Below are 56,114 nucleotides of genomic sequence, written 5' to 3'. Positions count from 1 at the left end.
CGACGTCCCAGCCGTGGCGTTCCAGCACGGCGTGCCGCGCGGCGGCCAGGCCCACCGTGTTGCCGCCCTGCGCACCCGTCACGAACCCGAACGACGCGGTGGGCGGCAGGCCGAGCAGGTCCTTCAGCCACCCGCCCGCGACCTCCTCGACCAGCGCGGCGGCGGGTGAGGTGAGCGCGTTGAAGCCGTTCTGGTCCCACGCCGTGGTCAGCACGTCGGCCGCCGCCGCGGCCTCCAGCGAACCACCGGTGACGAACCCGAAGTACCGCGGACCGGCGCTCGCGACCAGCGCGGGCTCGACGGCCTCACGCAGCTGGTCGAGCACGGCCGCGGGATCGGCGGGCCCGTCCGGCAGCTCGCCGAGCGCGGCGCGGACCGCGTCCGGGTCCAGGTCGCGGGGGAACACCGGGCGCTCGTCCAGCCCGGCGCGGAAGTCCCGGCCCAGCGCCGCGGCGCGAGGGAGCAGGTCGTCGGCCACGCGACGATCGTAGTTTCACCCGGCGGCGGCGCGGTGCAGGCTGAGCACGCCGTCGCGGGGACCGGTCGCCGTCCACGCGCCCGAGTCCGCCGTCCAGGTCACGCCGTCGAACGTGACGCCGTCCAGGCCGAAGCGGGTGGCGTTGGCGACCAGCCAGGTCGCGAACGCCCAGCCCTCGGCCGCCGGGTGCGGCCCGCTCAGCACCGCGGTGCCCAGCTCGGCCCTGGCGACCGCCACGATGTCCGCCTCCGGCGCGCCCGGGGAGAGGTTCGCGCAGGTCAACGCGCCCGGCTTGGCCCCGGTCAGCGCTCCCGCCGTCGCCGCCGCCTCGGTCTCCCACTGCGCGTAGGCCTCCGGGAACGCCGACCGCTGCACCAGCTGCGCCGCCTGCGTCACCGTCAGGTCCGCCCAGCCGGGCTGCTCCCGCAGCCGCTCGTAGAACGCCGTCGCCGCGTACACCGGGTCGGTGACCTCTTCGTAGGCGCCCCACCCCTGGCTGGGGCGCTGCTGGAACAGGCCGGCCGAATCCCGGTCGCCGCCGGGCAGGTTCCGCAGCCGCGACTCCTGGATCGCGGTGGCCAGCGCGACCGTGACCGCGTGGTCCGGCATGCCGAGGCGATCGCCGACGGCGGCGATCGTGGCCGCGTTGCGGGCCTGCTCGACCGTCAGGTCGAAGGACGAGCCGTCCGCGGCGGTCACCGTGCACCCCGGCTTGGGCGCGGGCCGCCCGGTGAGCGCGATCCACGCGACGACCCCGCCTACCACGACCACGGCGAGGACGAGAGCCAGCAGCGCCCCGCGACTGCTCCGCATGCTCCCCTCCTCCCCGGACCTCCCGCCAGTACAGACGCACGAGGCCGCCGCTGGTTCGTCGTACCCGCTCGCGACCCCGGAAAACGGCGTCCGCGTTACCCGGAAGAGGTGCGAAATCGGGTGCGATACCGTTCGGTGCCGAACCTCCACCCGCGCACGAAGGATTTGATCATGGGAGAGAGCTCCCCGAAGGTCACGGTCGTCGTCCCGACCTACAACGAGCGGGACAACCTGCCCAAGCTCGTCGGCCAGCTGACCGGCCTCGGGCTGCCCGGCCTGCACGTGCTCGTGGTGGACGACAACTCGCCGGACGGCACCGGCGACGTGGCCGACAAGCTGGCGACCGAGCACCCGGACCACATCGGCGTGCTGCACCGGACCGAAAAGGACGGTCTCGGCCGCGCCTACGTCGCCGGCATCAGCCGGGCGCTCGACGAGGGCGCGGACATCGTGATCCAGATGGACGCCGACCTGTCCCACCCGGTCGAGGCCGTGCCGCGGATGATCGACAAGCTCGCCACATCGGACGCCGCCGTGGTGCTCGGATCCCGTTACGTGGCAGGCGGTTCGCTCGCGGGCGAGTGGGGGTGGCACCGCAAGGCGCTGTCGGCGTGGGCGAACTTCTACGTCAACGCCATCCTGCGGCTGCACGTCAAGGACGCGACCGCCGGGTTCAAGGCGTGGCGCGCGGAGACGTTGCGGCGCATCGACATCGCCACGATCCGCAGCAACGGGTACGCGTTCCAGGTCGAGATGAACTACCGCACCGTGAAGCAGGGGATGCGGATCGCCGAGATCCCGATCCGGTTCGAGGAGCGCGCCGACGGCGTGTCGAAGATGAGCCTCGCGGTGCAGCTGGAGTCGGCGCTGATGCCGTGGAAGCTGCTGTTCGGCCGTAAGCTGAGCTAAACGAACCTTCACAATCTTTCACTTGTCCTGACGTGTCTGCGGTCGCACGCTGGTGGTGTGATCAAGACGTGGGTGCGGATGGGCGTGCTCGCCCTGCTGTGGGGGTCGGCGTTCCTGTGGATCAAGCTCGCGCTGCGCGGGTTCACGCCGATCGAGATCGCGGTGTTGCGGAGCGTGCTCGGCGCCGCCGTGCTGTTCGTCCTGGCCCGGATCGCGGGGCAGCGGATGCCGCGCGGGCGGGCGATGTGGGGGCGGCTGGTCATCGCCGCGTTCTTCTGCAACGCGGTGCCGTTCGCGTTGTTCAGCATCGGTGAGCAGACCGTCGACTCCGGCATCGCCGGGGTGCTCAACGCGACCACTCCACTGTGGTCACTGCTCATCGGGCTGGTGCTGGGCGCCGAACGCGGGATCCACCCGGCGCGGCTCGGCGGGCTGCTGCTCGGCTTCGCCGGGGTGTCGCTGATCTTCGCGCCGTGGCAGCGGGCCGGGCTGTTCGGGTGGGGAGCGCTGGCGCTGGTGGGCGCGGCGGCGAGCTACGCGATCGCGTTCGCTTACATGGCACGGAAATTGGCCGGGACGGGCGGTCCCGTCGCGATCTCGGCCGCGCAACTGGCCGTCGCGTCCGGCCTGGCCTCGCTCGCGCTGCCCCTGGAGGGCGCCCGGCCGGGGTTCGACGGCCTGGCGGTGCTCGCGGTCGTCCTGCTCGGCGTGTTCGGCACCGGGATCACCTTCTACCTCAACTACCGGCTCATCGAGGACGAGGGCCCTACCGGCGCGGCCGTCGTCGGGTACCTGCTGCCGGTCGTGTCGGTCGCGCTCGGGGCCGTCGTCCTCGGCGAGCCGGTGACGCCGCGGGTCGTGGCCGGGATGCTGGTGGTGCTGGCCGGGGTCGGCCTGACGCGCACGAAGCCGCGGCGCGTACGCGTGGCGGCGTAGGCGCAGGTCGCGCTCTGCGCCGGATGCCCCGGGACGTCCGTTTTCGCGACAGTCGAAGGCATGAGACTCAAAGCTGGAGGACGGAAGGCGTGGCTCGCGACGCACATCATCTCGGCCGGCGCGTGGATCGGGATCGACGTGGTGCTGGCGGTGCTGGTGTTCACCGCGATGCTGACGGACGATCCGGCGCTCGCCGCGGTGTGCTACCAGGCGCTGCGGCTGTTCGCGGTGTGGCCGCTGCTGGTGGCCGGACTGGTGTGCCTTGGCAGCGGCGTGATGCTGGGGCTGGGCAGCCGGTACGGGCTGGTGCGGTACTGGTGGGTGGCGATCAAGCTGGTGCTCAACCTCGCCATGGTGACGCTGGCGGTGGTGTCGCTGCGCCCGGGCGTCGGCGAAGCCGCGGCCTACGGTGAGTCGCTGCTGGCCGGCCTGCCCGGGACGGCGCCGGACCTGGTGTTCCCACCGATCGTGTCACCGGCGTGCCTGCTGGCGGCGGTGCTGTTGTCGATCTACAAGCCCGGTGGGCGCATCCGGCGGACCGGTTCCAGGATCAGCGTGCGCGGCACGCCGTCCAACGCCGGCGCGTTCTCCCGCGACGACCAGACCTCCCGCTCCAGGAAGGCGAGGAACGCCTCCGCGTCGGGCACCGAGCCGAACTCCAGGTCGACCACCACGTAGTGGGGATCGCCGACGGGGCGGGACACGTGGTGACCGCGCACGCCGGCCCGGCTGCGCGCCTCGGCGAACCGGTCGAACGCCGCCTGCCACAGCGGGAAATCCACAATCGAGTGTTCGATGTGCAAGATGGCCATGATTCCTCCTTCGCCACGCTTGCGACGGTAGGAATTCCGCGTCGTCGCGCACATCCCAGCTTCCTGGGGTCTTAGACTCGACCACGTGGACGCGAGAGCGGTGCGGCTGCGCGTGCTCGGCGAGATCCGGCGCAGGGTCGGCTTCGACGCCTACGCCTGGCCGCTGACCGACCCGGAGACCGCGGTCGGCACCGCCCCGCTCGCCGACGTCCCATGCCTGCCGGAGCTGCCCCGCCTGATCCGGCTCAAGTACCTCACCCCGGTCAACCGCTGGACGGCCCTGCGCCCCGGCGCCGTCGCGACCCTGCACACCGCGACCGGCGGCAACCCCGCCCGCAGCCTGCTCTGGCGCGAGATGCTCAACCGGCACGGCGTCGCCGACGTCGCGTCGGTGGTGTTCGCGGACCGGTTCGGAGTCTGGGCGTTCCTCGACCTGTGGCGGTCCCGGCCCTTCACCGACGCCGAGACCCGGACGCTGACCCGGATCCTCGAGCCGGTCACCGCCGAGCTGCGCCGGGCGCAGGCGGAGACCTTCGTCGCGCGCGATGGCCTCCCCGCCCGGTCCGGGCCGGTCGTGCTGCTGCTGTCGCCGGACCTCGACGTCCTCGGCCACACCCCGGACACCGCCGAGTACCTGCGCGTCCTCGTCCCGCCCGGCGACGGGCAGGCGCCGGTCCCGGCCGGCGCCTACAACGTCGCCGCCCAGCTCCTCGCGAACGAGGCCGGCGTCGACGGCCACCGCCCGGCGGCCCGGGTGCACCTCGCCGACGGGCGGTGGGTCACGCTGCGCGCCGCGCGGATCGTCCGCGACATCGCCGTCACGATCGAGGAGTCCGCGCCCGCCGAGCGGGTCGGCCTGTTCGGCCGGGCGTTCGGGCTCAGCACCCGCGAGCGGGAACTGCTCGAACACCTCGCCCACGGCAGCGACACGCGGGACCTCGCCCGCCGGATGTTCCTGTCCGAGCACACCGTCCAGGACCACCTGAAGTCGATCTTCGGCAAGACCTCGGTGCGCAACCGGCGGACCCTGCTGGCCCGGGCACTGGGCGGCTGATCGAAAAGCCGCGAAACCGTCGGTCATCGGTGGTATGAAGGCGAAGTGACCGACGATGCCTTCGCCGACCTCGACGCCTACGTCCGCCTCCCGCGGCTGTCGGGGCTGGTGCTCTCCCCGGACGGCCGCCGACTCGTCGTCGGCGTGGCGACGCCCGACCTGAAGAAGAACCGCTACACCACGGCGCTGTGGGAAGTGGACCCCGACGGCGAGCGCCCGGCGCGGCGGCTGACCCGCAGCGCCGAAGGCGAGTCCGGCGCCGCCTTCACCCCGTCCGGCGACCTGCTGTTCGTCTCGGCCCGGCCCGACTCCGCGGCCGAGGGCGAGGACGGCCCCAAGAGCGCGCTGTGGCTGCAGCCCGCGTCCGGCGGGGACGCCCGCGTGATCGCGGCGCCGGCCGGCGGTGTGCGCGGGGTCGCGGTGGCCGCGGAGGCCGGCACGGTGCTGGCCGGGGCGCCGATGATGCCCTCGGCCACGAGCGCCGACCACGACGCCGAGATCCGCAAGGCCCGCAAGGACGCCGGGGTGTCGGCGATCCTGCACGAGGAGTACCCCATCCGCTTCTGGGACCACGACCTCGGCCCCGACCGCACCCGGCTGGTCGTCGCCGACGGGGTGCCTGCGGGGGAGGAGCGGCTGGACCTTCGTGACCTCACCGGGCACGCGGGGCGTGCGCTGACCGACGAGGCCGCTTGGGACGTCTCGCCGGACGGGCGCACCGTCGTCACCACCTGGACGGTTCCCGAAGCGGGCGGCTCGCAGCGGCCCACCGTCGTCGCGATCGACGTCGCCACCGGTGAGCGCCGCGTGCTGGCCGACGACCCGGATCACGAGTACGAATCGCCACGGATCTCGCCGGACGGCACACAGGTCGCGGTCGCCGTCTACCGGCGCTCGACCCCGCACGAACCGGGCGACTACTGGCTCGCGCTCGTCCCGCTCGCCGGCGGCGAACTCCGGCCGCTGACCCAGAGCTGGGACCGCTGGCCGCACTCGCCGCGGTGGCTGCCGGACGGTTCGGCGCTCGTCGTCGGCGCCGACGACCAGGGCCGGGCGCCGCTGTGGAAGGTCGACGCCGCAACCGGCGACGTCACCCGGCTGACCGCCGACGACGGCGCCTACAGCGAGCCGCGGATCTCCCCGGACGGGCAGTGGGTGTACGCGCTGCGTTCGGCCGTCGACCACCCGCCCGCCCCGGTGCGGATCGCCCTCGACGGCGGCGCCATCGAGCCGCTGCCCGGGCCCGCCGAGGCGCTCGGCCTCGACGCCGAGATCCCCGGACGGCTCGACGAGGTCACCGCCACCGCCGAGGACGGCACGCCGCTGCGGGCGTGGCTCGCGCTCCCGCGGGACGCCGGCCCCGGCTCGCCCGCGCCGCTGCTGCTGTGGATCCACGGCGGGCCGCTCGGCTCGTGGAACGCCTGGCAGTGGCGGTGGAACCCGTGGCTCGCCGTGGCGCAGGGCTACGCCGTCCTGCTGCCCGACCCGGCGATCTCCACCGGTTACGGGTACGACTTCATCAAGCGCGGCTGGGGCGCGTGGGGCGCGGCGCCGTTCACCGACCTGATGGCGCTCACCGACGCCGCGGAGCAGCACGCGGGGGTCGACGAGACCCGCACGGCGGCGATGGGCGGGTCGTTCGGCGGTTACATGGCCAACTGGGTCGCCGGGCACACCGACCGGTTCCAGGCGATCGTCACGCACGCCTCGCTGTGGGCGCTGGACCAGTTCGGGCCGACGACCGACGCGACCTACTACTGGCAGCGCGAACTCACCCCGGAGATGGCGGAGGCGAACTCGCCGCACCGCTTCGCCGACGAGATCACCACGCCGATGCTCGTCATCCACGGCGACAAGGACTACCGCGTCCCGATCGGCGAGGGGCTGCGGCTGTGGTGGGACCTGGTGTCCCGCTCGGCCGCCGAGGACGGCTCGACACCGCACAAGTTCCTCTACTTCCCGGACGAGAACCACTGGATCCTGACCCCGCACCACGCGAAGCTCTGGTACGGCACGGTGTTCGCGTTCCTCGCGCAGCACGTGCTGGGCAAGGACTGGGAGCGGCCGGACCTGCTGGGCTGACGGTTAGACGCCGCCGGAGCGGGAAAGTCCTCCCTCGTCATCGTCATCGGCGAGGGAGGACCCGTGTTCCGACACACCAAGTTCCTGCAGTTCGAGGCGAAGCCGGAGCGTCCGGACCCGTATTTCGCGCGCAAGCTGCAGGAGCTGATCGGCGGGGCCTACGGCGAGATGACCGTGACGATGCAGTACCTGTTCCAGGGCTGGAACTGCCGCGTCGAGGGCAAGTACAAGGACCTGATCATGGACACGGCGACCGAGGAGATCGGTCACGTGGAGATGCTGGCCACGATGGTCGCCCGGTTGCTGGAGGGCGCGCCGGCGACCGCGACGGCGGAGGCGGCCAAGGACCCGGTGATGGCGGCGGTGCTGGGCGGGATGGATCCGCAGCAGGCGATTGTGTCGGGTGGCGGGGCGGTTCCCGCGGATGCGAATGGCACGCCGTGGGACGGCAAGTACATCGTGGCTTCGGGGAACCTGCTGGCGGATTTCCGGGCCAACGCGGCGGCCGAGGCGCAGGGGCGGTTGCAGACAGCCCGGTTGTACAACATGACCGACGACCCGGGCGTGAAGGAGATGCTGAAGTTCAACCTGGCCCGGGACACCGTGCACCAGAAGCAGTGGTTGCGCGCCATCGAAGAGCTCCAGGCGGACGGCCTCGAAGCGGACATCGCGCCCAGCGCGCTGCTTGACGAAGAGGACCAGACGCACAACAACACCATCTGGCACCTCTCCGACGGCCCCGACGGCAACAAGGGCGCGTGGGCTGACCGGATCGAGTACCTGATGGAGCCCAAGCCCCTCGGCGGTCCCGGCAGCGCACCGAAACCCGACCCCGCGCTCTACGCCACCTACGCCGCGGACGGCTCGGCGGGCCCGACGGAGCTCGCCGAGGGCGACGTGGAGACCTTCTACGCGGACGGGCGGTGGAAGAACCAGGTGGTCGGCAACAGCCGGGCCTCCAGCACAGGCGACACGAAGGCCGAGGCCCAGGCCGAGGGCCGGGAACTGGCCCGCAAGCGCGGGGTCACTCACGTGGTGCGCCGCAAGGACGGCGAGATCACGGAGCGCCACGACTACGGCCGCTGAGGCGCGGCTTTGTGCCGTGGTGGGGTGGTGGCGCGGCTGCGGTGCTGTGGCGCGGTTTGGCCGGGGGTTGTGCCGTGGTGGGGCGGTGAGGTTGCGGAGTGGCGCGGCTGCGGGTGCTGCGGCGCGGCTTGGCGGGGGTTGTGCCGTGGTGGCGCGGCTGCGGGTGCTGCGGCGCGGCTTGGCCCGCTTGTCGTCAGGGCGCTGCTTGGGTAGCGAGATCGCGGAGTGGCGCGGCTGCTGCTGAAGACCGGTGCCCGCGACAGCGGGCGGGCGCCCGCGTGGTGTCGGGCAATGATTTCTGCCGCGGCTCATAGTGATTCCGCAAACCGTGTAGCCACGGTCGAAGGTAATTCGCGTCAGGACCACTCGGACGAGTGGTGGGAAGAGTGCGTTGCGAGCCTTGAATGGCTAGGTTTCTCGTCTCGTTCGAAGAATCATTTTCCGATGAAGGGGAAACTCAGTGTCGCGCACACTTCGTGCTGGTGTCATCGGTCTCGCGGCTGCCTCGGCGGTTCTGGCCGGGGCGGGCGCCGCCTCCGCGGGCGGGGTCTCCGCTCCGCAGCTCAAGGCCGTCGGCATGACGCTCAACGGCCTCGCGGGCAAGGCCGGCACCCCCGGCGTGCTCGAGCCCGTCACGGGCAAGCAGAGCGCCCTGTCCCCGCTCACCGGCGGCAACCCGCTGCGGCAGCTGACCGGCAAGCTGCCCATCGGCTGACCGTACGGCCGGGCGCGTCACGGGAACGCCGTGGCGCGCCCGGCCGCCTCTGTGCCGCCTGCGGGCTGCCGGGCCGCCGCTTCTGCGCTGCCGCCTGGCCGCCTCTGCGCTCCTGGCTCGCCGCCTCTGCGCTGCCAGGCCGGCCGCCTGGGCGCTACTGAGCCGCCGCTTCTGCGCCGCGGGCCGACCGCCTGAGCGCCGCCCAAGAGGTGCCGGGCCGCCGCTGCTGCATTGCTGGGCCCGCCGCATGAGCGCCGCCACTTCTGTGCCACCGGCCTGCCGCGTCTGTGCCACCGCCTCTGCGCCGCTGCCCGCTGCCGGCCCGCCCCCCAGCGCCGCCGGTCGCCGCGTCTGCGCCGCCGGTCGCCGCGTCTGCGCCGCCCCTCAGCACCGCCGACTCGCTGGCTCGGCGCTGTGGCCGCCCCCTCAGCGCCACCGCCTCCGTGCCACCGGCCCGCCGCCGACCCGCCGACTCGGCGCTGTGGCCGCCGCCTCAGCGCGCCGCTTCCGCGCCGCCGGCCGTTCGCCTGCGCGCTACCTCAGCGGCGCAGCGATTCGAGCAGCTTCCTCGCCACCGCGGCCAGCTTCGTGTTCGTCCGCTGGGACTCCTCGACCAGCCGGGCGAACGCCTCGTCCGCGCTGCACCCGTGTATCGCCATCAGCACGCCCTTCGCCTGGTCGATCTCGGCCCGCGAGGTCAGCGCCGTCTCCAGCTGGGCGATCTTGCGTTGCGTCGCGGCCCAGCGGCGGGCGTTCGTGAACGCCTCGCACGCCGCCGTGGTGAACAGGCGCATCACCTGCTCGTCGTAGTCGTCGAAGGCCTGGGCGGTGAAGCTGTACAAGTCCAGCCCGCCCACGACCTCGTCCTCGCCACCCGGCTCGCCCGGCAGCAGCACCGGCACCGACAGGTACGTGTTGATACCGGCCGCTTTCGCCGAGGCGGTGAACTCCGGCCACTCCTGCTCGTGCTCGCCGACGATCGCGCGCACCGGGTGCCGCTGGGTCGCCGCCTCGACGCACGGGCCGCGGCGCGTCTTGTACTGGCACTCGTCGATCCCGACGATTCCCTCGTCCGTGGCCGCCAGGGTGTACAGGTGACCGTCCTCGGCGATCGCGGTGATCGTCGCGGAGTCGGCGTCCGGCAGCGTCGCCACGGCGCTCTCGGCGATGCCCCGCGCGACCTCCTCCAGCGGCTGGGTGGCCGCCTGACCGCGCAGGTCCTCCAGCGCGGCCGCGACGTAGTCGAGGCGGACCAGCGGATCCGCGCGGCTCTCGGTCATGCGTCGCGAGTACCCGTGGCCGTGGAGCCGTAATCGGGCGCCTTCCGCAGCCAGATGTTCCCGCCCGGGTTGCGCGCCATGTCCGGGACGGCCGCCGTCAGCAGCTCGCGGTGCCGCGCCCACAGGTACTGCTGGAACCAGCGGACCTCGAAGCGCGGGTTGTAGGCCAGGAACGCGCGCAGCAGGTAGACCTCCTGCCAGGCGCGGCCCTCGGTCACCCACTCCAGCGGGTATTCGAACGGGAAGAACACGTCGTGCACGTGGATCCACACCCCGTCGGCTAGGCGGGGCAGCACCTCGAAGAAGAGGTGGTTGACGTCGGAGCCCGCCTTGACCACGTGGGTGGAGTCGATGAACAGCACGTCACCGGCCTCCAGGGCGAGGAACGTCTCCAGCGGCACGTCCTGCACCGGCTGCTCACGGACGGTCACCCGCTGTTCGTCGCCCGGGCGCAGCAGCGACCGCAGCAGCTCCGGGTGGGGTTCGACGAATGTCAGCTCGACCGCGCCGTCCAGCCAGTGCTCGACGGTGTCCAGCGTCATCGCCGACGAGTAGCCGGATCCGATCTCGATCAGCCGCCGCGGGCGCAGGTGACGCAGCATGCCGTGCAGGACCAGCGCGTCCGACCAGGAGTACTCCGGGTTGCCGAAGAAGTAGCGGTACTCCGGCGACCGGTGCTCGGGGAACGGGTGCTCCTTCAGCAGCTCGGTGAGGACGGGCAGCAGCGCGAGCTGGTCGTCCTCGCGCAGGTCGAGGCCGGCGGGATCGGCGGCGGTGTCGAACAGCGCGCCGGCGCGGGCGAGGACCTGCGCGGGGTCCGGCTGCGGCGAGTAGAAGTGCCCCGGCGGCACCCAGGTGCGGTAGGTGGCGGCGAGCTGATCCCGCTCGGCCTCCGCCGCGGCGCACCGGGCGAGGAGGTCCTCGTGCGTCCGCCGCGAGACCGCGTATCGCCTGGCCAGGCTGCGCAACCGGGTACCGATCAAGGACATCGCCGCAGTTTAGACTTCCGCGGCGCCTACCCTGGTGGGGGTGTTCGTGAAGATCTGCGGCCTGCGCACCGAGGCCGACGTCGACTGCGCGGTGACCGCCGGGGCCGACGCCGTCGGGTTCGTCCTGACGCCGAGCCCTCGGCAGGTGACCGTGGAGGAGGCCACCCGCCTGGTGGCCGCCGTGCCCCCGGAGGTCCTCAGCGTGGGGGTGTTCCTGGGGATGCCGGTCGCCGACGTCCGGGACATCGCTGTCAAGACCGGGCTGGGCGCGGTCCAGCTGCACGGCGACGGCTACACGGCCGGCGACTTCGCCGAGCTCGCCGGCCTGGGGGTGCGGCTGGTGCGTGCCACCTCCACCGCTGGTGAGCGAGTCGAGGTCGGCGCGTTCGGCGAGGAGATGCTCATCCTCGACTCGCCGCGGGCCGGGTCGGGTGAGCAGTGGGGCTGGTCGGCGCTGCGCGGCCAGACCGGGCGGTGGCTGCTGGCGGGCGGACTGCGGCCGGGCAACGTGGGGGAGGCGATCGAGACCGTGCGGCCGTGGGGCGTCGACGTCTCCAGCGGGGTGGAGTCCACCCGCGGCACGAAGGACCATGGGCTGATCCGGGAATTCCTCGCCGCCGCGCGTCCCTGATCGCGGGTCCCGTTCGTCGGTGTGGTGAGAACAGGACCGGCGAGGAGGACTGCGATGCAGTACATGCTGTTGATCTGCGGGGGCCCCGAGGCCGCCGAGCACGCCGAGGACGGCTGCGGCGGCTGGAGCGAGGAGATGGCCGGGCGGGGCGTCCTGCGTGGCGGGGCCGGGCTGCGGCCGCCGCACGAGGCGACCACGGTGCGGGTGCGGTCGGACGAGGTGTTGCTGTCCGACGGTCCGTTCGCCGAGACGCGTGAGCAGGTCGGCGGGTTCTGCCTCATCGAGTGCGCCGACCTGGACGAGGCGGTCGAGATCGCGTCGAAGCACCCGGCCGCCACTTACGGGTCGATCGAGGTCCGCCCGATCTGGCAGCCATGACCGACGTCCACACCGCCCTCGTCCGCGCGTTTCGCGACGAGTGGGGGCAGGTGGTCGCGACCCTGATCCGGCTCACCGGCGACTGGGACCTCGCCGAGGAGTGCGCGCAGGACGCGTTCACCCAGGCAGTCGGGGCGTGGGCCCGGGACGGCGTGCCGCGCCGGCCCGGGGCCTGGCTCACCACCGCCGCCCGCAACCGCGCTCTCGACCGGCTGCGCCGGGACGCGGTGGGGGCGGCCAAGCTGCGGGAGGTCGCGGCGATGCCCGAACCCGAACCGTTCGAAGACGACAGCGGCGTGCCCGACGACCGGTTGCGCCTGATGTTCACCTGCTGCCACCCCGCGCTGTCCTTGGACGCGCAGGTGGCACTGACCCTGCGCACGCTCGCGGGGCTGACGCCGGCCGAGATCGCACGGGCGCTGCTGGTCGCCGAGCCCGCGTTGCGGAAACGGCTGGTGCGGGCGAAGCAGAAGATCCGGCACGCCGGCATCCCGTACCGGGTGCCGCCGGCGCATCTGCTGCCCGAGCGGACGCCTGCGGTGCTGGCGGTCCTGTACCTGCTGTTCAACGAGGGCTACTCGGCGACGGCGGGTGCGGACCTGCTGCGCCGCGAGCTCTCCGCGGAGGCGATCCGGCTGGCGCGCGTGCTGCACGAGCTGATGCCGGACGAGCCGGAGGCCACCGGGCTGCTCGCGCTCCTGCTGCTGCAGGACTCGCGGCGGGACGCGCGGGTGGACGAGCGCGGGGACCTGGTGCTGCTGACCGACCAGGACCGCGACCGGTGGGACCACGCCCAGATCGCCGAGGGGGTGGCGCTGCTGGAGGGCGCCCTGCGGCGCGGGGCGCCCGGGCCGTACCAGGTGCAGGCGGCGATCGCGGCGTGCCACGGCAAGGCGGCGCGGGCCGAGGACACGGACTGGCCGCAGATCGCCGCGCTGTACGGCGAGCTGGCGGCGATGACCCGGTCGCCGGTGGTGAAGCTGAACCGGGCCGTGGCGGTGGGGATGGCCGAGGGGCCGGCGGAGGGGTTGCGACTGCTGTCCGATGTGGACCTGCCGGGGTATCACCTGCTGCCGGCCACGCGTGCGGAGTTTCTCCGTCGCCTGGGCCGGCGTGCCGAGGCGGCGGCGGAGTACCGGGAGGCGCTGCGGCTGGTCACGACGGATGCGGAGCGGCGCTTCCTGACGCGGCGGCTGGCGGAGGTGGGGTAGTAGGAGGGGTGGCTGGTGGCTGCAGGCACCCCTCACGGGTGGAGGTGCGGCTCGGTTTGGGTGGCGGTGGCCTTGCGCAGGTGGCGGCTCGTGCTGCTCGAGGAGACGGCCGGTGCGGTGCTGGGTGGAGGTGGGGTAGCTGGATGCTGCCGTGCGATTGGGCAGTGGTGGCGTGGCGGCGGGCGGCTGTGCCCGGTGGTGGGCGGAGGTGCGGCGTGGCTGCGCGCCGTGGCCCCAGGGGTGTGCGGCCCGGGGAGTGCGAGGCGGCCGGTGCGCCCCCGGAAGGCACCGGCCGCCCCGGGGTCAGCTGCTGACCCGCACCCGCCGCGTGGGGGACGGCGCGCCGCCCGCCGCGGCGGTGTACAGCCACGCGAACAGGACCCACATGCCGCCGAACACCAGGCCCACCACCACGTACGCCACGGTCCACAGCACCAGCGGCGTGTCCGTCTTGCGTTCGCGCTGCAGGAACTCGATCTCCGACATGAAGGGGCGCGGCCCGGACGTCGCGGAGATCTCCGCGGCGTTCGCGGCCGGGTCGGCGGGCGCGTAGATCGGCGCCAGCGCCATCACCCGCGAGCCGTAGTGCACGCGGATTCCGGTCTTCCACTGCCCGAACACCGGCAGCGGCTGCGTCGTGCGGTACGTGCCCTCCGCCGTCCGCTCCAGCGGCGCGCTGTAGAAGTCCCCGCCCTGCCACGAGAAACCGTTGAGCCACACCGGATCCGACACCAGGTCCGCCCGGTTGATCGTCACCGTCGCGGTCACCCACCTCGGCTGCCCGCCGCCGTGCGGGTTCGAGATCGGCAGGCTCTCCGCGGTGTCGGTGAGCTGGATGTTCGCCACCAGGCCCGCGGGCGGATCGGCGGGCGGGATCACCGCCGCCGACAAGCCGACCGCCAGCAGCGCGCCGACGAGCCCGCCCAGGTGCCGCGTCCGGAACCGCACCGCGGGCTCGCCCGACGGCGCCGGGTCCGACGGGCGCCGCGCGGCCACCGCCTCGACCCGCTGGTACTGCCACACCCCGATCAGCGCGCCGGCCACCGACGCCGCCGCGCCCCACAGCACGAAGGTGTCCATGTGGGACAGTGGCCACGGGTCCGGCATCAGCCACTGCGAGAACGCCCACTCGCCGAACATCCCGAACACCCCGCTGGCCAGCCCGGCCACCACGGCGAACGCGTACCCCTGCCGCCCGCGCAGCAGGACCGCCACCACCTCGATCACCACGGCCTCGGCGGCGTACGGCAGCAGCAGTGCCACGTGCAGGTCGTTGACCAGCGGCAGCACCGCGAACACCGCCCTGGTCACCAGCACCACGGCCACCACGAGCAGCGCCCCGCCCGGCCCGCCGGCCAGGCGCCCGTAGACCAGCGTCCAGCTGCCGATCAGCCCGACCAGCACCACCTGGGCGAGCATCGGGAACTGCGGCACCCCGAGGTCGAACTCCATCAGGAACGCCGACGCGCCCATCAGCCAGGCGCCCGCGAGCAGCGGCCCGAGCAGGCGCACCACCGGCCCGGTCGCGCCGACCTGCCGCGCCTCGCCGAGCAGCAGCTGCAGGCCGATCACCACACCGACCCCGCCGCCGATCATCAGCACGTGCGTCGGCCCCCACTCGGTGACGTCCTGGCCGAACAGCCGGTGCCACACGTCGTCCAGCGGGAACCCGGCGATGCCGACCAGGCCGGTCGCCATCATCTGGATGCTGCCCATCGGCGCGCGCCAGTGCGGCCCGATCGGGAACGTGCGCACCGGCAGCTTCCCCTTCGCCAGCGCGGCGCTGAGCACCCCGCTGGCGAAGATGCCCATCAGTCCGAAGTAGATCGGGTAGTGCGACGGGTTGGCCAGCGGCCCCTCGTCGCGGCCGAGTTCCATGTGGATCGGCACGTCCCAGTACACGCCGATCAACGCGGCCATCCCGGACAGGAACGCGACGAACATCGGCAGCGCGGCCCACCGGGGAAGCCCGCTCAGCCCGGCCGACCAGTCCGCCAGCCTGCCGACCAGCGTGGTGCGCCCGGCGCGCTCCCGGATGACGAACACGGCGAGCGGCAGGAAGATCACGAAGAACATCAGGCCCGCGATGACGATCTGGCCGAGCGCGGCCCCGCCCGCCGGCGGGCTGGACTCCTGGGCGACGAGCACGGTGGACCTTCCTCGATGAAGCCGGGCATGCGTGCTACCCGAAGTAACTGTTACCGTTGGTCACATACTTTACGGGCTCCCGGACGCAACGGGCAAGCCGGGCGGAGGAAGGACGGGGAATGCGCAGGTTCGTCGTGGCGGTGCTGGCGACGTTGCTGGTGACCACCGGGTGCGGGAGCACGGCGCCGCAGCAGCAGCCGGACGCCGCGCCGGAGGTGGCGGTGTTCACCGTGACCGGCGGGAAGCGGACGGCCGGGCCGGACCGGGTCGAGGTCGCGGCGGGCCGGACCGTGACCATCCAGGTCACCACCGACGCCCCTGACGAGCTGCACGTGCACGGCTACGACCGCAAGGCGGACGTGGTGGCCGGGCAGCCCGCCTCCGTCACGTTCACCGCGGACGTCCCCGGGGTGTTCGAGGTCGAGCTGCACCACAGCGGGGCCGCGCTCACCGAGCTCCGGGTCACGGCGTGATCCTCGCCCACGGTCTCGGCGGGCGCTCCGACCTGCCGGTCCCGCTGTGGCTCGCGCTTTACGCCGGCGCGGCCGCGGTGCTGGTGTCGTTCTTCGCGCTCACCGCGCTGTGGAAGCGGCCGAAGCTGCGTGGCGCGGAAGCCGGGCGCGCGTGGCCGCGGGCGCTCGAGCGGATCGCCGACGCTCGCGCCACGCGGATCGCGCTGCGCCTGCTCGGGCTGGCGCTGTTCGCGGTGTTCCTGGTGTTCGCCTGGACCGGCGCGGACGACTCGGCGAAGAACCCGGCGGGCGCCTGGTTCTACGTGTGGTTCTGGGTCGGGCTCGTGCCTCTTTCCGTGCTGTGCGGACCGGTCTGGCGGCTGGTCAATCCACTGCGGACACTCACCGCGATCTTCCCCGGCCGTCTGCCCTTGCCGCGCTGGGGGTTCGTCCCGGCCGTCGCGGGCCTGGTCGCCTTCCTGTGGCTGGAACTGGTGTACCCGCACTCCGATTCGCCGCGGGCGATCGCGGTGTTCGTCACCGCCTACGCGGGGGTGCACGTCGTCGCGGGTGCGGTGTTCGGGCCGCGCTGGTTCGACCGCGGCGACGGGTTCGAGGTCTACTCGGTGCTGATCGCCGCGCTGTCGCCGTGGGGCCGCCGCGCGGACGGCCGCCTGGTGCTGCGCAACCCGCTGGACGGCCTGCGCACGCTCGAACGCGAGCGCGGCCTGACCCCGTTCGTGCTGGTCGTGCTGGGCTCCACGGCGTTCGACGGGCTGACCCGGCTGCCGGTCTGGGGCGATCTGACCCGCGACGGCGACCGCGTCCTCCTCGGCACCGCGGGGCTCGCGGCGTCGATCGGGCTCACCGCGCTGGCCTACGCCGGCGCGATCCGCCTGACCCGGCCGTACCTGCGGCGTTCGGTCACCGGCCCCTACGACGCCTTCGCGCCGTCGCTGGTGCCGATCATGGCCGGGTACACCGTCGCGCACTACTTCTCGTTCGCCGTGTTCGAGGGGCAGCGCGGGTTCGGCGGCGGCGTGGACTACACGGTGGTCTCCCCGGCGGCGATCGCGTTCACCCAGATAGCCGGGATCGTGGCCGGGCACGTCCTCGCGGTCGCCTCGGCGCACGACCGCGCGCTCGGCGTGCTGCGGGACGGTTATGCGAAGGTGGGGCAGTACCCCATGCTCGCCGTGATGGTCTGCTACACCGCGGTCGGCATCGCACTGGTCTCGGGAGCGTGAATGCGTGAGCGGATGATCCTGGCCCACCAGGGCGGGTGGGACGAGACCCTGATCATCGTCGGGCCCATCGCGATCATCGTGGTGCTCATCGTGGTCGCCCGCCGCCAGGCCCCTCCACCGGAGGAGCCCGACGAGGACGACGCGCCGTCAGCGGAGCAGACGGGCGATGAGGCCGGTGACGACGAGCCAGAAGACCGCCGCCAGACCGTAGTTGACCAGCACGTTGAGCTGCCCGTTCGCGATGGGGAAGAGCCCGGGGAAGAACAGCGCCAGCGGCTGGGCGATCGAATCGATGAAACGGTAGAAGGCGTTCGCCGTGTTGGCGCCCGCCAGGACCAGGACGATGTAGATCGCCTCGACGAGCGCGAACAGCGCCCCGATCCCGGTGACCACTCGCACGGCGGTGCCGCGTCCACGGTAGATTCCCGTTCTGGCCATGCGAAGGAGTAGCCCCCTCCGTGAATTTCAAACCCGATCGGGTGATGCGGGTCAGCGCCTCTCGTTCGGAATGAAGATCCACAGACCCAGGTAGATCAGGAACTGCGGGCCGGGGAGCAGGCAGGACAGCACGAACAGCAGGCGCATCGTGCGGGGTTTCCAGCCGAGGCGGTGGGCCAGGCCGGCGCACACCCCGGCGATCACCCGGTTGTCGCGGGACCTCGTCAGTCGCATCGTTGTCGTCGTCATGCCACCACGATGCCCGTGCCCGCGGCCGCGCGCATCGGTGGAAACCCCCGAATCATCCCGGGGGTCAGCCCCAGTGCGCCGTCCGGGCGAAGTCCGCGAAGTCGCGGGGCGGACGGCCCAGCACTTGCTGCACGCCGTCGGTCACGGATTCGTTGCGGCCGTCCAGCACCTCGGCCAGCAGCTCGCTCAACGGCCCCGCGAACTCCGGCTCCACACCGGCCGCGACGAGGCCGGCCGCGAACTCCGCGGCGCTCACCGGCACGTACCGCACCGCACGGCCGAGCGCCGCCGAGATCTCCGCGGCGGCCTCGGCGAACGTGAGCAGCCTCGGCCCGGTGATCTCGTGCACCAGCCCCGCGTGCCCGTCCTCGGTGAGCGCCTTCGTCGCCACGTCCGCGATGTCGTCGGCGTCGATGAACGGCTCCGACACCTCCCCCGCCGGGAACGCGAACTCGCCGGCCACCACCGACTCGGCGAGGAAGTCCTCGCTGAAGTTCTGCGCGAAGAAGCTCGCCCGCACGACCGTCCACTCCGGACCCGCATCCTGGATCGCCTCCTCGCTGCGCCGCGCGCCGTCCTCGCCGCGGCCGGTCAGCAGCACCAACCGCCGCACGCCCTGCTCGCCGGCCTGGCGGGCCAGCGCGCCGATCTTCGGCGCCGCGTCGGGGAAACCGGCGTCCGGCGCGTAGGTCACGTACGCCGTCGTGACGTCCTTCAGCGCCGGTTCCCACGTGCCCGGCTCGTCCCAGTCGAAGCCGGTGGACCGCGCCGCGATCCGCACCTGCTCGCCGCGCGCCCGCAACCGGTCCGCGACCCGTCGTCCCGTCTTGCCCGTTCCGCCGATCACCAGGAAATTCGTCATGCCCCAAGGAAACCCGGCCGGCAGACGGGCGGACCATGCTGAGCGCGCTCGTCCGCATGCGCGTTCGTCTACGCTGGGCCCGTGGACGAGCTGGCAGGCCTCCTGGACGGGCCCCGCGCCCGCGGCGCCTTCCTCCTCCGCGCCCAGCTGGCGCCGCCGTGGTCGATGCGGATCCAGGACGAGGCGCCGCTGACGCTCGTCGCCGTCCTGCGCGGCAGCGCGTGGGTGTGCTTCGACGACGGCTCCACGCGCAAGCTCACCGCCGGTGACGTGGCGGTGCTGCGCGGCCCCGACCCCTACACCTTCTGCGACCACCCGGACACCACGCCGCAGGTCGTCGTCGGCCCCGAGCAGGTCTGCACCACCCCGGCCGGGCAGGAGGTCGTGATGACCGGCCTCGGCCTGCGCACCTGGGGCAACGACCCGCACGGCCCGACCACGCTGCTCGTCGGCACCTACCAGCTCCGCGGCGAGGTCAGCCGCCGCCTGCTCGGCGCGCTGCCCGTCCTGGTCGTCGTGGCCGTGCCGGACTCACCGGTGATGACCCTGCTCGGCGCCGAGATCTCGCGTGACGAGCCGGGCCAGGAGGCCGTCCTCGACCGGTTGCTCGACCTGCTGCTCATCGACGTGCTGCGGAAGTGGTTCGCCGGCCCCGAATCCGGCCCGTGGTACCGCGCCTACGCCGATCCGGTCGTCGGCCGGGCGCTGCGCCTGCTGCAGCACCGCCCGGAACACCCGTGGACCGTCGCCACGCTCGCCGCCGCCACCGGCGTGTCCCGCGCCGCGCTGGCCCGCCGGTTCACCGAACTGGTCGGCGAACCGCCGATGGCCTATCTCACCGGCTGGCGGCTCGCGCTCGCCGCGGACCTGCTGCGGGACCCGGACACCACCCTCGCTGCCGTCGCCCGCCGCGTCGGCTACTCCAGCCCGTTCGCGCTCAGCGCCGCGTTCAAACGAGCTCACGGGGTGAGCCCGCAGCGGCACCGGCAGGGAGCGGCTGCTCGTCCGGGGTGACGTCCTCCCCGGCAGGCTCCGGCGGCGCCTGCGCCATCAGCACGGCGCAGACCGGCACCGCCAGCGCGATCGCGGCCAGCACGAACACCGGGAACAGGAACGAGAACACCTCGGCGCCGGACGGGTCGGGCGCGCTGACGTCGAGGCGCACCCGGACCGCCGCCATGCCGGTGTAGTGCATGCCGGTGACCGCCGCGCCCATGACGAGACCGGCGAGCAGCCGCCACTGCAGCTTGTCCAGCGCGGCGGTGAACCACAGCGCCGCCGTCGCCGCGACCACCGCGATCACGATCGACAGCGCGACCAGGCCGCCCTGGTAGCCGATGGTGCCCTTGATCTGCACCGCCCACATGCCGGTGTAGTGCATGAGGTTCACCGCGAGCCCGGTGATCAGCCCGGCCGCGAGCAGCCGCCACCACCGGAACCGCTCCCGCACCCCGAAGACCAGCAGCCCGGCGAACACCGACACGACGGCGAGCACCGCGGACAGGATCGTGCGCGGGATGTCGTAGCGCACCGGCATCCCGGGCGTGGCGAACCCGAGCATCGCGACGAAGTGCATGACCCAGATGCCGACACCGCCGATCGACACGGCGGCCAGCACCAGCCACGCGATGCGCGCCCGCGGGCTGACCGCGGTGCGGGCCTGCAGCGTGCAGGCCAGGCCGAGCGCGCAGCCCGCCACCGACGTCAAATACGCCAGCACCATCACCCAGGCGCCCATTTCGAAGTGGTGAACGTGATCCATCGCCAAGCTCCTCGTCTACCGGCGGCGCAGCCGGGCCCGCATCTGCGCCATCGCGTGCTCGCTGGTGGTGATCAGGGTCTGCTTCGTCGAGTCGGCGGACCGGGCGTCGCAGGTGATGACCGGGACCTCGGGCGCGACGGAAAGCGCTTCCCGCACCGCGTCGACCGAGTGCCGCCGCGCGCCGGGGAACTGGTTGAGCGCCACCACGAACGGCAGGCGGCGGGTCTCGAAGAAGTCGATCGCGGGGAAGCAGTCCGCCAGGCGCCGCGTGTCCACCAGCACCACCGCGCCGATCGCGCCGCGCACCAGGTCGTCCCACATGAACCAGAACCGGTGCTGGCCCGGCGTGCCGAACAGGTACAGCACCAGGTCGTGCGCGAGCGTGATGCGGCCGAAGTCCATGGCCACCGTCGTCGCCGCCTTGCCGGGGATCGCGCCGACCTCGTCGACGCCGACCGACGCCTCGGTCATCGCCGCTTCCGTCCGCAGCGGGATGATCTCCGAGATCGACCCGAAGAACGTCGTCTTGCCGACACCGAACCCGCCGGCCACCACGATCTTGGCCGAGGTGATGCGGTTCAGCGTCTCAGAGCGTGCGTAGTCCACTCAGGACCCTTTCCAGGAGGTCGTGGCGTTCGTCCCACGTGGCGTTGTCGCCGAGGGTGTCCCGCACGGTCACCAGCCCGGCGCCGAGCAGGTCGCTCACGATCACCTTCGCCACACCGAGCGGGATGTTCAGGTGCGCCGCGATCTCGGCGACCGAGCGGGGCCGCAGGCACAGCTGCGTCACCACCGACGGCGCGCTCGCGCGGTTGTAGGGCAGGGTCTGGCCTTCGGTCGTGGTCTGGACCAGCGCTTCGATGGCCAGCTCGACCGCGGGCTGCGTGCGGCCCTCGGTCCAGGCGTACGGGCGAGCCAGGGACGGCGAGCGGGAGTTCGGCCTGCGGTCCCCGAAGCTGTCGGGCTCACTCACGGCCTTGCCCGGTACGCGACTTGGCGCGCCGGCGTCTCGACCATGCGGCCGACGCGGTCGACCAGGAGCGTCATCTCGTACCCGACCAGCCCGATGTCGCAACCCGGGCTCGCGAGCACGACGAGGTTCGACCCGTCCCCGACGCTCATCAGCAGCAGGAACCCGTCCTCCATCTCGATCACCGACTGCACGACGCGGCCCGCGGTGAACAGCTCCGCCGTGCCGACGGCGAGGCTCGCGAGCCCGGACGCGATCGCCGAGAGCTGGTCCGCCCGGTCCTTGGGCAGGCTCTCGTTCGCCGCCACCAGCAGGCCGTCCGCGGACACCAGCGCGGCGTGCGCGACCCCGGCCACCTCCTGGGTGAACGCCGACACGAGCCAGCCCGGGCCGTGCTCTTCGGTCATCGTGGTTCCGCCTTCCCCTGTGGTGCCTGCCCGTTCCCGTTCCCCGTGCGGGCGCGAGCGGCGCGCATTCCGTTGTAGTGCCTGGCCAGGTTGTTCCGGACCGCGTTCGGGTCGCGGAAACCGGCCGGATCGGGTGCCGCGGCCTGCCGCGGCATGGCCGCGCCTGGCGCGAGCTGCGCACCGGGACGGCGCGTCGGCAGCCCGGCGCTGGTGACCTGAGCCGCGACCGGCTGCTCGGTCGCGATCTCCGCGGCGCGCCAGCTCTCGTCTGCCGGGCTGCTGAAGTCCGGCCCCGGCTGCTCGGCGAACCACCCGGACACCACTCCGTCGAAGATCGGGGTGCGCACCGGCGTGGCGACGGGGCGGGCCTGCGCGGGCACCGGCTCGCGGCGCACGGGCGCCGGGTCGGGCGCGGCGAGGCCGTCGGCGAGGACCAGTGCGCCCGGGACGTGCACGCTGGCCGTGATGCCGCCGTGCTTCGCGCCCGGGTGCGTCGGCCGCAGGCGCACCGTGACCCCGAGCGGGGCGGCCAGCCGCCCCACCACGAACAGGCCCATCCGCCGGGTGGTCTCCGGGCTGACCGTGTCGCCGGAGGCCAGCCGCTGGTTGGCCGAGGCCAGGTCGTCCGGCTGCATGCCCAGTCCGCTGTCGACCACCTCGACGAGCAGCCCGCCGTCGGCGCCGCGGTCGGCGGTGAGCAGCACCTTGTGCTCGGGCGGGGAGAACCGGATCGCGTTCTCCAGCAGCTCGGCGAGGATGTGCACGACGTCGCTGGCGGCGTGCGAGCGCAGCGCGCCGTTGGGGGCGTTGACGATGGTGACCCGCCGGTAGTCCTTCACCTCGGAGGTCGCGGCGCGCAGCAGCTCGGCGGTGGAGACCGGGCCGTGGTCCCGCCGCGCCGGGCTGCCGCCCGCGAGGACCTGGAGGTTCTCGCCGTTGCGGCGCAGCCGCGTCGCCATGTGGTCGAGGCGGAACAGCTCCTCCAGGCGCTGCGGGTTGCGCTCGTCGGCTTCCAGGTCCTCGATGAGGGTGAGCTGCTGCTCGACCAGCGACTGGTTGCGGCGGGCCAGCGTCATGAACATCTCGCTGACCTGGCGGCGCAGCTCGGCCTGGTCGGCGGCCAGGCGCACGGCCTGCCGGTGCATGTCGCCGAAGGCCTGCGCCAGCTGCCCGATCTCCTCGTCCCCGTCCACCGGGACCGGCTCGATCGACTCCCAGGACACCGATTCGCCTGCCCGGACCTTCTCGATCGTCTCCGGCAGCTCGCGGCGCGCGGCGGTCAGCGCGGCCGCGTGCAGGCGGCGCACCGGCGTCACCAGCGAGCGTGCGACGAGCAACGCGATGGCCAGCGCCCCCAGCAGCGCGCCCAGCACGAGCGCGGTGTCACGCAGGGCGCTGGAGCGGGCCTCGTTGGTGCGCTCGCCGACCGTGGCCGCCAGGTCGCGCACCTGTCCCGCCAGCAGGTCGGACAGCGCCGCCGATTCGGTCGACAGCGCGGTGAGCAGGCCGGGCAGCCTGCTCCCGTCGCCGGTCGTGAGCGCGTCCAGCAGGACGGCCTGGCGGTTGCTGTTGCTGCCCGTGATGGACCGGAACCGCCCGATCACCTCCTGCGGCAGGCCGCGCTCGACCTGGCTCGCCAGCACGCCCTCCTCGGCCGCCGCGCGGGCGGCGGCGGCCAGCAGGGTGTCGTTGACCGGGCCGGTGACCGACGCGCGGATCAGCGCCTCCTCGACCGCGCGGGTGGTGCGCAGCTGCATCAGCGCGCCCGCGGTCGCCGCCGTGGTGTCCATCGCGGAGCTGCCCGCGGCGGCGATGGACTCCGGCAGGATCCGGCTCAGGTCCACCGCGACGTCGTGGTAGCCGGCGGTCATCGCCACCGTGGCCGAACCCGTCGCGGCGCCTGCCATCCGCAGCCCGGCCAGCCGCCCGACCGCGGTGTCCAGCGTCCGCGCGGTGTCCGCGGGCAGCTCCGCGAACTCGGCCTGCTTCTGCACGGCGGCGGTCTTCGCGTCGACGGTGGAGATCTGCCTGCCCAGCTCGCTGCTGCCGGGCGAGGCGACGGCCAGCACCATCTCGTCCTCGACGAGCGCGGTGAGGTCCAGGGTCGACTGCAGCGCGGGCAGCTGGTCGCGCACCGCGCTGAGCTTGCTCGCCTCGGCGAGCTCGGCCCGCACCCGCGCCCCGGCCAGCGCCAGCGCGACCACGACCGGCAGCAGCAACACGACCGAGATCTTCGTGCGCAGGCTCCAGCCGCGCGGATGCCATGCCCCAGGGCCGGAGCCCGCAGTATCCATTTCTCCCAGCCCGCCCGATTCGTGTCCATGCCCCGTTCCGCGCGGGATCGCGGCGAAAGCGGAACGCGGTGATTGGCTTCCCCAGGTGATCGGTGTCAGGAGAAAACCGCAGCCGGGCGACCTTGTCAACCCTGCGCGTCACACCTGGTGAACGATGTTCGGCCAAATGTCGCAATGGCCCCTCTGTGGTGGTCCGCGGGCTGTTCCCGAACGGTCACCGAGAGTTCTCCGGTTAATGGCGGGTGAATGGTCAATGGGGCACCGTGGGTAAAACGACCGGCATTGCCGGGTGAAAACCGAATTGCGGTATTGGTCGGTGAGACATTTTCCGGCGGCGCCGAATCCACATGCGATCGCCGGTTCCGCACCGTCTAGGCTGCACCGGTGACGACGAAACCGGTGGCCACCCGACCGTGACGCGCCTGCTCCTGCTCCTCGCCGTCGTCCTGGCCGCCTGCGCGGCGCCCGCGCCCGCCCCGCCGGACGTCGTGTCCCTCGCCGCCGGACAGGTCCGCGGCACGGTGACCGACGGACACCGGCTGTTCCAAGGCATCCCGTACGCCACCGCGGCGCGCTGGCAGCCGCCCGCGCCCGGTCCGGTGTGGACGGGCGTGCGGGACGCCACCGCGCCCGGCGCGCGCTGCCCCCAGCCGGGTGAGGCGGGCAGCGAGGACTGCCTGTTCCTGAACGTGACCACCCCCGCGGGTGAGCCCGGCCGGCTGCCGGTGCTGGTCTGGATCCACGGCGGCGCGTTCGTCGGTGGCAACGGCGACTCCTACGACGCGCGGGACCTGGCCGCGCGCGGGCTGGTGGTCGTCACCGTCAACTACCGGCTCGGCGCGCTCGGCTGGCTCGCGCACCCGGCGCTCGCGCACGACGGCGGCACCGGCAACTTCGGCCTGCTCGACCAGCAGGCGGCGCTGCGGTGGGTGCGGGACAACATCGCCGCGTTCGGCGGCGACCCGGCGCGGGTCACCCTCGCCGGCGAGTCCGCGGGGGCGATGTCGGTGTGCGACCACCTGGTCTCGCCGGGCTCGGCCGGGCTCTTCCACGCCGCGATCGTCCAAAGCGGACCGTGCCAGGCGCATTCCCCGGCCGCGGCGGCGGAAGCGGCGAGCGTCGAGTACGCGGCGAAGCTCGGCTGCAGTGATCCGGCCAGCGTCGCCGCGTGCCTGCGTGCCCTGCCGCCGTCCCGGCTGCTCACCCCGCCGCGCTACTACGACCTCGCCGGTGTCCCGGTCGCGGGCCCGGTGACCGGCGGCGGCGCGCTGCCCGTCAACCCGGTCGACGCGATGCGCGACGGCGACGCGGCCAGGGTGCCGGTGCTCGTCGGCGTGACGCGGGACGAGTTCACCCTGTTCCTGGCGCAGCAGTACGCGGCGACCGGGAAGACGGTCACCGCCGACGGCTACCCGGCCGCGCTGACGCGGGTGTTCGGGGCGGACGCCGCGGCCGTGGCCGCCGAGTACCCGCTCACCGCGCACGGCGGCTCGGCTCCGCGGGCGCTGGCGGCGGCGCTCACCGACGCCGCGTTCGCGTGCCCGGCGCGGGACATGGCGGGAGCGCTGTCCCGCACCGGCCCGGTCTACGCCTACGAGTTCGGTGACTCGCGGGCCCCGGTCCCGGACACCCTGTCGCGCACGCCGTTCCCGCTCGGCGCCGCGCACAGCCTGGAGCTGTCCTACCTGTTCGGCGGCGGCGCGTCGTTCGACGACGAGCAGCGGCGGTTGTCGGCGCGGATGGTCGCCGACTGGGCGTCGTTCGTGCGCACCGGCGCGCCCGGCCCGGACTGGCCGCGCTACGACCCGGCGCACGAGCAGGTGCGCACGCTAGCCCCGGACGGCCCTCACACGACCGGGGACTTCGCCGCGGCGCACCACTGCGGGTTCTGGCGGGACCGCTAGGTTCGCCGTCATGCGGTTCGGGGTTTTCGTCCTCGCCGGGCGGTTTCCGGGACAGGACGACGGGGAGGCGCTCGCGCGGTCGCTGGACGTGGTCGAGCGGGCGGAGGCGGCCGGGTTCGACGACGCGTGGATCGCCGAGCACCACTTCATGTCCTACGGGGTGTGCCCGTCGGCGGTGACGTTCGCCGCGCACGTGCTGGGCCGGACGCGGCGGATCACGGTGGGGACGGCGGTGAGCGTGCTGTCGAGCGCCCACCCCGTCGCGCTGGCCGAGCAGGCCGCGATGCTGGACCGGGTGTCCGGCGGGCGGTTCCGACTCGGGGTCGGGCGCGGCGGGCCGTGGGTGGACCTCGAAGTCTTCGGCACCGGGCTGGACCGGTACGAGCGGGGGTTCGCCGAGGGCCTGGATCTGCTGGTGCAAGCGCTTTCCTCGGCTGCGGTGGGCGCCGCGGGCGAGTTCTTCGCGTTCCGCGAGGTGCCGGTGGTGCCGCGGCCGGTGTCGCTGCCGCCGGTGACCGTGGCGTGCACGTCGCGGGAGACGGTGGAGCTGGCGGCCGCGCGCGGGCTGCCGATGCTGCTGGGGATGCACATCGGCGACGAGGAGAAGGCCGCGATGGTGGCGCACTACGGAAAGGTGGCGGCCGCGGCCGGACAGGACCCGTCGGCGCCGCACGTCTCGGCGGTGCTGGCGCAGGTGAGCGACTCCCGCGCGGCCGCGGAGGCCGAGCTGCGCGCGTCGATGCCGGGCTGGCTGCGGGAGGGGCTGGCCGGGTACGTGCCCGTGGACGGCCGACCGTACCGCCCGCGTGACGCGGCGGAGTACACGGAGCTGCTGTGCCGGCTGCATCCGGTCGGCAGTCCCCGCGCGTGCGCCGACCGGCTGGCCGCGGCGGCGGAGCGGACGGGCATCGCGCACACGATCCTGTTCGTCGAGGGCGCCGGCGCGCGGGAGCGAGTGCTGACCAACGTGACACGGCTCGGCGCGGAGGTCCTGCCGCTGCTCCGCTGAGCCCGCGGCAACCGTACCGCGGCCGCAGAAGCCCCGTACCGGCCTTGATCCCGGCCGCGCGCGCCCGACGACGTCGTGCGTCGAGTACGACGGCGACGTGGTGTACGTCAAGGATGGATCGGCCGGCGGGTACTCGTCGTTCGGCAAGGTCTCGTCCACCTCCGGCACCGCCTACCGGTTCTGCCGCAACCCGCACGGCGCGGGTACCTGGGCCAAGTGCGACTTCGCCAACGTGTGAACGCACGGCGGGCGCGTCCCCTCGGGGGAGAGGACGCGCCCGTTTCCGTCAGCGGGTCAGGACTCCTTGGGGGACAGGGTGACGTCGATCGTGTTGCCGGGGCCGGTCGCCAGCGGGCTGATCAGCCCGGTCAGCGGACCGCAGTTCTCCAGCGGCGCGATCTCGTAGGTGCCGCTGAGGTCGCCGCCCGCCAGCGGGTCGAACCCGGGGCCGGAGGTGAGGTTGATCTCCGACGGCTCCGAGCTCTGGCACTTCGGCGACTTGCTGATCGGGAAGCCGAAGACCTTCACGCTGGGCAGCTTGATGGTGGTGTGGCTGGTGGAGTTCAGCACACCGCCCGCCAGCGTCCCGGTCGTCTTGCCCTCCTGTTCGAAGGCCACCTTCGCGGTGATCGGGATGAAGTGGAACAGCGTGGCCTTCAGCTTCGACGGCTCCAGCGACAGGTCGGCCGTGAAGTTCCCGGTCGCCAGGTCGAGGTTCGCGTCGATACCGCCGGACAGCGGCACCGTGGCGTTGAGCTTCTTGACCACCGAATCGCCTTCGAGCGCGTAGCTGTAGTCGATCCCGGTCGGCGGGTTGCTGGTGGTGGTCGTCGGCTCGGTGGTGCTGGGCTCGGTGGTCGTGGGCTCGGTCGTGGTCGGTTCGGTGGTCGTGGGCTCTGTCGTCGTGGGCTCGGTGGTGGTGGGTTCCGTGGTGGTCGGTTCCGTCGTCGTCGGCTCGGTGGTGGTCGGCTCGGTCGTCGTGCCGCCGTTGATCGTGATGGTGGCGAGCGTGTTGTTCTGGCCGGCCACCTGCGTGCACTGCGAGTCGAAGACGCCCAGCCCGGTGTCGGTGCCGTCGGCGCGCTTCGGGTGCAGGGTCAGCAGGATGTCGCCGACGGTGATCGTCGCCTGCCCGGCCTGGGTGAAGGTCAGGGACGGCGCGTCACCGGTGGCCACCGTGTCGAACGAGCCCGACGCGGGCACCGGGGTCACCGGGATCGTCGCCGGCACGGTCACCGGGATGGTGGCCTCCGGCGCCGTCACGGTCGAGCTCGCCTGTGCGGAGCCCTCGACCGTGGCCGCCCCGACGAGGGTCAGGCCCTGCGTCGCGGTCGGCGGGACGGTCGCGACGGCGGTGACCGTGAAGGCCGGGGTCGGCTCACCCACGTTCACGGTCGTCGGGATGTCCGCGCTGATCACGATCTGCAGGGTCTGGGTACCGATCAGCGGGAACGGGCAGCTGTAGTTCAGGGTCAGCGAGACCGGATCGGCCGCACTGGTCCCGGCTCCGGCTAGCACGGCCGTGAGCGCCGCGCCGGTCGCGACGGTCGCCGACGCGGCCGCCGCGACCATCCTTCTCATTCTGGTTCTAGTTCGCACACCTATCCTCCGGTGTATCGGCAGTGATACGAAAACCACGCGACAGCAAGGAAACGGCCGCCGTGGTCATCGGAATTGGTTGCTACCGATGGGTAAACTAGTTTCGCGGCGTCGGCATTGGCAATATGTGCGCGAACAAAGTCGTTGCGGGCCAAGGAAGTTGTCACCGGCCGATGTGACGGCGCCGGTCCGACCCGCACGGCGCGGACAATGTTCGGCAGTCGCCGGCGGAAGCGCTCACGGAGATGACAAAAAACGGCTGTCCGGCCCGCGCGGGAGTGCCAAGGACGTGTGGCCGGCCTTGACCGGGAGGGGGGCCAGGCTTACTTTCCGCGGATGCCCGACTGCGTCACGTTCGACCTGTTCTCCGACCAGCCGCGGGCGGCGCTTTGGCCGCTTATCGGCTCGCCGGAACTGTACCCCCGCTTCTTCCGGGGCGTCGGGTCGGTCGAGCGGACGGGCACCACCGGACGCCACCCGCGCTACCGGATCCGGCTGACGTTGAGCGGGCGGCCGGTCGAGCACGACATGCGGGTGCTGCTGAGCCGCCGCGAGGAACAGCTGGTGCTGGAAACGGTGCCGGACACCGGCGGCTGCCTGTCGGTGCGCCTGTTCGAGGATCCGCGGGGCACCCGGCTCAAGGTCATCTACTTCCGCCCGGGCGTGCCCAGCCCCGGCCGCGCGCCCGCGCCGGCCGACGTGCGGTCCTGGGCGCAGGACGGTCTCGAACGGATCGACCGCCACCTCCGGGGAACCGCGGAACCGTGGCCGCCGGACCGCGCCCCGTCGACCCGGCAGGTCGCCAACACGCTGATCGCGGCGGGAATCCTGGCGCCGGCCCGGCCGGACCGCCTGATCCGGCAGCTGCGTGCGCTGGTCCAGTGGGGCGCCACCCTCGCCGGCGGCTACACCGCGGCCGCCGCCCGCTCGCCCCGCGGTGTCGCGGTGATCGACGAGGACGGCGCCCGCACCACGTTCGCCGCGCTCAGCGCCGAAGCGAACCGGCTCGCCGCCGCGTTGCAGGCGGTCGGCGTCGGCCCGCGCGGCACCGTGGCGATCATGGCGCGCAACCACAGCGCGATGGTGAAGACGTTGCTGGCGTGCGGACGGCTCGGCGCGAGCACCGTGCTGCTCAACACCGGCCTCGCCCGGCCGCAGGTCGCCCACGCGGTGGACCGGCACGACGTGCGCGTGCTGGTGGCCGACGGCGAGTTCGCGCCGCTGGTCGCCGGGCTGCCGCTCACCGCGGTGCTGCTCACCGGAGCCGACGACGGCCCGCCGGGGCAGCCGACGCTGACCGAGGTCATCGCCGACACCCCGGACGCCGAGTTCGCCCCGCCGGAGCGGCCGGCGCCGATCGTCGTCCTCACCTCGGGCACCACCGGCACGCCGAAGGGCGCGCGGCGCCCCACGCCGAAGGGCCTCGGCGCCGCGGTGGCGCTGCTGTCGCGGATCCCGTTGCGGGCGGGGGAGCGGATCCTGATGGCCGCGCCGCTGTTCCACAGCTGGGGCCTGTCCGCGCTGCAGGTCGGCATGCCGCTGCGCGCGACGCTGGTGATGCAGCGCCGGTTCGACCCGGAGGCGTGCCTGCGGGCGATCCAGGAGCAGCGGTGCACCGCGATGTTCGCCGTTCCGGTGATGCTGCAGCGCATCATGGCGCTGCCCGAGGAGGTGCGAGCGCGGTACGACACCAGCAGCCTGCGGATCGTGGCCAGCAGCGGGTCGGCACTGCCCGCCTCGCTCGTCACCGCGTTCCAGGACGCCTTCGGCGACGTGCTCTACAACTTCTACGGCTCGACCGAGGTGTCCGCGGCCTCCGTCGCCACCCCGGCCGACCTGCGTGCCGCCCCCGCAACCGCGGGGTACCCGCCGCTCGGCACGCGACTGGCGGTGCTCGGCCCGGCGGGCGAACCGGTGCCGCCCGGCACGGTCGGCGCCATCTTCGTGGGCAACGACCTGCTCTTCGACGGCTACACCGACGGCACCAGCCGGACCACCCGCCGCGAGCTGATGGACACCGGCGACCGCGGCTACCTCGACGCCGACGGCCGGTTGTTCGTCGCGGGCCGGGACGACGACATGATCGTCTCCGGTGGGGAGAACGTGTTCCCGCGCCCGGTGGAGGAGGCGCTCACCGAGCTGCCCGGCGTGGCCGACGCGGCCGTGGTCGGCGTGCCCGACGACGAGTTCGGGCAGCGGCTGGTGGCGTTCGTGACTGTGCGGCCGGGCGCCCGGCTCGACGAGGACATCGTGCGCGCGTACCTGCGCCGCCGGGTGGCGCGGTTCGCGATCCCGCGGGAGGTCGTGTTCGTCGACGAGCTGCCGCGCACCCCGACCGGCAAGGTGCTCAAACGGCTCCTGCTGGAGGAGGAGTGGGCGCCGGCCGCCGGGAACACCCACTTCCGGTAGGCCCACCAGCGGAACACCGCGCCCAGCAGGGTGCCGACGACCATGCCGCTGACGAAGTCGGCGGCCTCCTGGGTCACGAGCGGCACCTCCGGCACCCGCAGGTCCAGCGCGTACCGGGAAACCAGCGGTGGCACCAGGTTCAGCCCGACCGCGAGCGCGTTCACGAGGAAGAACAACGCGGCCTCGGCGGGTTTGTTGCGGCCGCCGCGCGTGTCGAACGACCATTCCCGGGACAGGACATAGGAAACGGCGGTGGCCACGACCGTCGCGATCGCGAGCGCGGTCACCGGTTTGCCCGTCAGCACGGTCAGTTTCAGCGCGTAGTTGACCGCGGCGGTCAGGACGAAGGTGGCGGCGCCGACGGTGGCGAACCGGAACAGCTGCCGCCGTCGCATCGCCACCTCCTCGTCGCGGGATGGCGAAACGCTAGTGCACCAACCGGTTTCCGCCCACCCCGAACCGGGTTCTGTCGCCGGGGGGTGACAGGCGGCGGAGCGGTATTTCGTAGCCCGGTGACAAGAAAAGCGGCCGGCGCGGAAGATCGAACGGGAAGCGTTGTGGCGCTGGTTGACCCGCCGGTAACGTCCTCGCGGTCCGCTACCGGAGGGTTCGATGACGCAAACCCGGTCACGTCGCGCCGCTGTCGCCGCGCTGGGACTGGCTCTCGTGGCCGCCGCGCTGGCGCCCGCCACGACGGCCGTCGCCACCGCGGCGACCCGCGGCGGCACGAGCACGTGCCAGGCCGGCGGGCCGGTCGAAGTGCCGGTGTCCTTCAGCGCCACGTTCGCCGAAACCGTTGCGCAGGGCGCGAACGTGCCGGTGTCCGGCGCCGCCGTGACGCTCGTCGTGCCCGCGGCGGCCGTTGACGCGCTGCGCGACTCGGGCGGCACCTCGGTGGACGCGTCCGCCGCGGTGGAGCTGAGCGTCGCCCAGCAGGCGGGCACCCAGGAACTGACCGTCCCCGGACTGTCCACATCGGAGATCCCGCTCCCTGCCGACGGCGAGCTGCGGATCACGCTGCCGGGCCGGGTTCCGCCGATCGCGGCCGGCGCCGGTCCGGTGACGGTCTCCCTCACCTCGCTGGCTCCCCGGCTGGTCGTGCGTGGCGAGACGTTGAACGCCGACCTGGCTTGCACCGCGGATCCGGCGGCCAATGGGGAGTTGGCGCGGGTGGCGGTGACGGCCGCAGAGGCGCCGGTGGTGCCCGAGGTCGCGGCGGCGGTGGCGGAAGCGCCGTTGCTGACGGCGAAGTTCCTCGTCGACGGCACCTCGCACATCGCGAAGATGGGCTCGGACCTGGTGCTGGAGCAGGGCACGTTCGACGCGGGCCTGTTCACCGGCGACGTGCCGAACACGATTCGCATCGAGGGCGACCTGAACCTGCCGAAGTCGAGCAGCTACTTCGTGGCGTTCCGGTTCATGCCGGTGACCAGCGACGTCGAACTGCCGCAGGACGGCAAGGCGACGGGCACCGCGGACATCAGCGGCGGCCTGTTCACGCCGACGATCGACATGACGATCCGCGTGAACCTGGTGGTGAGCAACGTGAAGCAGGACGGCGTGCCGATCGCGGTGGGGCCGGGCTGCCGCACGGTGGCGCCGCTGGTGATCCCGATGAAGGGGCAGACGTCGCTGCTGCCCGGCAGCAAGTCGACGATGGAGTCCACTTTCGACATCCCGGCGTTCTCGGGCTGCGGCGTGAGCGAGGACCTGGACCCGCTCCTGACGGGCCTGATCTCCGGCCCGGGCAACAAGATGACCACGACGCTGACCGCGCAGGGGGTGGGCTGAGATGACCGCCCGCCCGAGCCTGGCCCCTGTGGGAGCGTCGGCCCCGGCGACTCTTGGCCCCCGCCGCGCGGTGGCTAGCGCAGGGCCGGGTGGCGCGGATACGGGGCGTGCGTTGCGCAAGTGGTGGTCTCTCGCGACCGCCCGCCCGAGCACGGCCCCTGTGGGAGCGTCCGCCCAGGCGACTTCCGGCGGGGTCCGCAGCGGCCGGCGCACCGCCGACTGGCGCGAACACCGGGCTGCGCGCGCACTGGGCGCGTGTCGGGCAGGAGTGGTCTCCCACGGCCACCGGCACGAGCCTGGCCGCGCCGGCGCCAGCGGCCGCCCCGGTAAGGGTGACTGCTGGCCGCCGGCCCGCAACTGCCGGCGCGCCGCCGCGTGGTGTGAACATCGGGCGCGCATGTCGCGCAGGGGGTGGCCTCTCGTGACTGCCCGCATGTGTCTGGCCCCGCCCGTGCGGGCCGCCGCCCGGCGACTCCCCGGCTCCCGCCGCGCGGCGGCCAGCGCACCTCACGCAGGAGGTGGCCTGACATGACCGCCCCCGTCACCGCCGCCCGCAATGCCGTCGGCGAGTTCGGCAAGCTCTTCGGCCTCGCGCTGGACATCGTCGTCGCGATGTTCAAGCGGCCCTTCCAGGTCCGCGAGTTCGTGCAGCAGTTCTGGTTCGTCGCGAGCGTGTCGATCCTGCCCGCCGCGCTCGTCAGCATCCCGTTCGGCGCGGTCATCACGCTCCAGCTCGGCGGCCTCACCAGCCAGCTCGGCGCCGAGTCGTTCAACGGCGCCGCCAGCGTGCTCGCCGTCATCCAGCAGGCCAGCCCGATCGTCACCACCCTCGTCGTCGCCGGGGCCGGCGGCTCCGCCATCTGCGCGGAGCTCGGCTCCCGCACCATCCGCGAGGAGATCGACGCCATGGAGGTCCTCGGCGTCTCCCCGATCCAGCGGCTCGTCGTCCCCCGGGTGCTCGCCGCGATGGCCGTCGCCGTCCTGTTGAACGGCATGGTCAGCTTCGTCGGCGTCACCGGCGGCTACGTGTTCAACGTGCTGCTGCAGGGCGGCACCCCGGGCGCGTTCCTCGCCAGCTTCTCCGCGCTGGCGCAACTGCCCGACCTCTGGGTGGGCGAGGTGAAGGCGGTGATCTTCGGGTTCCTCGCCGGGCTCGTCGCCTCCTACCGCGGCCTCAACCCGAAGGGCGGCGCCAAGGGCGTCGGCGACGTCGTCAACCAGTCCGTCGTCATCACGTTCCTGCTGCTGTTCTTCGTGAACTTCGTGATCAGCGTGATCTACCTGCGCGTCGTGCCCGCGAAGGGAGCCTGAGCCAGTGACCCACCGGTTGCTGAACCCCGAGCGCCCGATGAACGGCCTGGTGCGCCTCGGCGACCAGCTCGCGTTCTACCTGCGCGCACTCGCCTGGACGCCGCGCACCCTCAACCGCTACGGCCGCGAGGTGGTCCGCCTGCTCGCCGAGGTCGCGTTCGGCAGCGGCGCGCTCGCCGTCATCGGCGGCACCATCGGCGTGATGGTCGGCATGTGCGTGTTCACCGGCACCGTCGTCGGCCTGCAGGGTTTCTCCGCGCTCGACCAGCTGGGCACGTCGGCGTTCGCCGGGTTCCTCTCGGCCTACTTCAACACCCGCGAGATCGCCCCGCTGGTCGCCGCGCTCGCGTTGTCCTCCACCGTCGGCTCCGGGTTCACCGCCCAGCTCGGCGCGATGCGCATCTCCGAGGAGATCGACGCGCTCGAGGTGATGGCCGTGCGCAGCATGCCCTACCTGGTGACGACCCGGATCATCGCCGGATTCATCGCGATCATCCCGCTGTACGTGATCGGTCTGCTGACCTCCTACCTGGCGGCCCGCACGATTACCGTCACGGTCTACGGCCAGTCGGGTGGCACTTACGACCACTACTTCAGTCTGTTCCTGCCGCCCGAGGACGTGCTCTGGTCGTTCGCGAAGGTGATGGTGTTCAGCGTCGCGATCATCCTCACCCACTGCTTCTACGGCTACCGCGCCGGCGGCGGCCCGGCCGGGGTCGGCGTCGCGGTGGGACGGTCGGTGCGCACCTCGATCGTCGTGGTCAGCGTGCTCGACTTCTTCCTCAGCCTGGCGATCTGGGGCGCCACCACGACCGTGCGGGTGGCGGGATGAGCGAGCAGCGCAGGCGCCTGGTGTTCGGCGCGCTCGGCCTGGTGTTCATCGCGCTGCTCGGCGCGATGGGCTGGTTCGCGGTCGCCGTCTACGGCAAGGCGTTCAGCTCCGCGGTCCCGGTGGTGCTGCGCGCCGAGCGGGCGGGCACGCAGCTGAAGGAGAACGCCGACGTCAAGGTCCGCGGGGTGCTCGTCGGGTCGGTGCGGTCGATCGACGTCAAACCCGGCTGGGTCGACGTGGAGCTGGCGATGGACCCGGACCGGATCGGCGACATCCCGGCGAACGTGTCCGCCCGGCTGCTGCCGAAGACGTTGTTCGGCCAGCGGTACGTCAGCCTGGTGATCCCGCCCGCGCCCGCGCCGCGCGCGTTGTCGGCCGGTGCGGTGATCCAGGAGGACCGCAGCAGCCAGGCGGTCGAGGTCGAGCAGGCGCTGCGCGACCTGCTGCCGGTCCTGCAGGCCGTGCAGCCGCAGAAGCTCGCGAGCACCCTCGGCGCGGTGTCGCAGGCGTTGGAGGGCCGCGGCCCCGAACTGGGCACGACCCTGGTGTCCCTCGGCGACTACCTCGGCCGGCTCAACCCGGAGGTGCCGGAGCTGCGCACCGCGATCACCAAGCTCGCCGACACGGTGAACACCTACTCCACCGCCGCGCCGGACCTGGTGGACGCGATGGCCGACCTGCGCACCACCGCGACCACCCTGACCCGGCAGCAGCAGGACCTCGCCGCGTTGTTCACCACCGTGACCGCGGCCGGCGACGACGCCCACGGCTTCCTCGACGCCAACGACGACACACTGGTCGACCTGTCCGCGGACAGCAGGCCGGTGCTCGACCTGCTCGCCGAATACAGCCCGGAGATCCCGTGCGTGGCCGACGCGGCCGCCCGGTTGAAGCCGGTCGTCGAGCGGGCCCTGGGGGTGGGCACGGCCGAACCCGGCCTGCACGTGGACCTCACGGTGCGGCCGCCGAAACCGGGCGGCGCCCCGCCGCCCGCGGCGGACGGACCGCGGTGTCCCACGGCCGGGTCGGCCGCGCCGGGGGCGGACACCCCGGCGGCGCAGCGGTTCCTGGCCGAACTGCTCGCCCCCGTGCTGGGGGAGCGGCCGTCCGGGATCCCCGGCTGGAGCGGGCTGCTGGTGAACCCGCTGCTGCGTGGCGCGGAGGTGACGCTGAAATGATCCGACCGCTGATCAAGGGCCTGGTCTTCGCGGTCGTCACGGTGCTCGCGACCGCGCTGCTGGCCGTCACGATCGCCAACCGCGGCGACGGCGGCACCGTCACTTATCGCGCCTGGTTCAGCGACGTCACCTCGCTCAACTCCGGCGACGACGTCCGGATGTCCGGCGTGCGCATCGGGCAGGTCACCGGTATCGAGATCGTCGACCGCCGCATCGCCGAGGTGTCCTTCGAGGTCGACAAGGACCGCGCGCTCAGCTCGACGGTCACCGCGGCCGTGAAGTACCGCAATCTCATCGGCCAGCGCTACATCACGCTCGACCAGGGCGCGGGCACCGGACGGCTGGACCCGGGCGGGTTGATCCCGCTCGAACGCACCCGGCCCGCGCTGGACCTGACCGCGGTGTTCAACGGGTTCAAGCCGTTGTTCCAGGCGTTGTCCCCGCAGGACGTCAACCAGCTGGCCGGCGAGATCGTGCAGGTGCTGCAGGGCGAGGGCGGCACGGTCGCGGACCTGTTGCGGCACACCGCGTCGCTGACGTCCTCGCTCGCCGACCAGGACCAGGTGATCGGCCAGGTGATCACGAACCTCAACGAGGTCCTCGACCGCGTCAACGCCCGCGACGGCCAGCTCGCGCAGCTGCTCGACGCCACCCAGCAGCTGGTGTCCGGGCTCGCCGCGAACTCCGGGCCGATCGGCGAGGCGATCGACGGCATCGGCGACCTCACCACCGCCACCGCCGGGCTCGTGCGGGACGCGCGGGACCCGCTGCGTGGCGACATCGACGCGCTGGAGGAGCTGGCGAGGACCTTGGGCGACAACACACCGGAGTTCGAGAAGTTCCTGAACAACCTGCCCGTCAAGTACGAGTCGATCGGCCGCATCGCCTCCTACGGCTCGTGGCTGAACTTCTACCTGTGCTCGGTGCACTCCGACGCCGCCCCGGCGCCCGGCGGCGGCCCGGTCGGGGTGCCCGTGACCGAGGCGAGGTGCCGCCGGTGAAGTCGTTCCGGTCACGCAACTCCTTCCGCCTCGGCATCGCCGGGCTGGCCCTGATGCTCGTGCTCGGCGGGCTCACGCTGTTCTGGGACCGGCTGCCCGCGCTGGGCGGCACCACCTACACCGCGGAGTTCACCGAAGCCGCCGGCCTCAAGAGCGGGGACGAGGTGCGCGTCGCGGGCGCGAAGGTCGGCGAGGTCACCGGCGTCTCGCTGGACGGCGACCACGTCAAGGTCACCTTCCGGGTCACCGACACGTGGGTCGGCGACGAGAGCACCGTGTCCGTGCGGATCAAAACCTTGCTGGGGGCCAAGAACCTCGCGCTCGACCCGCGCGGCGAGCGCGAACAGGACCCGGACCAGCCGATCCCGCGCAACCGCACGGTCACGCCGTACGACGTCAACGACGCCTTCGCCGACCTCGCCCGCACCACCGGCGAACTGGACACCGACCAGCTGGCGGCGAGCTTCCGCACCCTCGCGCAGACCTTCGACGCCGCCACCCCGCAGGACGTCCGGTCCGCTTTGGACGGTCTGGCCGCGTTGTCGCAGACGATTTCCTCGCGCGACACCCAGCTGAAGCAGTTGCTCAGCGGCACCGCGGAGCTGAGCGGCACGGTCGCCGAGCGCACCGACCAGCTCGCCCGCCTGATCACCGACGGGAACGTGCTGCTGACCGAGTTCGACCAGCGCCGGTCCGCGCTCGACCAGCTGCTGCACGGCACCCGCGACCTCTCGCAGCAGGTGCGCGGGCTGATCGACGAGAACAACGCGCAGCTGCAGCCCGCGCTCGAACAGCTCGACCGCGTCACGGACGTGCTGCAGCGCAACCAGAACACGCTCGACCGCAGCCTGAGCCTGTCCGGCCCGTTCTACCGGCTGCTCGGCGACGCGATCGGCAACGGCAACTGGATCGACACCTACCTCTGCGGGCTGATCGTCCCCGCGGACGGCGGTCCGTGCATACCACCGAAACCGGGAGGAGGCGGCTGATGGCGGTGTCCCGCATCGGCAGGTGGCTGCGCTGGGGCGCGCTCGTCGTGATCATCGCGACGCTGGCCACCGCGATCGTGATCGTCGTGCGCGACAGCGGGCGCGGCAAGCACCTCACCGCGTACTTCACCGCGGCCGTCGGCATCTACCCCGGCTCGGAGGTGCGGATCCTCGGCGTGCCGGTCGGCACGGTCGACACCGTCGAGCCGCAGGGGCAGCAGGTGAAGGTCGGGTTCACGGTGGACCGCGGCATCCGGGTGCCCGCCGACGCGGCCGCACTGGTCGTGACGCCGAGCCTGGTCAGCGACCGGTATGTGCAGCTCGCGCCGGTCTACCGCGGCGGCCCGGAGATCGCCGACGGCACGGTGATCCCGGTGGCCCGCACCGCCGTGCCGGTCGAGCTGGACCAGCTGTTCGCGAGCCTGGACCGCTTGACCACCGCGCTCGGCCCGCAGGGCGCCAACGGCGACGGCGCGCTGTCGGCCCTGCTCAGCAGCGCGGCGGAGGACCTCACCGGCAACGGCGCGCAGCTCGGCGAGATGATCCGGCAGCTCGGACAGGCCGCCACCACCCTGAGCGGTTCGCGCGACGACCTGTTCGCCACCGTCGACAACCTGCAGCGGTTCACCACGATGCTCGCCGACAACGACGACCAGGTGGGCAGGCTGGCCGACCTGCTCGCGCGGGTGTCGGCGTTCCTCGCCTCGGAACGGGACGTCTTCGGCGCGTCGCTGGACGAGCTGGCCGGCGCGCTCGGGCAGATCCAGCAGTTCGTCCGGGACAACCGCGGCCGGATCAAGTCCAATGTGGACAAGCTGATGGGCACGGCCCAGGTGCTGGCGAACCAGCGCGCATCCCTGTCCGAGGCGCTGACCACGGCGCCGGACGCGTTGAACCGGCTGCTCGCCGCCTACGACCCGGCGAACTCGACGATCTACAGCCGGGCCGACCTCAACGAGTTCAGCATGGGCCCGGTCCTGCCGCTGGGAGGCGGTCGATGAAGCGCACCCCACTGGCCGCGGCCCTGCTGGCCGCGCTGGCGCTGCTGACCGGCTGCTCGTTCGGCGGCCTCTACGACACGCCGCTGCCCGGCGGAGCGGACCTCGGCGATCACCCGTACCGGGTCGTCGTCGGCTTCCGGGACGTGCTCGACCTGGTGCCGCAGTCCGCTGTCCAGGTCGACGACGTGCCGGTCGGCCGGGTCGAGCGGATCGACCTGTCCGCCGACGGCCGCACCGCGCAGGTCACGCTGCTGGTGAACGGCTCGGTGCGGCTGCCGGCGAACGCGGAGGCGTGGCTGCGGCAGAGCAGCCTGCTCGGCGAGAAGTTCGTCGAGCTGGGGCCGCCCGCGGCCGGCGAACCGCAGGGCGCCCTCGCCGACGGCGCCCGCATCCCGGTCGAGCGCACCAACCGCAACCCGCAGGTCGAGGAGGTGCTCGGCGCGCTGTCGATGCTGCTCAACGGCGGCGGCGTCGGCCAGGTGCAGCAGATCAGCCGCGAGCTGAACGCCGCGCTGGGCGGCAACGAGGTGGAGATCCGCGACCTGCTGACCGAGGTGAACACCTTCGTCGCCGGGCTGGACCAGCACCGCGGCGAGATCACCAGGGCGCTGAACGGGATCGAGCGGCTGTCCGCGTCGCTGTCCGCCCGCAAGGACCAGATCACCGGGGTGCTGGACGACCTCACGCCCGGCATCGACGTGCTGGCCCGGCAGCGCGAGCAGCTGGTCACCATGCTCACCTCGCTGGACCACCTGTCCGGCGTCGCGGTCGACACCGTGAACCGCAGCAAGGACGACCTGATCGCGGACCTGCGGGCGCTGGAGCCGACGCTGCGGCAGCTGACCGTGGCCGGGCAGCAGCTGCCTGAGGCGATGGAGATGCTGCTGACGTTCCCGTTCCCGGACGCCGCGCTCGACGCGATCAAGGGCGACTACCTCAACCTGTTCCTGGACTTCGACGCCCAAACCTCAGGCAACCAGACTTCGGGCACGAGCCCGCAGTCCGCGCCGCTCCCGCTGGGTGGTGGTTCCTAGATGCTGACCCGCAAGGTGCGCGTGCAGGTCATCGTGTTCGCGTTGATCGCGCTGGCCGGGATCACCTACGTCGGCGCCCGCTACGCCGGGCTGGACCGGCTCTTCGGCGGCGGCGGGTACGTGGTGCGCGTCGAGCTGGCCGACTCCGGCGGCATTTTCACCAATGCGGAGGTCACCTACAACGGCGTGCCGATCGGCCGCGTCGGCGAGCTGCGGCTCACCGACTCCGGGCTGGAGGCCGACCTGCGGATCGACGACGGCGCCCCGCCGGTGCCCGCGGACGTCGAAGCGGTGGTGACGAACCGGTCGGCGGTGGGGGAGCAGTACGTCGACCTGCGGCCACGCAGCTCCGGCGGCCCGGTGCTGGCCGAGGGCTCGGTGATCGCGTTGTCCCGCACGCGGTTGCCCTTGCCGAACGAGCAGCTGGTCCTGAACCTGGACCGGCTGGTCGCGTCGGTGCCGCGGGACGCGCTGCGGTCGGTGGTGGACGAGCTGTACGACGCGACGCTGGACACCGGCCCGAGCCTGCAGGCGTTGCTCGACGCGACGTCCGCGTTCACGCAGTCCGCCGCGGAGCACCTGCCGCAGACGATCCAGCTCATCACCGACGCCGACACCGTGCTGACCACGCAGATCGAGAACTCCGGCGCGATCACCGCGTTCGGCGCGGACGCCAAGCGCATCGCCGCGATGCTGCGCGACTCCGACGCGGACCTGTCGACGATCCTGTCCACCGCGCCGTCCGCCGCCGGGCAGATCAGCGGGCTGCTGCGGGAGACCGGCCCGAACCTGACCACTCTGCTGGCCAACCTGCTCACGACCTCCCAGGTGCTGCTCGCCCACCGCGACGGGGTCGAGCAGCTGCTGGTGGCCGCGCCGACGGCGATCGAGGCGGGCAGCACGGTCATCGCGGGCGACTCCGCGGGCTTCGGCCTGGCCACGACGTTCTTCGATCCGCTGCCGTGCACCGCCGGGTACGAAGGCACCCGGTACCGCAACGGCCTCGACACCACACCCGCGCCGCTGAACACGGCGGCCGGGTGCCGACGCTGAGGAGATGGTTCTGGTGAGAGCTGTGTTGGTCGCCGGCGCGCTGGCCGGTCTGGCGGTGCTCGCCGGCTGCGGGCAGGACAAGGCCGCGCCGGAGGAGAACGCCGCCGCGATCACCTGGTCCGACCACGTGTGCGCGGTCGTCCGCGACGGCGGCACGAAGCTGTCGCAGCTGCCCGGCGTGGACGCCTCGGACGTGACCAAGGCGCGGGAGGGCCTGGTCACCTACCTGGCGTCGCTGTCGCAGGCGCTGACCGACCTCGGCGACGGCATCACCCGCGAGGGCCCGCCCCCGGTGACCGACGGCCAGGCCACCGTGCAGCGCGCGATGGAAACCCTGAACACGACGAAGGCCTCGGTCGACGAGGCCCGCGCGGCGCTGGCCTCCGCCCCGGTCAGCGACCAGGCGACGTTCGAGCAAGCGGTCCGCGGCGCCAGCGACGCCTTCGCCAAACTGGGCAACACCACCGAAGGCCCGACCAAGGACCTCACCGACAACCCGGAACTGGCCAAGGCCTTCCAGAAGGCGCCGACCTGCCAGGCACTCGAAGGCGCGTGACCCGGCGGCCCCGGGTGCCCGCCGCGGCGGGCACCCGGGCTACTTGTCCAGCAACTGGGCGGCCCGCAGGGCGATCTCCAGGTCCGACCGGCTCTCCGGATCGTTGAGCCGCTCCCCGAACAACTCCTCCAGCTGCCGCATCCGGTACCGCACGGTCTGCGGGTGCACACCCAGCCGGTCCGCCATGTCCGGCGCGGTTCCGCTGGACTGCAGCCAGGCGAGCAGCGTCTGGCCCAGCCGGGTCCGCTGCTTGTCGGTCAGCCCGGCCAGCGGCGCGAGGCACCGCCGGATCAGCTCCTTGACCAGGAACTCGTCCGACAGCAGCCACAACGTCGCCAGGTGGTCGGTCGCGCGCGCGAGCGGCGGCGCGTCGATCACGCCGCGGCGCGCCAGGTCCACCGTGCGGCGCGCCCAGCGCAGCGACATCGCCGCGTCGCCCAGCTTCACCTCGGGCCCGATCACCGCGCGCCACCCGGCCAGCGCCGGCTCCAGCGACCCGGCCGTGACCAGCTGCGGATCGGCCAGCAGGCACGGCTGCGGTCCCTCCAGGTCCATGAGCACCTCGCTGTCCAGCGACGGCGGCTCGCGGTGGTGCTGGTCGGCGCGGGGTTCCAGGGCGACCGCCACGACCCGTTCCGGCAGCCGCCACCCGGCCGTCGCGGCCAGACGGGCGATCGCCGCCGGCGACGCGGGCGGGTCGGCCAGGATCAGCTCCAGCAACTGCCGCCGCTGCCGCGCCCGGGTGCCCGCGGCCCGCTTCTGCGCGGCCGCGTAACCCTGCAGCGACAGCGCCGAGATCTCGTCGACGTAGGCGAAGATCGCCTCCGCCCCCACGCACAGGAAATCCGTCGACAGGCCCAGCGACTGGCTCACCGACGCGACATACCGCCACGCCACCCGCCCGCCGACGCGGTAGGCGGTCTGCAGCTGGTCCAGCGTCCGGCCCTCGCTGAACTCGACCTTGCCCAGGTGCCGGAACACGCCGATCCACGCCTCCTGCGGCGCGGCCGGGTTGCCCAGGTTGTCCATGCAGTGCCGGACCGCCTGCTGGATGCTGCGCACGATGGTGCGCCCGAACGGGCCTTCCAGCGGCCGCGCGTACTCGGGCACCGCGAGCTGGATCTCCCGCAGGATCTCGGCCGTCATGGCGTCGGCGTGCGGCCGGAACGCCTTCGCCAGCTCACGGGGCAGCGAGGCCCACAGCCTGCTGGCGCGTCCGATGCCGGCGGTGACGTCCGGCGCGTTCTGGCGCTGGCGCGGGGGGAGTCCCGGCGCGCGGGGCGGTCTTCGGGAGGCGTTCTTCCGCACGGTGTTCCCGTGCCGGTAACCGGCATCGGTCGTCATGATTACCTCTGATCGCAACGAAAATTGGCGGCGCTGCCCTCGCAGCCGATCGATTCGGTCGTCCGGGTAACCTCGATTTCACTTGTCGGGAGGAACAACATCGCACCACGCCCGGTGCTTGGCAAGGATCTCTTGCGTGAGCGGAGCAACCGGACCGCGCGATCGGACCAGCGCACCTCGCCCCGGTGAGTGCCCGCCTTCCGGTTTTCCTCACCCACGTGACAAATCCGCACGCTCACGACGGCTCACCCCGCGCGGCGAGCCGTTGCGCGCGCAACGCCAAGTGCATGCTGAACCGGTCCTCGCTGTCGTCCAGCCGGTCGCCGAACAGCTCCCGCAACTGGTGCAGCCGCGCACGCACGGTCTGCGGGTGCACCTGCAGCCGCTTGGCGATTTCCGGTGCGCCGCCACGGGTTTCCAGCCACGCGAGCAGTGTCTCGCCGAGACGGTCGCGTTGCTTGCCGCCCAGTTCGTCCAGCGGCCGCAACGCCTGCCGCGCCACCTCGGCGGCGAGGAAGTCCTCGCCGAGCAACCACAACGCGGACAGCCGGTCGACGCACCAGGTGATCGGGTCGTCGGCCGAGCACGCGGGCAGCAGCGCGAGCGCGCGCCGGGCGGTGCGGTGCGCGGCAGGCGCGTCGGCGAGCGGGACCGTCGGCGAAACCGCCGCGCGCCAGCCGTTCCAGCGCCCGGTCAGCGGGAACAGGTGCCGCTTCGGCCGGGTCGTCAGCAGGCACGGCTGCGTGCTCTCCAGGTCCACCAGCACCTCGTCGTCCAGCAGCTCGACGGGGAAGTCGGCGGTGCCCTCGGCGCGTTCCAGCGCGACGATCGCGGCCTTGTCCGGCAGCGCCCAGCCCGCGCCCTTCGACATGTTCGCCAGCGTTTCCGGCCCAGCCGGGCGGCCGGACAGGATCAGCTCCAGCAGCTGCCGCCGCCGCCGCTCGATGGTGCCGCCGGAACTGGACTGCGCCTCGTGGAACCCGTCCAGCGCGATGGCCGACAGGTCCTCCACGTAGGCGAAGATGATCTCCGCCGCGTGCGCCAGCACCTGCGGCGACGCGCCCGCCTTGCGCAGCACCGGCGCGACGTACTGCCACGCCACACGCGCGCCGATGCGGGCCGCGGCCTGCAGGGCGTCGAGGCTGCGGCCGTCGGCGAACTCCCGCCTGCCCTGCTCGCGGAACAGCTCGATCCAGTCGTGGTGCTTGATCGCCGGGTTGCCGATGCTCTCGATGACGTGCCGGACCGCCTGCTCGACGCCCTCGGTGAACGCCCGGCCGAACGTCCCGGTGAGCGGACGCGCGTAGGCCGGCACCGACCGCCGGACCTCCTGCATGATCGCGGCCGCGATCCGCCCGGCGTGCGGGCGCAGTTCGACGGCGACCCAGCGCGGCCCGGAGGCGAGCAGCTCCGCGTTCCGGTTCTCTACCAGGACGAACGACCCCCTTCGTGACGTCGGGCAGTCGTTCATGTTACGGCCGATCACGGCAAGCGGAAGGAGCCGAACGTCATTCGGTCCGCGCGGCACGATATTTGTCACGCTGCGACGAAGTCCGGCGGCGGATAGGTTTTCCCCCGTGCGAAAGCGGATTCTGATCACCGGCGCCAGCGCCGGCCTCGGCGAGGAGATGGCGCGGCAGTTCGGGGCGCTCGGCCGGGATCTCGCCCTGTGCGCCCGGCGGGTCGAGCGGCTCGAAGCCCTGCGCGGGGAAGTGACGTCGGCGCATCCCGGTGTCACAGTAGCGGTTCGCGGTCTGGACGTCACCGACCACGACGCGGTGTTCCGGGTGTTCCGCGAACTGCGCGACGAACTGGGCGGGCTGGACCGGATCGTGGTCAACGCCGGGCTCGGCAAGGGGCAGCCGCTGGGCACCGGGTACTTCGCCGCGAACCGGCAGACCGCGGAGGTGAACTTCGTCGCCGCGCTCGCCCAGTGCGAGGCCGCGATGGAGATCTTCCGCGAGCAGGGGTCCGGGCACCTGGTGGTGATCTCGTCGATGAGCGCGATGCGCGGGTTGCCACGCAACCTCACCACCTACGCGGCGAGCAAGGCCGGGGTGGCCGCGCTGGCCGAGGGCATCCGCGCCGACACGCTCGGCACCGGTATCCGGGTCACGACGATCTTCCCCGGCTACATCCGGTCCGAGATGAACGCGCGGGTGCGCAAGACGCCGCTGCTGGTCGACACCAAGCCCGGCGTGGCGTCCATGGTGAAGGCGATCGAGCGGGAACGGGCCGAGGCGTACACGCCGGCCTGGCCGTGGGCCCCGCTGCGCTTCGCCATGCGGCACCTGCCGCTGGGCTGGGTCGCGAAGCTGTCCTGAGTGGCCGGGACCCGGAGCGGATCCCGGCCGTTTCTCAGCGCGTCAGGAACTGGTCCGGCCGCAGCGCGCGCGACACGATGCGGGTGTCGCCCAGCCAGCCGTAGTAGCCCTGGCCGTACTTCTCGGCGAACTGCGTCCCGCCGATCGCGAACGGCTTGCCCAGCGTGGTGATGCCCTTGGAGTCCTCGGCGGCGTTGCGCGCGATGCGGGAGCCGTCGACGTAGGTCACCGTGCGGCGCCCGTCGTTGACCACCGCGACGTGCGTCCACCGGCCCACCGGCAGCGCGTGGCTCCACGACGTCGGGTCGGCGTCCCGGTCGACCGGGTACACCACGAACTGCAGAAAGCGCTCTCCGGACAGGTTGAGGCTGCAGGTCGGCTCGTCCTGCGACCACCCGCTGGTCTTGCCCGCGTCGCCGCTGCGGCCCTCCCAGCTCAGGATGCCCATGAACGCGTGGTCGCCGACGAACGGGTCGGGCAGCTTGATGAACGTCTCGATGGTGTAGCCGTTCTCGAACCGCGCGCGGGCCAGCGGCGCGCTCGCGCTGGTCCGCAGCACCGCGCCGCGGTCCGGGTTCTGCCCGCCGTCGAAGCGCAGGCTCCCGTGGCCTGGCGCGGCGCGGTGGTGGTCGGCGGAGAAGGTGAGCACGTCGGCGGGCCCGTCGTGCAGGCGGGTGACGGTGAGGTCGTTGCCGTTGCCGGACAGGTCCCGCGCCACGGCGCCGGCCGCGACCGGGCTGCCGTCCGCGCCGGTGAGCCCTTCGCGGTCGAAGCGCCAGTACGCGACCGTGCCGGGGATGACGACCTTCGCGGCGGGCCGGGCGGGCAACGGCGCGGGCGGGAACCGGCGGTCGAAGTCGACCTCGACGGTGAACCGGTCGGTGTCGCCGGTCAGCTCGTGGGTCTCGGCTTCGAGTGCGGTCGGGTCGCGCCGCGCCTGCAGCCAGGGGGAGAAGGTGCTGACGTCGATCACGCCGCGGGCCAGGTCGAAGGCGTAGTACCGCAGCATGCCCGCGCCGCCGTAGTAGCGGTCCTGGTAGTTGGTGATGTGCAGGTCCACGGGGTTGCCGTGGTCGTTGGTCAGCGTCGTGCGGCCGGTGGGCCAGTAGTGCCCGCCCATCGCCAGGAAGATCTGGTCGTAGCGGCGGATGACCTGGTCCCACAGCCGCTGCCCGTGGTCGGACAGGTGCGCGCCGCCACCGTCGGTGGGGTAGACGAGGTCGTGGGTGGTGAGGATCGTCGGCAGGCCCCGGTTCGCGTCGAGAACGCTCTTCGTCCAGGCGATGCCCGCGTCCGAGACGCGCCAGTCCAGCGCGAGCAGCAGCCACTGCCGGCCGGCGGCGCGGAAGATGTGGAAGCTGTTGTACCCGTCGGGCGAGGAACCCCGGTAGGTGGCGGAGCGGGTGAAGCGCCGCGGGCCGAACGTCCGCAGGTAGGGCGTGTCGCCGCGCTGGTCGTCGCCGGAGACGTCGTGGTTGCCGCCGAGGACGCTGTAGGGCATGCGGCCGTCGATCGTGCGGAAGACGTCGTCGGCGAGGCGCATCTCGGTCGTCGTGCCGTGCTCGGTGACGTCGCCGAGGTGCGCGAGGAAGACGATGCCGTCCTCCCGGCGCCGGTCGATGACGTGGCGGAAGGTCGCGCGGACCGGCTCGGGGTCCGAGCCGCCCTCGTCGAAGAGGTACTGGGTGTCGGGCACGACCGCGAGGGTGAACCGCGGGCTCTCGGCGTCGGCCGGGCCGCCCGCGGCCTCCGCGGCCTGAGCGGGCTGCGCGCCGAGCACGGCCGCCGCCGCGACGGGGGTGCCCACCGCGGCCTGCAGCAGGGTCCGGCGAGCGAGACCGGGGGATGGGGATCTGTCGGACATACCGCCTCCTGGGCTGAAAAGTCGCGCCCAGCCTGGTGATCACGTCTGACGTCCCGATGTCCCTTCGTGGAACGATCCCCACCCGCGCGGTGAACCTTCCCGCGCCCGGGCATGCAATTGCCCGGAAGGCTCGCGCCACCTGCCCGCGAGTCCCACGCTCACGCGTGCGAAAGGCTCGCGTTTTTCCGGTTCCGCGTGCCCCCCGGGCGCCGGTCACGCTCAGTTGTCCGTGCCGCGGCCGGTCTTCTCCTGCAGCCGGTCGATGAGCTGCGACGCCTCGGCCTTGGTCAGGTCCTCCGGCAGCTCCTCACCGGCCTCGCGGGCCAGTGTCTGCAGGTACGAGCGCTGCGGGCCGGTCATCTGCTCCTCGCCCGTGGTCCACTCCTGCGGGTCCTTCTCCGGGTTCTGCGGTCCGGTCACCCCTGCCTCCGTTCGCCGGTGTGTTCGAAACCGGCTTACCCCGGGCGGGCCCGGCTTATGCCCCCGACGCCTCCTGGATCAGCCACGCCGCCACGTCCCGCAGCTTGACGTTCGCGTGCTGGGAGGCCTCGACGAGCATGCCGAACGCCCGCTCACCGTCGACGTGGTGGCGTTCGATCAGGATGCCCTTCGCCATGCCGATGGTGTCCCGCGTGTCCAGCGCGGTCACGAGCTGGGCCTGCTTGCGCGCCCCGGAGAGGGCGACGGCCGCGTGCGCGGCGAACACCTCCGCCACCGTCTCCGACGCGGCGTCGAACGCTTCCGGCTGCCCGGAGTACATGTTCAGCGCCCCGAGCACCGTCCGCTCGGTGTAGAGCCGCACCGCCAGCATCGAGACCACGCCCAGCTCGGTGGCCGCCACGGTGAACGCAGGCCACCGGTCGTCGCGTTTGAGGTCGCCGCTGCGGTACAGGTCGCCCTCGAACGCGGCGTCCGTGCACGGCCCCTGGCACAGCTCGTGCTGGGCCTGGTCGAGCTTGGCCACCCGCTCGCTGGTCGGCCCGATCGAGCGCACCTGGTCCCGCTCGAGCAGCGAGACGCCCGCGTCCTCCGCGCCCGGAACCGTCGCGATCGCGGCTTCGACCAGCCTGGACACGGTGCGGTCCAGGTCCGGTTCCGGCTCCAGCCGCCGGGCGACCGCGGCGAAGACGCCGGCGAGATCCTGCGTGGTCATCCCCCCAGCGTCCCCGCCGGTCGCCCGGCCGTCCACTCAACCGCGGATTTCGTTCAGGTAGTTGTAGATGGTGTAGCGGGTGACCTCCAGCTCACCGGCGAGGAAATCCACCGCGTCCTTGATCAGGAAGAACCCGGCCTCGTCCAGCTCCCGCACCACCGCGGCCTTGTGCTTCTTCTTCATCAGCCCCACCGGGATTCCGGCCTGGGCGACCGCCCGGTCGACCAGGAACCGCTGCAGGCTGTCCACGTCGGGCGGGAAGCTCTCCGACCGCACCTCGCTCGCCGGCCCCTGCGTGACCTCGCTGTTCACGCACAGGCAGCCGATCGCCACGCCGTCCGGATCGCGCAGGAAGATCGTCGATGAGCGGATCGGCCTGCCGTCCGGGCCGTGGGTCTCGTAGTTGGTCAGGTCGTGCGTGGTGCCGCGGCGGACCAGCCCGAGCAGCAGGTCCGTCATCGGTCCGCCGGGTTCGCGGCCGGTGATCCCGCCCGCGATGGCGACGATCGAGTCGGGCAGCTTGGACAGGTCGTGCAGCACGACCTCGTTGCCGGGACCGAGCATCGCGGCCAGCCCGCTCACCGCCGGGACCAGTGCGGACAGCACCGAATCGGTGGCGGCCGCGGACGGCACCCGGCTGGCACGCAGCGGGCGGGACAGGTGCTCCAGCGCGGTGCGGACGGCTTCGACGGCCGACACCGGTGTGGACGCGTGCGGGGACAGCCGCACGTGCTCGGTGCGCACGGTCGCCGCGATGCCCTCCGCGGCCAGCACCGCCCCGACCCGCTCCGCCGGGTGCCCGGGCAGGCTGAACGCGAGGATCCCGGCGCGCCGGTCGGTCGCCGACACGATCTCCGCGCCGAGCGAGCGCAGCATCTCCTCCAGCTCGCCCACCCGCTCGCCGATGCGCGACTCGATCGCCGCGACCCCGGCCTCCTCGACCAGTTCCAGCGCCGCGGCGAACGCGCCCGACGTCACCGGGCTCAGGTTGCTCACCGACCACGACGCCGCGAACTCCGCGGGCGGGTGGATCTCGTCGTCGAACAGGCCGGCGTCGTGCGCGCCGGTCCAGCCCGACAGCACCGGCCGCATCCGCTCCAGCGCCCGGTCCGACAGCACCGCGAACCCGGTGCCCCAGCCCGCGCGCAGCCACTTCTGTCCGCCGACGACCAGCACGTCCGCCGCGTCCCACGGTGCCTCGACCACTCCGAAGCCCTGGATGCCGTCGACCACGAGCAGCCGGTCGCCCACGGTTTCCCGCAGCGCGGCGAGGTCCGCGCGGTAGCCGGTGCGGAAGTCGACGGCGCTGACCGACACCACCGCCGTGTCCGGGCCCAGCTCCTTCGCGACCACCTCCGGGGTCACGTGACGGCAGCGCATTCGCCGCAGCGTGATCCGCCCGACCTCCTCGGCGCGCGCCCATGGGTAGGTGTTGGCCGGGAACTCCGCGGCCGACACCAGAACCTCGCCCGCCGGGGCGTTGAACGCGGCCTGGAACAGGCCCTGGCTGGTGTTGGGCAGCAGGACGACGTGGTCGGTGTCGGTGCCGCACAACCGCGCCACGGCCGCCTTCGCGCGGATCTCCTGCCGCATCAGGTCGTCCACTGTGGACGGCCCGGCCTTGGCCGAGGAGTCCAGCAGTCGCGCGGTGGTGTCCACGACCGCGTGCGAGGGCGGGCCGTAGCGGGCGAAGTCCAGGTAACCGGCGGGCTCGTCGAACTGGAGCAGGTAGCTTGGCGAGATCCTGGCCATCAGAGGATGCGCGCCAGGAACTGACGGGTGCGCTCGTGCTCCGGCGCGCCGAGGACCTGCGCGGGCGGCCCGGTCTCCACGACCGCGCCGTCGGCCATGAAGACGACCTCGTCGGCCACCTCCCGCGCGAACCCCATTTCGTGTGTCACGACGACCATTGTCATCCCTTCGGCCGCGAGCGAGGTCATCACCTCCAGGACCTCGCCGACCAGTTCCGGGTCCAGCGCCGAGGTCGGCTCGTCGAACAGCATCAGCTTCGGTTTCATGGCCAGCGCCCGCGCGATCGCGACGCGCTGCTGCTGGCCGCCGGAGAGCTGGTCGGGGTGGGCGTCGGCGCGGTGCGCGAGGCCGACCCGGTCCAGCAGCTCCAGCGCGGTGCGGCGGGCCTCGGCGGGGGACACGCCACGCACCCGGACCGGGCCCTCGGTGACGTTCTGCAGCACGGTGCGGTGCGCGAACAGGTTGAACCGCTGGAACACCATGCCGATGTCCCGCCGCTGCCGGGCGACGTCGCGCTCGCGCAGCTCGTGCAGCTTCCCGCCGCGCAGCCGGAACCCGACGGGCTCGCCGTCCACCCACACCTGGCCGCCGTCGATGGTCTCCAGGTGGTTGACGCAGCGCAGGAACGTGCTCTTGCCCGCGCCGGACGGGCCGAGCAGGCACACCACCTGTCCCTTGTGGACGGACAGGTCGATCCCGCGCAGCACCTCCGTGCCCGCGAAGTGCTTGCGCACGCCGACCGCGCGCAGCAGGGGTTCGGTCATGTCAGGCCCTCCGCAGCGTGGTCAGGGCGCGGCCGACGCGCGACCACGGCCGCGCGGACCGCTGGTCGCCGGCGAACGCGCGTTCCAGGTAGTGCTGGCCGACGCTGGCGACGGTGACCACGACCATGTACCAGATCGCGGCCGCCAGCAGCGTCTCCATGACCAGCAGGTTGTTGGACGAGATGTTGTTGGCGGCGTGGATCAGCTCGGTCACGCCGATCACCGACGCCATCGAGGTGCCCTTGAGCATGTTGATGAAGTCGTTGCCGGTCGGCGGGATGATCACCCGCATCGCCTGCGGCAGCACGATCCGCCGCAGCGTCATCGCCGGGGTCATGCCGATCGACTTCGCCGCCTCGGTCTGCCCGCGGTCGACGCTGTTCAGCCCGGCGCGCACGATCTCGGCCATGTAGGCGCTTTCGTTGAGCGCGAGGCCGAGCAGCGCGGCGACGAACGCGCTGACGATGACGTTCGTCGGCTCGTGCACCAGGTATCCGCCGCCGAACGGCAGCGGGATCGAGACGAACTCGAACACCAGCGCCAGGTTGAACCAGATCAGGATCTGCAGCAGCACCGGCAGCCCGCGGAACAGCCAGATGTAGACCGCGGCCACGACGCGCGCGACCGGGTTGGCCGACCGGCGCATCAACGCGATCACCACGCCGATGACGATCGCCACCGCCTGCGCGATCACCGCGAGCAGGACGGTGTTGACGAGGCCCACCAGCATCACGTGGTACCACAGGAACTCCGGCACCGTGTCGTACTGGATCTGCGCCTGCGCCAGCACCACACCGAGCCCGGCGAGCAGGGCGACGATGACCACCGCCGAGATCCAGCGGCCCCAGTGCCGCAGGCGCACGATGGGCAGTTCGGCCTGCGGCGCCCGGGTGGTCAGGTCAGCTTCCGGCATTGACGGTCACCTTCGTGATCGCGCCCTGCTTGACCCCCCACGCGTCGAGGATCCGGCCGTACGTGCCGTCGTCGACGAGCGCGGTCAGTGCGCCGGCGACGGCGTCCCGCAGCTGGGGGTTGGCCTTGTTGACGCCGATGCCGTACGGCCCGCCGTTGATCGGTTCGCCCGGCACGACCTCGAAGAACTCGCCGCCGCCCGCGTTCTTGCTGACGTAGGCGGCGGTCGGCAGGTCGTTGAGGATGGCGGCGACGCGGCCGGTGCGCAGCTGGTTCTGGTTCTGCGAGTCGCTGTCGGTGGCGGTGGTGGTGACCTCCGGCTTGCCTGCCTGGACGCACTTGGCGCTCTGCTCGGCGGCGAAGGTCTGGTGGCTGGTGCCCTGCACGACCGCGACGGTCTTGCCGCACAGCGAGTCCGGGCCGGTGATCCCGTCCGGGTTGCCCTTGCGGACCATGATCGTGATGCCGGAGGTGAAGTAGTCCACGAAGTCGATCTGCTGCTGGCGGGCCTGCGTGTCGTTCATCCCGGCCATGGTCAGGTCGAGCCTGCCGGACTGCAGGCTGGTGATCAGCGAGCCGAACGGCATGTCGGTGTGCTGGACGGTCAGGCCCAGCTTGGCCGCGACGGCCTTGGCGATGTCCACCTCGAACCCGACCGGCGTCTTGCCGTCGGCGGAGTAGAAGTTGTTCGGCGCGGACTGCATGTTCGAGCCGATGTTGAGCTTGCCCGCCTGCGTGACCGGAGCCGGCAGGCCCGCCGCGAGCTGCGCGTCCTTCGTGACGCCCTGCAGGATCGCCGCGGTGTCGGGCACGTCCGATCCGGTGGCGGGGGCGCTCCCGGCGCCGTCGGAACCGCCACCGCAGGCTGCCGTGAGCAGCAGGCAGCCGACGACCACCGCGCCCCAGCGCGTCACCCGTGACCTCGCAGACATCGCATCTCCTCACCCGATCGAACGATGAGCAGGGACGCTACAACTGCCTGTTGAAGACGTCAACTGTGAGTTGAAATCCGTTGGTCAGGTGGCCGGGAAGTCGAACTGGTGGCCCTGCGAGACGAGCCAGGGGAGCAGTTCGGCGAGGGCCGCGACGGTCTGCCGCCGCTGTCCGCCGCCGTCGTGGAGCAGGATTACCGCGCCGGGGTGCACGGCCTGCCGCACCGTCGCCACGATCGCTTGCGTCCCCGGGAGCGTCCAATCCCGGGAATCGACCGACCAGCCCAATGACGTCATCCCTTCTCGGGAAGCGATCGCGGTGATCGTTTCCGACCAGTTGCCGCCGGGCGCGCGGAAATAGGGGACCGGAACGTCGCCGTCGGCCGCGAGACGCAGATCCGCGAGCGCTCCGGTGATGTCCGCGGAAATGCGCGCTTCGTTGCGTTTCGCGAGTTCTTCGTCGTGGCTGACCGTGTGATCGCACAGGCGCATTCCGCGGCGCACGACCAGTTCCACCAGTTCCGGGTGGCGGCGCACCTGGGTGCCGACCATGCAGAAGGTGGCGACCGCACCGTGCTGGGCGAGGAGGTCGAGGATCTGCGGTGTGTAGGCGGGATCAGGGCCGTCGTCGAAGGTCAGCGCGACGAACCGGCCGGGTCTGGCGGTGGTGCGGACGGGGGCGCCGGGCGCGGGTGGTGGGGTGGCGGTGGCGCGGACCGGTTGCCCGGTTTCGGGCCGGGGTGCGGCGGGGGTGCCTTCGGCGCCGGACCAGGACAGCGAAATGATCAGCGAGATCGTCACGAGCACCACGGAGATCAGGACGGCCCAGCGGTAGCAGTACGGCGGGCGCAGCACCTGATAACGCATGGGCACCTCCACGAATCGCGGCGTCGCCCGCGCACAATAGAGTGAAAAGTGCCTCGATCGGGGGAATTCCGGGCGTGTCCGAAAAGGCGGATCAGTAGAAGTGGCGTAGTTGCGGCCACAGTTCCGACCACGGCCGGGTCAGCACGCCGCAGACCGTGACGACGGTGCCCTGTTCGTCGTTGTCGAGGCCGAGCCCGTTGTCGTGTTCCGCGGCGACGCGGCAGTCGTCGACGCCCGCCATGGTGGTCGCGCCGACCAGGACGACCGGCCCGGTGTGGCTGTCCGGCGGTGGGCCCCAGTCGGCGTAGGACATGTGGCCGGAGTAGGGCCGCGGCAGCCCGTGGTCCGGGCCGTAGCGCTCGATGGCGCCGGCCTGGCCGTAGTTGCGCGTCAGGATCACCGCCGTGGCCCGCTGCGGCTCCGGGAGCTGTCGCCAGACCCCGGCGACCGTCGCGGTGAACTCCGGCCAGCCGACCTGCTCGCCCTGTTCCTTGTTCATCGCCAGCACCGGGTTCAGCCCGTCCGGCGGCAGCACCGGCAGCGCCACGACGAGCGACATCGCGGCCCCGAGCACCACGAGGGCGCCGGCGAGGGACCGCCGGGCCGCGCGGCGTCCGCGGGCGAGCCAGCGCACGGTGGGTTCGGCGCCCGCGGCCATCAGCAGCACCAGCAGCGGGATCGAGTAGTACGGCTTGCCACCGAGGACGAGCAGTTCCACGCACACCACGAAGTAGGCCACGACGAGCGCGCGGGCCCAGCGGAGCCGCGGGTCGCGCCAGAGCCGCACCATGCCGGCGATCCACACCGGCACCAGCACCGGCGACAGGTAGACCAGCTGGAGCGGGACGAACACGATGCGGTTCTCGGCGCCGTCGTCCTCGCTGATGCCGCCCGCGACGGTGAGCAGGGGCCAGCCGTGGGTGGCCTGCCACCACACGACGGGCGCGGCGAGCGCGGTGGCGATGAGGACGCCCGCGGGCAGCCACGCGGTGCGGAAGACGTGCCGCGGCCCGGTGACGAGCACGGCGAGGCCGAGCGCGGACAGGAGCAGCAGGACCAGCCACTTGTTGGCCAGGCCCACGCCGGCGACCGCGCCGATCGCGAGCCACCACCGGCCGTCGCCGGTGCGCAGCAGTCGTAGCGCCAGCAGCCCGATCGCCACCCACACCAGCAGGTCGAAGGTCGCGGTGCCGAGCATGTGACCCACGACGAGCACGAACGAGGACAGCGCCGCCGCGCCCGCGGCGAGGGTCTGGGCACTGCGCCCGCCACCTAGTTCCCGGGCGACGAGCGCGACGAGGAGGACGGTGGCGAGTGCGGCGACGGTAGCCAGCGCGCGGACACCGGCCGGACTGTCGCCGAACATGGCGGTTCCGGCCCTGGCGAGCAGCGGGGTGACCGGCGGCTGGTCGACATATCCCCAGTCGAGCCGCTTCCCCGCGGCGAGGAAGTACAGCTCGTCGCGGTGGAACCCGTACCGCCCGGACAAGACGCTGAGCACGAGGGCCTGCAACGCGAGCACGACGCCGACCGGCCCGGCGGCGAACTGGGGAAGCGGATGGATGGCCGGAGCGGCGGCCCGCGCCGCGGTGCCCGTCATCGCGCGACCCGCGTGGGTGCGTGGGGTGGGCGCGCGGCGGTGCCGCCCCCGGCCGCAGGTGCCAGGGGAGTGGACGCCGGGTGGCTGCGGGCTGGCCGCACCGCGCCGCGGCGCCGCTGTGCGTCGGTGCCGAGCGGGTGTGTGGGGGTGCGGGACGGCTGCGCCGCGGCGCCGCCCCAGTCAGGAGGAGTGCGCGGCGGGCCGCCGCCGGAGGGGACCATCGGCAGTGGCCGCACCAGAATTCGGCCCATCACAGGCAAGTCGCCCGGCAGGTCCACCCCTCCGCTTAGAAGAGCCCGCCGTACCGGGAGCGCTCCCACCACTCTGCCGAACCCGCTCGCTGCCTCGGTCATGCCGCACTCCCCGCCCCCGGCGGGCACCCGCCCGCAAGCCCCCACCGTGGCCCCCCCGTCCGGGGCCGCGCAAGGCTCCAAACGGTCGCACCTGCCGCTCCGCCGCACCCCCCGGCCATGCCCCAACACTCCACCGCCGGGCCATGCCCCTCCGCCGCCAGCCTCCGGGCATGTGCCTCCGCTCCACCGCCGCCGCCGGGCCATGCCCCTACACCACCACCCTCCGGGCATGTGCCTCCGCTCCATCGCCACCGCCCGGCGATGCCCCTCCGCCGCCAGCCTCGGGGCATGTGCCTCCGCTCCATCGCCACCGCCCGGCGATGCCCCTCCGCCGCCAGCCTCGGGGCATGTGCCTCCGCTCCATCGCCACCGCCCGGCG

Annotated in this window: 53 protein-coding genes and 2 pseudogenes (1 of these 55 running past the window's edge); 29 read left to right on the top strand and 26 right to left on the bottom strand. The window is 72.7% G+C overall.

Annotated elements, in window-relative coordinates; translation table 11 throughout:
- Positions 1-478 carry the start of an aminotransferase class V-fold PLP-dependent enzyme gene (locus ABZ193_RS17995; RefSeq protein WP_354710684.1) on the bottom strand. Its footprint begins 896 nt before the window's first position, so the window shows 478 of its 1,374 coding nt (coding positions 1-478); it begins with the start codon at positions 476-478; its stop codon lies beyond the left edge, outside the window.
- A gap of 15 nt (positions 479-493) precedes the next feature.
- Positions 494-1,291, bottom strand: coding sequence for a hypothetical protein (locus ABZ193_RS17990; RefSeq protein WP_237339734.1), 798 nt, complete (start codon positions 1,289-1,291; stop codon positions 494-496).
- 171 nt (positions 1,292-1,462) lie between these two features.
- Here ABZ193_RS17990 and ABZ193_RS17985 point away from each other — a divergent pair, with 171 nt between their 5' ends.
- The 8 genes and pseudogenes from ABZ193_RS17985 to ABZ193_RS17950 all read left to right on the top strand — a co-directional run bounded on the left by ABZ193_RS17985 (position 1,463) and on the right by ABZ193_RS17950 (position 8,885).
- Positions 1,463-2,200, top strand: a complete 738-nt coding sequence (locus ABZ193_RS17985; protein WP_020422933.1) for a polyprenol monophosphomannose synthase — start codon at positions 1,463-1,465, stop codon at positions 2,198-2,200.
- 78 nt (positions 2,201-2,278) lie between these two features.
- Positions 2,279-3,136: a DMT family transporter gene (locus ABZ193_RS17980; protein WP_237339755.1), complete on the top strand. Its 858-nt coding sequence runs from the start codon at positions 2,279-2,281 to the stop codon at positions 3,134-3,136.
- Between the two features lie 60 nt (positions 3,137-3,196).
- Positions 3,197-3,814, top strand: a complete 618-nt coding sequence (locus tag ABZ193_RS17975; RefSeq protein WP_020422931.1) for a hypothetical protein — start codon at positions 3,197-3,199, stop codon at positions 3,812-3,814.
- Between the two features lie 219 nt (positions 3,815-4,033).
- Positions 4,034-5,002, top strand: coding sequence for a helix-turn-helix transcriptional regulator (locus ABZ193_RS17970; RefSeq protein ID WP_202961491.1), 969 nt, complete (start codon positions 4,034-4,036; stop codon positions 5,000-5,002).
- A 45-nt stretch (positions 5,003-5,047) separates the two neighbouring features.
- Positions 5,048-7,084 carry an alpha/beta fold hydrolase gene (locus ABZ193_RS17965; protein WP_354710682.1) on the top strand — a complete coding sequence of 679 codons (2,037 nt, stop codon included), beginning with the start codon at positions 5,048-5,050 and terminating at the stop codon, positions 7,082-7,084.
- 63 nt (positions 7,085-7,147) lie between these two features.
- Positions 7,148-7,939, top strand: a pseudogene (locus ABZ193_RS17960) (manganese catalase family protein); the annotation flags it as partial.
- Positions 7,940-7,981: 42 nt separating this feature from the next.
- Complete coding sequence (locus ABZ193_RS17955; protein WP_235716312.1) at positions 7,982-8,170, top strand: DUF2188 domain-containing protein; 189 nt, start codon at positions 7,982-7,984, stop codon at positions 8,168-8,170.
- 460 nt (positions 8,171-8,630) lie between these two features.
- Positions 8,631-8,885: a hypothetical protein gene (locus ABZ193_RS17950; RefSeq protein ID WP_020422927.1), complete on the top strand. Its 255-nt coding sequence runs from the start codon at positions 8,631-8,633 to the stop codon at positions 8,883-8,885.
- 539 nt (positions 8,886-9,424) lie between these two features.
- Here ABZ193_RS17950 and ABZ193_RS17945 read toward each other — a convergent pair.
- Positions 9,425-10,165, bottom strand: coding sequence for a GAF and ANTAR domain-containing protein (locus ABZ193_RS17945; RefSeq protein WP_237339613.1), 741 nt, complete (start codon positions 10,163-10,165; stop codon positions 9,425-9,427).
- The gene (locus tag ABZ193_RS17940) at positions 10,162-11,154 is read right to left on the bottom strand and encodes a class I SAM-dependent methyltransferase (protein ID WP_354710681.1); all 993 of its coding nucleotides are present in this window, start codon (positions 11,152-11,154) and stop codon (positions 10,162-10,164) included. Before ABZ193_RS17940 ends, ABZ193_RS17945 begins: the two co-directional genes overlap by 4 nt.
- Positions 11,155-11,194: 40 nt before the next feature.
- On the opposite strand from ABZ193_RS17940, the gene ABZ193_RS17935 reads away from it, so the two are divergent.
- From ABZ193_RS17935 to ABZ193_RS17925, 3 genes are read left to right on the top strand one after another with little or no spacing between them, the layout of a single operon-like run.
- Positions 11,195-11,785: a phosphoribosylanthranilate isomerase gene (locus tag ABZ193_RS17935; RefSeq protein WP_020422594.1), complete on the top strand. Its 591-nt coding sequence runs from the start codon at positions 11,195-11,197 to the stop codon at positions 11,783-11,785.
- 54 nt (positions 11,786-11,839) lie between these two features.
- The gene (locus ABZ193_RS17930; RefSeq protein WP_237339616.1) at positions 11,840-12,163 is read left to right on the top strand and encodes a YciI family protein; all 324 of its coding nucleotides are present in this window, start codon (positions 11,840-11,842) and stop codon (positions 12,161-12,163) included.
- Entirely contained in the window at positions 12,160-13,374 is a 1,215-nt protein-coding gene (locus ABZ193_RS17925) for a sigma-70 family RNA polymerase sigma factor (protein ID WP_354710680.1), read from the top strand. The genes ABZ193_RS17930 and ABZ193_RS17925 overlap by 4 nt, the downstream gene beginning before the upstream one ends.
- A gap of 303 nt (positions 13,375-13,677) precedes the next feature.
- Here ABZ193_RS17925 and ABZ193_RS17920 read toward each other — a convergent pair whose 3' ends face one another.
- Positions 13,678-15,522 carry a hypothetical protein gene (locus tag ABZ193_RS17920; protein ID WP_354710678.1) on the bottom strand — a complete coding sequence of 615 codons (1,845 nt, stop codon included), beginning with the start codon at positions 15,520-15,522 and terminating at the stop codon, positions 13,678-13,680.
- Between the two features lie 119 nt (positions 15,523-15,641).
- Here ABZ193_RS17920 and ABZ193_RS17915 point away from each other — a divergent pair, with 119 nt between their 5' ends.
- On the top strand, positions 15,642-15,995 hold the full coding sequence (locus ABZ193_RS17915; RefSeq protein WP_020422590.1) for a hypothetical protein: 354 nt from the start codon (positions 15,642-15,644) through the stop codon (positions 15,993-15,995).
- Positions 15,992-17,221 carry a hypothetical protein gene (locus ABZ193_RS17910; RefSeq protein WP_354710677.1) on the top strand — a complete coding sequence of 410 codons (1,230 nt, stop codon included), beginning with the start codon at positions 15,992-15,994 and terminating at the stop codon, positions 17,219-17,221. Before ABZ193_RS17915 ends, ABZ193_RS17910 begins: the two co-directional genes overlap by 4 nt.
- Before the next feature lie 147 nt (positions 17,222-17,368).
- Here the strand turns inward: ABZ193_RS17910 and ABZ193_RS17905 are convergent, their stop codons facing one another.
- From ABZ193_RS17905 to ABZ193_RS17895, 3 genes are all read right to left on the bottom strand, one after another.
- Positions 17,369-17,659, bottom strand: coding sequence for a hypothetical protein (locus ABZ193_RS17905; protein ID WP_193354413.1), 291 nt, complete (start codon positions 17,657-17,659; stop codon positions 17,369-17,371).
- A gap of 51 nt (positions 17,660-17,710) precedes the next feature.
- Complete coding sequence (locus ABZ193_RS17900; protein WP_027936553.1) at positions 17,711-17,908, bottom strand: PspC domain-containing protein; 198 nt, start codon at positions 17,906-17,908, stop codon at positions 17,711-17,713.
- Between the two features lie 64 nt (positions 17,909-17,972).
- On the bottom strand, positions 17,973-18,770 hold the full coding sequence (locus ABZ193_RS17895; protein ID WP_354710676.1) for an NmrA family transcriptional regulator: 798 nt from the start codon (positions 18,768-18,770) through the stop codon (positions 17,973-17,975).
- Between the two features lie 81 nt (positions 18,771-18,851).
- Here ABZ193_RS17895 and ABZ193_RS17890 point away from each other — a divergent pair, with 81 nt between their 5' ends.
- Positions 18,852-19,784: an AraC family transcriptional regulator gene (locus ABZ193_RS17890; protein WP_354710674.1), complete on the top strand. Its 933-nt coding sequence runs from the start codon at positions 18,852-18,854 to the stop codon at positions 19,782-19,784.
- Here the strand turns inward: ABZ193_RS17890 and ABZ193_RS17885 are convergent.
- From ABZ193_RS17885 to ABZ193_RS17865, 5 genes are read right to left on the bottom strand one after another with little or no spacing between them, the layout of a single operon-like run.
- On the bottom strand, positions 19,720-20,532 hold the full coding sequence (locus ABZ193_RS17885; protein WP_354710672.1) for an MHYT domain-containing protein: 813 nt from the start codon (positions 20,530-20,532) through the stop codon (positions 19,720-19,722). The two genes, ABZ193_RS17890 and ABZ193_RS17885, sit on opposite strands and share 65 nt — an antisense overlap.
- A gap of 15 nt (positions 20,533-20,547) precedes the next feature.
- A complete protein-coding gene (locus ABZ193_RS17880; protein WP_354710671.1) occupies positions 20,548-21,138 on the bottom strand; it encodes an ATP/GTP-binding protein in 591 nt (196 codons plus the stop codon).
- Positions 21,119-21,505: a DUF742 domain-containing protein gene (locus ABZ193_RS17875; protein ID WP_017983290.1), complete on the bottom strand. Its 387-nt coding sequence runs from the start codon at positions 21,503-21,505 to the stop codon at positions 21,119-21,121. Before ABZ193_RS17875 ends, ABZ193_RS17880 begins: the two co-directional genes overlap by 20 nt.
- Complete coding sequence (locus ABZ193_RS17870; protein WP_017983289.1) at positions 21,502-21,909, bottom strand: roadblock/LC7 domain-containing protein; 408 nt, start codon at positions 21,907-21,909, stop codon at positions 21,502-21,504. Before ABZ193_RS17870 ends, ABZ193_RS17875 begins: the two co-directional genes overlap by 4 nt.
- Positions 21,906-24,131, bottom strand: a complete 2,226-nt coding sequence (locus tag ABZ193_RS17865) for an ATP-binding protein (RefSeq protein ID WP_354710670.1) — start codon at positions 24,129-24,131, stop codon at positions 21,906-21,908. Before ABZ193_RS17865 ends, ABZ193_RS17870 begins: the two co-directional genes overlap by 4 nt.
- 485 nt (positions 24,132-24,616) lie before the next feature.
- Here ABZ193_RS17865 and ABZ193_RS17860 point away from each other — a divergent pair, with 485 nt between their 5' ends.
- From ABZ193_RS17860 to ABZ193_RS17850, 3 genes are all read left to right on the top strand, one after another.
- Complete coding sequence (locus ABZ193_RS17860; RefSeq protein WP_354710669.1) at positions 24,617-26,107, top strand: carboxylesterase family protein; 1,491 nt, start codon at positions 24,617-24,619, stop codon at positions 26,105-26,107.
- A gap of 10 nt (positions 26,108-26,117) precedes the next feature.
- Complete coding sequence (locus ABZ193_RS17855; protein WP_354710668.1) at positions 26,118-27,116, top strand: LLM class flavin-dependent oxidoreductase; 999 nt, start codon at positions 26,118-26,120, stop codon at positions 27,114-27,116.
- Between the two features lie 97 nt (positions 27,117-27,213).
- Positions 27,214-27,354, top strand: coding sequence for a hypothetical protein (locus ABZ193_RS17850; RefSeq protein ID WP_354710667.1), 141 nt, complete (start codon positions 27,214-27,216; stop codon positions 27,352-27,354).
- 56 nt (positions 27,355-27,410) lie between these two features.
- On the opposite strand, the gene ABZ193_RS17845 is transcribed toward ABZ193_RS17850, so the two are convergent.
- Entirely contained in the window at positions 27,411-28,688 is a 1,278-nt protein-coding gene (locus ABZ193_RS17845; RefSeq protein WP_354710665.1) for a DUF6801 domain-containing protein, read from the bottom strand.
- A 363-nt stretch (positions 28,689-29,051) separates the two neighbouring features.
- Here ABZ193_RS17845 and ABZ193_RS17840 point away from each other — a divergent pair, with 363 nt between their 5' ends.
- Positions 29,052-31,124 (top strand): AMP-binding protein, encoded by a 2,073-nt coding sequence (locus tag ABZ193_RS17840; protein ID WP_354710664.1) that lies wholly within the window; start codon positions 29,052-29,054, stop codon positions 31,122-31,124.
- A 41-nt stretch (positions 31,125-31,165) separates the two neighbouring features.
- On the opposite strand, the pseudogene ABZ193_RS17835 reads toward ABZ193_RS17840, so the two are convergent.
- Positions 31,166-31,519, bottom strand: a pseudogene (locus ABZ193_RS17835) (GtrA family protein); the annotation flags it as partial.
- Positions 31,520-31,736: 217 nt separating this feature from the next.
- On the opposite strand from ABZ193_RS17835, the gene ABZ193_RS17830 reads away from it, so the two are divergent.
- From ABZ193_RS17830 to ABZ193_RS17785, 10 genes are all read left to right on the top strand, one after another.
- A complete protein-coding gene (locus ABZ193_RS17830) occupies positions 31,737-32,915 on the top strand; it encodes a DUF6801 domain-containing protein (RefSeq protein ID WP_354710663.1) in 1,179 nt (392 codons plus the stop codon).
- 528 nt (positions 32,916-33,443) lie between these two features.
- A complete protein-coding gene (locus ABZ193_RS17825; RefSeq protein ID WP_020422574.1) occupies positions 33,444-34,226 on the top strand; it encodes an ABC transporter permease in 783 nt (260 codons plus the stop codon).
- 37 nt (positions 34,227-34,263) lie between these two features.
- Positions 34,264-35,058 carry an ABC transporter permease gene (locus tag ABZ193_RS17820; RefSeq protein WP_354710707.1) on the top strand — a complete coding sequence of 265 codons (795 nt, stop codon included), beginning with the start codon at positions 34,264-34,266 and terminating at the stop codon, positions 35,056-35,058.
- Positions 35,055-36,236: an MCE family protein gene (locus tag ABZ193_RS17815; RefSeq protein ID WP_354710662.1), complete on the top strand. Its 1,182-nt coding sequence runs from the start codon at positions 35,055-35,057 to the stop codon at positions 36,234-36,236. The genes ABZ193_RS17820 and ABZ193_RS17815 overlap by 4 nt, the downstream gene beginning before the upstream one ends.
- Positions 36,233-37,237, top strand: coding sequence for an MCE family protein (locus ABZ193_RS17810; RefSeq protein WP_354710661.1), 1,005 nt, complete (start codon positions 36,233-36,235; stop codon positions 37,235-37,237). The genes ABZ193_RS17815 and ABZ193_RS17810 overlap by 4 nt, the downstream gene beginning before the upstream one ends.
- Positions 37,225-38,226, top strand: coding sequence for an MCE family protein (locus tag ABZ193_RS17805; RefSeq protein ID WP_354710660.1), 1,002 nt, complete (start codon positions 37,225-37,227; stop codon positions 38,224-38,226). Before ABZ193_RS17810 ends, ABZ193_RS17805 begins: the two co-directional genes overlap by 13 nt.
- Complete coding sequence (locus ABZ193_RS17800) at positions 38,226-39,227, top strand: MCE family protein (RefSeq protein ID WP_354710658.1); 1,002 nt, start codon at positions 38,226-38,228, stop codon at positions 39,225-39,227. The genes ABZ193_RS17805 and ABZ193_RS17800 overlap by 1 nt, the downstream gene beginning before the upstream one ends.
- Complete coding sequence (locus ABZ193_RS17795; protein WP_354710656.1) at positions 39,224-40,261, top strand: MCE family protein; 1,038 nt, start codon at positions 39,224-39,226, stop codon at positions 40,259-40,261. Before ABZ193_RS17800 ends, ABZ193_RS17795 begins: the two co-directional genes overlap by 4 nt.
- Positions 40,262-41,314 (top strand): MlaD family protein, encoded by a 1,053-nt coding sequence (locus ABZ193_RS17790; RefSeq protein WP_354710654.1) that lies wholly within the window; start codon positions 40,262-40,264, stop codon positions 41,312-41,314.
- 13 nt (positions 41,315-41,327) lie between these two features.
- Positions 41,328-41,870, top strand: a complete 543-nt coding sequence (locus tag ABZ193_RS17785) for a hypothetical protein (RefSeq protein ID WP_157358813.1) — start codon at positions 41,328-41,330, stop codon at positions 41,868-41,870.
- Between the two features lie 39 nt (positions 41,871-41,909).
- On the opposite strand, the gene ABZ193_RS17780 is transcribed toward ABZ193_RS17785, so the two are convergent.
- Positions 41,910-43,214, bottom strand: coding sequence for a helix-turn-helix domain-containing protein (locus tag ABZ193_RS17780; protein WP_354710652.1), 1,305 nt, complete (start codon positions 43,212-43,214; stop codon positions 41,910-41,912).
- Between the two features lie 235 nt (positions 43,215-43,449).
- Complete coding sequence (locus ABZ193_RS17775) at positions 43,450-44,685, bottom strand: PucR family transcriptional regulator (RefSeq protein ID WP_020422564.1); 1,236 nt, start codon at positions 44,683-44,685, stop codon at positions 43,450-43,452.
- Between the two features lie 106 nt (positions 44,686-44,791).
- Between ABZ193_RS17775 and ABZ193_RS17770 the strand changes: the two genes are divergently transcribed.
- On the top strand, positions 44,792-45,538 hold the full coding sequence (locus ABZ193_RS17770) for an SDR family oxidoreductase (protein WP_020422563.1): 747 nt from the start codon (positions 44,792-44,794) through the stop codon (positions 45,536-45,538).
- A gap of 34 nt (positions 45,539-45,572) precedes the next feature.
- On the opposite strand, the gene ABZ193_RS17765 is transcribed toward ABZ193_RS17770, so the two are convergent.
- From ABZ193_RS17765 to ABZ193_RS17725, 9 genes are all read right to left on the bottom strand, one after another.
- Positions 45,573-47,402: a LamG-like jellyroll fold domain-containing protein gene (locus tag ABZ193_RS17765; RefSeq protein ID WP_027936546.1), complete on the bottom strand. Its 1,830-nt coding sequence runs from the start codon at positions 47,400-47,402 to the stop codon at positions 45,573-45,575.
- 219 nt (positions 47,403-47,621) lie between these two features.
- Positions 47,622-47,822: a DUF3072 domain-containing protein gene (locus ABZ193_RS17760; protein ID WP_020422561.1), complete on the bottom strand. Its 201-nt coding sequence runs from the start codon at positions 47,820-47,822 to the stop codon at positions 47,622-47,624.
- A gap of 55 nt (positions 47,823-47,877) precedes the next feature.
- A complete protein-coding gene (locus ABZ193_RS17755; RefSeq protein WP_354710649.1) occupies positions 47,878-48,555 on the bottom strand; it encodes a GAF and ANTAR domain-containing protein in 678 nt (225 codons plus the stop codon).
- Between the two features lie 36 nt (positions 48,556-48,591).
- On the bottom strand, positions 48,592-50,307 hold the full coding sequence (locus ABZ193_RS17750; protein ID WP_020422559.1) for an aminotransferase class V-fold PLP-dependent enzyme: 1,716 nt from the start codon (positions 50,305-50,307) through the stop codon (positions 48,592-48,594).
- A complete protein-coding gene (locus tag ABZ193_RS17745; protein WP_020422558.1) occupies positions 50,307-51,071 on the bottom strand; it encodes an amino acid ABC transporter ATP-binding protein in 765 nt (254 codons plus the stop codon). The genes ABZ193_RS17750 and ABZ193_RS17745 overlap by 1 nt, the downstream gene beginning before the upstream one ends.
- A 1-nt stretch (position 51,072) precedes the next feature.
- The gene (locus ABZ193_RS17740; RefSeq protein ID WP_354710648.1) at positions 51,073-51,984 is read right to left on the bottom strand and encodes an amino acid ABC transporter permease; all 912 of its coding nucleotides are present in this window, start codon (positions 51,982-51,984) and stop codon (positions 51,073-51,075) included.
- Positions 51,971-52,915 carry an ABC transporter substrate-binding protein gene (locus ABZ193_RS17735; RefSeq protein ID WP_354710647.1) on the bottom strand — a complete coding sequence of 315 codons (945 nt, stop codon included), beginning with the start codon at positions 52,913-52,915 and terminating at the stop codon, positions 51,971-51,973. The genes ABZ193_RS17740 and ABZ193_RS17735 overlap by 14 nt, the downstream gene beginning before the upstream one ends.
- Positions 52,916-52,999: 84 nt before the next feature.
- On the bottom strand, positions 53,000-53,782 hold the full coding sequence (locus ABZ193_RS17730) for a polysaccharide deacetylase family protein (RefSeq protein ID WP_354710646.1): 783 nt from the start codon (positions 53,780-53,782) through the stop codon (positions 53,000-53,002).
- A 91-nt stretch (positions 53,783-53,873) separates the two neighbouring features.
- Positions 53,874-55,382, bottom strand: coding sequence for a glycosyltransferase family 39 protein (locus tag ABZ193_RS17725; RefSeq protein ID WP_354710645.1), 1,509 nt, complete (start codon positions 55,380-55,382; stop codon positions 53,874-53,876).
- Positions 55,383-56,114 lie beyond the last annotated feature (732 nt).

Source organism: Amycolatopsis sp. NPDC006125 (assembly GCF_040614195.1).
Lineage (GTDB): Bacteria > Actinomycetota > Actinomycetes > Mycobacteriales > Pseudonocardiaceae > Amycolatopsis_E > Amycolatopsis_E tucumanensis.
This window is presented reverse-complemented; position numbering and strand designations above follow the sequence as displayed.

Excerpts from the sequence above, each read along its gene's own strand:
- ABZ193_RS17855 (WP_354710668.1), top strand. The coding sequence starts at position 26,118 with ATGCGGTTCGGGGTTTTCGTCCTCGCCGGGCGGTTTCCGGGACAGGAC.
- ABZ193_RS17815 (WP_354710662.1), top strand. The coding sequence starts at position 35,055 with ATGAGCGAGCAGCGCAGGCGCCTGGTGTTCGGCGCGCTCGGCCTGGTG.
- ABZ193_RS17825 (WP_020422574.1), top strand. The coding sequence starts at position 33,444 with ATGACCGCCCCCGTCACCGCCGCCCGCAATGCCGTCGGCGAGTTCGGC.
- ABZ193_RS17900 (WP_027936553.1), bottom strand. The coding sequence starts at position 17,908 with ATGACGACGACAACGATGCGACTGACGAGGTCCCGCGACAACCGGGTG.
- ABZ193_RS17830 (WP_354710663.1), top strand. The coding sequence starts at position 31,737 with ATGACGCAAACCCGGTCACGTCGCGCCGCTGTCGCCGCGCTGGGACTG.
- ABZ193_RS17790 (WP_354710654.1), top strand. The coding sequence starts at position 40,262 with ATGCTGACCCGCAAGGTGCGCGTGCAGGTCATCGTGTTCGCGTTGATC.
- ABZ193_RS17905 (WP_193354413.1), bottom strand. The coding sequence starts at position 17,659 with ATGGCCAGAACGGGAATCTACCGTGGACGCGGCACCGCCGTGCGAGTG.
- ABZ193_RS17735 (WP_354710647.1), bottom strand. The coding sequence starts at position 52,915 with ATGTCTGCGAGGTCACGGGTGACGCGCTGGGGCGCGGTGGTCGTCGGC.
- ABZ193_RS17840 (WP_354710664.1), top strand. The coding sequence starts at position 29,052 with ATGCCCGACTGCGTCACGTTCGACCTGTTCTCCGACCAGCCGCGGGCG.
- ABZ193_RS17775 (WP_020422564.1), bottom strand. The coding sequence starts at position 44,685 with ATGAACGACTGCCCGACGTCACGAAGGGGGTCGTTCGTCCTGGTAGAG.
- ABZ193_RS17975 (WP_020422931.1), top strand. The coding sequence starts at position 3,197 with ATGAGACTCAAAGCTGGAGGACGGAAGGCGTGGCTCGCGACGCACATC.
- ABZ193_RS17780 (WP_354710652.1), bottom strand. The coding sequence starts at position 43,214 with ATGACGACCGATGCCGGTTACCGGCACGGGAACACCGTGCGGAAGAAC.
- ABZ193_RS17810 (WP_354710661.1), top strand. The coding sequence starts at position 36,233 with ATGATCCGACCGCTGATCAAGGGCCTGGTCTTCGCGGTCGTCACGGTG.
- ABZ193_RS17990 (WP_237339734.1), bottom strand. The coding sequence starts at position 1,291 with ATGCGGAGCAGTCGCGGGGCGCTGCTGGCTCTCGTCCTCGCCGTGGTC.
- ABZ193_RS17895 (WP_354710676.1), bottom strand. The coding sequence starts at position 18,770 with ATGACGAATTTCCTGGTGATCGGCGGAACGGGCAAGACGGGACGACGG.
- ABZ193_RS17945 (WP_237339613.1), bottom strand. The coding sequence starts at position 10,165 with ATGACCGAGAGCCGCGCGGATCCGCTGGTCCGCCTCGACTACGTCGCG.
- ABZ193_RS17940 (WP_354710681.1), bottom strand. The coding sequence starts at position 11,154 with ATGTCCTTGATCGGTACCCGGTTGCGCAGCCTGGCCAGGCGATACGCG.
- ABZ193_RS17800 (WP_354710658.1), top strand. The coding sequence starts at position 38,226 with ATGGCGGTGTCCCGCATCGGCAGGTGGCTGCGCTGGGGCGCGCTCGTC.
- ABZ193_RS17985 (WP_020422933.1), top strand. The coding sequence starts at position 1,463 with ATGGGAGAGAGCTCCCCGAAGGTCACGGTCGTCGTCCCGACCTACAAC.
- ABZ193_RS17745 (WP_020422558.1), bottom strand. The coding sequence starts at position 51,071 with ATGACCGAACCCCTGCTGCGCGCGGTCGGCGTGCGCAAGCACTTCGCG.
- ABZ193_RS17820 (WP_354710707.1), top strand. The coding sequence starts at position 34,264 with ATGAACGGCCTGGTGCGCCTCGGCGACCAGCTCGCGTTCTACCTGCGC.
- ABZ193_RS17750 (WP_020422559.1), bottom strand. The coding sequence starts at position 50,307 with ATGGCCAGGATCTCGCCAAGCTACCTGCTCCAGTTCGACGAGCCCGCC.
- ABZ193_RS17870 (WP_017983289.1), bottom strand. The coding sequence starts at position 21,909 with ATGACCGAAGAGCACGGCCCGGGCTGGCTCGTGTCGGCGTTCACCCAG.
- ABZ193_RS17915 (WP_020422590.1), top strand. The coding sequence starts at position 15,642 with ATGCGCAGGTTCGTCGTGGCGGTGCTGGCGACGTTGCTGGTGACCACC.
- ABZ193_RS17765 (WP_027936546.1), bottom strand. The coding sequence starts at position 47,402 with ATGTCCGACAGATCCCCATCCCCCGGTCTCGCTCGCCGGACCCTGCTG.
- ABZ193_RS17730 (WP_354710646.1), bottom strand. The coding sequence starts at position 53,782 with ATGCGTTATCAGGTGCTGCGCCCGCCGTACTGCTACCGCTGGGCCGTC.
- ABZ193_RS17930 (WP_237339616.1), top strand. The coding sequence starts at position 11,840 with ATGCAGTACATGCTGTTGATCTGCGGGGGCCCCGAGGCCGCCGAGCAC.
- ABZ193_RS17885 (WP_354710672.1), bottom strand. The coding sequence starts at position 20,532 with ATGGATCACGTTCACCACTTCGAAATGGGCGCCTGGGTGATGGTGCTG.
- ABZ193_RS17755 (WP_354710649.1), bottom strand. The coding sequence starts at position 48,555 with ATGACCACGCAGGATCTCGCCGGCGTCTTCGCCGCGGTCGCCCGGCGG.
- ABZ193_RS17725 (WP_354710645.1), bottom strand. The coding sequence starts at position 55,382 with ATGACGGGCACCGCGGCGCGGGCCGCCGCTCCGGCCATCCATCCGCTT.
- ABZ193_RS17925 (WP_354710680.1), top strand. The coding sequence starts at position 12,160 with ATGACCGACGTCCACACCGCCCTCGTCCGCGCGTTTCGCGACGAGTGG.
- ABZ193_RS17740 (WP_354710648.1), bottom strand. The coding sequence starts at position 51,984 with ATGCCGGAAGCTGACCTGACCACCCGGGCGCCGCAGGCCGAACTGCCC.
- ABZ193_RS17795 (WP_354710656.1), top strand. The coding sequence starts at position 39,224 with ATGAAGCGCACCCCACTGGCCGCGGCCCTGCTGGCCGCGCTGGCGCTG.
- ABZ193_RS17980 (WP_237339755.1), top strand. The coding sequence starts at position 2,279 with ATGGGCGTGCTCGCCCTGCTGTGGGGGTCGGCGTTCCTGTGGATCAAG.
- ABZ193_RS17845 (WP_354710665.1), bottom strand. The coding sequence starts at position 28,688 with ATGGTCGCGGCGGCCGCGTCGGCGACCGTCGCGACCGGCGCGGCGCTC.